Here is a 56,306-nt window from a genome sequence, read left to right on the forward strand (position 1 = left end):
CCGGTCGGTGAAGTACGGGCCGTACGCGGGAAGGTAGTTGCCGGAGGGGCCGAGGTGGTTGTGGACGACGTCCAGCACCACGCCGAGGCCCTTGCGGTGGGCGGCGTCGACGAAGCGCTTCAGCCCCTTGGGCCCGCCGTACGGCTCGTGCACGGCCCACGGCGAGACCCCGTCGTAGCCCCAGCCGTGTCGGCCGGGGAACGGGCAGACCGGCATCAGTTCGACGAAGTCGACGCCCAACTCGACGAGGTGGTCGAGGTGTTCGGCGGCGGAGTCGAAGGTGCCGCGGGGGGTGAAGGTGCCGATGTGCAGCTCGTACAGCACGGCGCCGGGCAACGCGCGGCCGCGCCAGCCGGTCTGCGACCAGCGGAACGCGGCGTGGTCGACCGGGCGGCTGGGGCCGTCGGGGCCGTGCGGCTGCCAGGGGGAGCGCGGGTCGGGCAGCGGCGGCCCGCCGTCGAGGCGGAAGGCGTAGTCGCCGGCCGGAGCGCCGCCGGTCCACCAGCCCGGGCGCTCCGGGCACCGGGCCAGCGGATGGGCGGCGCCGTCGACCTCGACCTCGACCCGGTCGGTGGCCAGGGGCGCCCACACCTCGTAGGTCCGCACGCTCAGCTCCTCCTCGTCAGCAGGGCCACCGGCCGGTCCGCCAGCAGCCGCGTGACGGGCACCGGGCCCGCCGGGTGGGTCCGCAGCGTCAGCAGGTCCGTCCAGGGCCCGCCCTCGGGCAGCTCCAGGACGGTGCCGCGCCAGCCGCCGGCGCGTTCCAGCCCGTACGGGAGCCGGGTGATGGCGGTGACCACGTCGGCGCCGCGGGCGAAGGCCAGCAGGTGGTCGGCGGCGGGGCCGGCGGCGCTCAGCGGCCGGTAGGGCCCGAGCGGGCGCTCGCGCCGCAGGTGCAGCGCCGCCCTGGTGAGGTGCAGCTTCTCGCGGGCGAGGTCGCCGGGGCGCGGGGCGGCCGCGTCGGTGAGCCGGACGGCGAGCGCGCCGAGGTCCACCACGCCCCGGTTGTCCGGGTCGACGAGCGTGTACAGCGGTTCCTCGCTGCCCTGGTAGAGGTCGGGCACGCCCGGGACGGTGAGGTGCAGCAGCGCGGCGGCGAGGGTGTTGGCGCGGGCGTAGGGGGCGAGGGCGTGCACCAGGCCCTCGATCCGGGGCAGCAGCCCGGGGTTGGTGTGGACGGCGCGGGCGCGCGCGGTGAGCGCCTGCTCGAAGCGGGTGTCGGGGGTGGTCCAGGAGGTGTGCAGCTTGGCCTCGCGGGCGGCCTTGAGGAGGGCGGCGACGAGTCGGTCGGGGTCGATCGGCCAGGCGGCGACGAGGGTGTGCCAGAGCAGCCAGTCGCCGTCGCGGGCACCGTGGTCGTGGTCGTGGTCGTGGTCGTGGTCGTGGTCGCCTTCGCCGTCGGGGCCGGCGCCCGGGCCGGGCCCGGCGGCGGTGGACCAGGCGGCGGCCTCGGCGGCCCAGGCCTCGGGCCGCTCGGCGAGCACGGCGAGCCGGGCGCGGGCGTCGGCGCTGCGCTTGGTGTCGTGGGTGGACAGCACGGTCATGCTGTGCGGCCAGGCGCGCTCCAGGTAGCGGCACCAGTCGTGGAACCGGGCCGGCGACAGCCCCGGCCGGCCGGGCTCGCCGCCGACCTCGTTGAGGCCGGGCAGCGCGTTCCACCGGTAGAAGGCGGTGTCCTCGACGCCCTTGGCGGCGACGGCGGCGGCGGTCTGCGCGAAGCGCTCGCAGAACTCGTCCTTGTGCGGCCCGCTCCCCAGCTCCCCGAGGGCCAGGGCGGCGACCAGCCGGTCCGTCGGGTCGGCCGAGCCGCCCAGCGCCGCGCGCACCTGCTCGGCCGAGGCCGGCGGCGCCGGCTCCCCGGGCCGGGCGTACGGCCGGTACGCCGGGTAGCCGGTGAACAGCCGCCGCAGCGCCGCGCGCAGCCGCCAGGGCGCGTGGTCGGCGTGCGCGGGCTCGGCGGCGCCGATCCGCAGCGCGATCCGCACCAGCCGGTCGACCTCGGCGGCCAGCTCGCCGTGCGGCGCGGTCATGTCGGCCCGCCCGCGCCGGGCGGCGGCGACCGCCGGGTGGGGGTCGGCGCAGGGCTCGCCGCCCGGCGCGGAGCCGGTCAGGAACGCCGCGTACGCCCCGGCCAGCCGGCAGGCGCCCGCGTGGTCGGTGAGCACGCCGTCGATGCGGCGCAGCGCGTCGTAGCCGGTGGTCCCGGCGACCGGCCAGTCCGCGGGCAGCCGCTCGTCGCCGGTGAGGATCTTCTCGACGACGGTGTACGCCCCGCCGGTGGCGCCGGCGAGGCGGCGCAGGTAGCCGCGCGGGTCGGCGAGCCCGTCGGGGTGGTCGATCCGGAAGCCGTCGACGACGCCGTCGGCGTGCAGCCGCAGCAGGGTGGCATGGGTGGCGGCGAACACCTCGGGCTCCTCGACCCGGACGGCGATCAGCTCGTTGACGGTGAAGAAGCGCCGGTAGTTCAGTTCGGTGCGGGCCAGCCGCCACCAGGCGAGCCGGTACCACTGGCGGGCGAGCAGCTCGTCCAGCGGCAGCCCCGAGGTGCCGGGCCGCAGCGGCAGCTCGTGGTCGTGGTAGCGCAGCACCTCGCCGTCCACCGCCAGCTGGTCCAGCACGGCGCCGAGCCGGTCGCCGAGCAGCGGCAGCAGCACCCGGCCGCGCGCGGGGGCGTCGGCGGGGCCGGGCTGGGCCACCCAGTCGATGTCGAACCAGCGCGCGTACGGCGAGTCGGGGCCGTCGCGCAGCACCTGCCACAGCGGCTGGTTGAGCCGCTCGGGGACGGGCACCGCCATGTGGTTGGGCACCACGTCGACGAGCAGCCGCAGGCCGTGCCGGTGGGCGGCGTCGGCCAGCGCGCGCAGGGCGCCCTCGCCGCCGAGCTGCTCGCTGACCCGGCCGTGGTCGACGGTGTCGTAGCCGTGGGTGGAACCGGGGGCGGCCTCCAGCAGCGGGGACAGGTGCAGGTGGGAGACGCCGAGGGCGGCGAGGTAGGGGACGGCGGCGGCGGCGTCGTGGAGGGTGAAGCCGGGTTGCAGCTGGAGGCGGTAGCTGGCCGTGGGGGCGGTAGCGGTGGCGGATGAGGGGGAGGTGGCGGCCGGGCGGGGCGGTGCGGGCTCGGCGGCGGAGGTCATAGGTCCATGAGTACCCGGGGGAGCCCGCCGCCAAGACCCGCTGCTGGTCCGAACAGGTGAGCGCGGGGTGTCAGGCCGGCCGCTGGAGCACCATCAGCGAGCGGTCGGTGAGCCACAGCGCGTCCCCGGCCTTGACCCGCGCGCCCGTGCCCGGGGCGGGCAGCCGGGCCTGTGCGGTGTCGACCACGACCTGCCACTCCTGCCCGTGGTCGGCGGGCAGGGTGAACTCCAGCGGCTCGAAGTGCGCGTTGAACATCAGCAGGAAGGAGTCGTCGACGATCCGCCCGCCGCGCCGGTCCGGCTCGGAGATGGCGTAACCGTTGAGGAAGACGGTCAGCGACTTGGCGTAGCTGGCGCCCCAGTTGCGCTTGGTCATCTCCTCCCCGCCGGGGGTGAACCAGGCGATGTCGGTGAGGTCGTCGTGGCCGCCCGAGTCATGGCCGCCGGAGGGGTGACCGCCGGAGGGGTGACCGCCCGAGGGGTGACCGCCGGAGAGGTGGCCGCCCGAGGGGTGACCGCCGGAGAGGTGGCCGCCGGCGGCGAGCGTCCCCGGCCCGGGGCGCCCGGGGACCGGCCGCCCGTGGAAGAAGCGCCGCCGCCGGAACACCGGGTGGTCGCGGCGCAGCCAGATCATCCCCTGGGTGAACTCCAGCAGCCGCGCCTCGGGCCCGTCGCCGTCCGGCCAGTGCAGCCAGGTGAGTTCGTTGTCCTGGCAGTAGGCGTTGTTGTTGCCCTGCTGGGTGCGGCCGAGTTCGTCGCCGTGGGAGAGCATCGGCACGCCCTGGGAGAGCATCAGGGTGGCGATGAAGTTGCGCTGCTGGCGGGCTCTGAGCTCCTCGACGGCCGGGTCGGTGCCGGGGCCCTCGACGCCGCAGTTCCAGGAGCGGTTGAAGGACTCGCCGTCGCGGTTGTCCTCGCCGTTGGCCTCGTTGTGCTTGTCGTTGTAGGAGACGAGGTCGCGCAGGGTGAAACCGTCGTGGCAGGTAACGAAGTTGATGGAGGCGATGGGGCGGCGGCCGTCGTCCTGGTAGAGGTCGGAGGAGCCGGTGAGCCGGGAGCCGAACTCGGCGAGGGCGGCGGTCTCGCCGCGCCACAGGTCGCGCACGGTGTCCCGGTACATGCCGTTCCACTCGGTCCACAGCGGCGGGAAGTTGCCGACCTGGTAGCCGCCCTCGCCGAGGTCCCAGGGTTCGGCGATCAGCTTGGCCTGGGAGACCACCGGGTCCTGCTGGACGAGGTCGAAGAAGGAGGAGAGCCGGTCGACCTCGTGGAACTGCCGGGCCAGGGTGGCGGCGAGGTCGAAGCGGAAGCCGTCGACGTGCATCTCGGTGACCCAGTAGCGCAGCGAGTCCATGATCAACTGGAGCACGTGCGGGCTGCGCATCAGCAGGCTGTTGCCGGTGCCGGTGGTGTCCTCGTAGAACCGCTGGTCCTGGGCGAGGCGGTAGTAGGAGACGTTGTCCAGCCCGCGCAGGGAGAGCGTCGGCCCGAGGTGGTTGCCCTCGGCGGTGTGGTTGTAGACGACGTCCAGGATCACCTCGATCCCGGCCGCGTGCAGCGCCTTGACCATCGACTTGAACTCCTGCACCTGCTGGCCCCGGTCGCCGCTGGAGGCGTAGGAGGAGTGCGGGGCGAAGAAGCCGATGGTGTTGTAGCCCCAGTAGTTGGTCAGGCCCAGGTCGCGCAGCCGGTGGTCGCGGACGAACTGGTGCACCGGCATCAGCTCGATCGCGGTGACGCCGAGCTTGGCCAGGTGCTCGATCACCGCCGGGTGGGCCAGGCCCGCGTAGGTGCCGCGGATCTCCTCGGGGATGCCGGGGTGCAGCCGGGTGAGGCCCTTGACGTGCGCCTCGTAGATGACGGTGCGGTGGTAGTCGGTGCGCGGCGGGTGGTCGGTGCCCCAGTCGAAGTACGGGTTGATCACGACCGAGTGCATGGTGTGCGGGGCGGAGTCGAGGTCGTTGCGGCGCTCGGGCGCGCCGAAGTGGTAGCCGTAGACGGCCTCGTCCCAGTCGATGTGCCCGCTCATCGCCTTGGCGTACGGGTCCAGCAGCAGTTTGGCGCTGTTGTGGCGCTGGCCGAGGCCGGGGTTGTACGGGCCGTGGACGCGGAAGCCGTAGCGCTGGCCGGGCTGGACGCCGGGGAGGTAGGCGTGCCGGACGAAGGCGTCCGTCTCGCGCAGTTCGACGGCCGTCTCCGAGCCGTCCTCGTCGATCAGGCACAGCTCGATCCGGTCGGCACTCTCGGAGAACACCGCGAAGTTGGTGCCGACCCCGTCGTAGGTGGCGCCGAGGGGGTAGGGCTTACCGGGCCAGACCTGCATGAGTCCTCAACTTCCTTGCACTCAACGGAAACTGACGTGTAGTCCGATAACGTGCCCGGACCCGGACGCTCTCTTCCCGGCCGGGCGGCCGGGCATGTGCGGCGCTCGCGCGCCGTGACGCACGGCACAGTGCGCATACTCCCCGAGCCTTCCCCCGGCGGCCGGGACATGTGCTGCCGGTTCGCCCGAACGGGTGTCCAGTCGGCATTCCTGTGATAAGTGCGGGCCGGTGGCGGGCGGGCTTGTGGCGAGCGGGCCTGCGATGAGCGGGGCCTGCGACGGGCGTGGGTCTGTGAAGGGTGGGCCTGGTGGTGGTGCCGGGCCCCGTGGGCCATCCGGCTGCACACCGCTCGCGGCGGGCAGTACCCTTGATCGTCCGGCCGTCCCCGGGCCGGTGGCGTTCCATCAGTCGCGCAGGGGCGGAGCGTAGAGCAGCAAACCAGGTGAGGTGGCGCATGGTGTTCCCCGCCGGCGGCCGCGGCCCGGGGCCCGACGGCCCCGACCGGGGCGGCGCCCGCAGCGAGGCGCCCACGGTCGTCATGCGCCCCACCCTGTCCGGCCGTCCCCTGGTGCCCGCCCAGGGCGGCCCGGTCGAGGTCCCCGCCCTCGCCTGGTCCGCCGCCGAATGGGAGGACGCCTACCAGCGGGTCCGCCTGTCCGGCCGCGCCTACGTCTGGCTCAACCTCGTCGAGCAGCGGCTGCGCTCCCTCGTCGACGAGGTGCTGCACCCCATCTACGCCCCCGCCCACGGCGAGGACTGGGTCACCGCCGCCGCCGGCCCCGCCGGCGAGGAGTGGGCGCACCGGGCCGGCGCCGTCCGCGAGGTCAGCCGCCGCAAGGGCTACCTGCTCGACCCGGCGGACGACGACCCGCTGGTCTTCCTCACCCTGCCCCAGCTGCGTGAGCTGATGGTCCAGCACTGGCCCTGCTTCGAGCCCTACCTGTCCGACCGGCGCGAGATCGAACTCGCCCTGGACGAACTGGAAGTGGCCCGGCACGTGGTCTCCCGCAACCGGGTGCTCACCCAGACCGTCCTCGCCCAGACCGAACGCGCCGCCGCCCGCCTGCTCGCCGTCCTCGACGGCGGCGCCGGCGGCGTGCCCGCCGACGTCGTCGAGTCGCTGGTGGCCGGCCGGTACGCGGACGTCGTCGCCGTGCACGCCGACCGCGTCCGTCTCCAGCGCGACCTGCCCGTCGAGGACCTGCTGGACGGCGCCCGGCGCCTGGACGCGCTCGGCATCGGCCTCGGCATGCTCTGCCAGAACTACACCGGCAAGCGGCTGGTGCGCCTGGCCGGCGACGGCTGCCGGGTCCGTCTGCTCTTCCTCAACCCGGCGAGCAGTGCCGTCCGCCGCCGTGAACGCGAACTCGGCCTCGGACGCGGCGAGTTGTCGCGCTCCATCGAGATGAACATCATGCACGTGCGCCGGGTGCGGGCCCGGCTGCGCGACCAGGGCGGCTTCGAGATCCGGGTCTTCGACGAGACCCCGCGCTTCACCGCCTACCTCGTCGAGGGCCCCCGCCCGACCGGCCAGGTCGGCGGCCGCCGCCAGAGCCGCGACCTCGGCGTCATCCAGCCCTACCTGCGCCGCGCCCGGGGCATGGAGTCCCCGGCCCTGGTGCTGCGCGGCGGCGCCGGCCAGCAGCCCGGCGGCAGCGAACAGGGCCTGCTGGAGGTCTACCGCGAGGAGTTCGAGGGCGCCTGGGGCGACTCCCGGCCGGTGTCCTGAACCCGCCCCCCCCACCTCTGACGGACCATCGGATTCCTCTCTCCACCCCCGGGTGGAGACCCGGAACTCCATCCGTGCGGCGGCGACACCCCCGGGCCGCGCCGCGCAAGCTGGAGGCGGGGGTCGCGGCCGCACGAGCGACGCGACGACGTCGAGGGGAGTGCGCCGTGGTGTACGGAACAAAGCGCGGGACAGGACGGGGGGCAGCGCACGGAAGGCTGCGCGAAGGGCCCGGGGCGGGGCTTGGGACGGGGCCTGGCGGAAGGCTGCCGGGGAATGCCCGCCGAACCGCCCGCCGGCGCTGGCCGTTCGCGCTGGCCGGCGTGGCGGCAGCCCTGCTGGGCCTGCTGCCGGCCGTCCCCGCCGAGGCCCGGGAGGCGGGCGGCTGCCGTACGGCGACCTCCGCCGGCCGCCTGCAAGGGGTGGCCCAGGACGGCCGGTGCGCCTACCTGGGCGTCCCGTACGCGGCGCCGCCCACCGGCGAGCGCCGGTTCCGCCCGCCGCAGCCCGCCGCACCCTGGCCCGGAACGCTGCGCGCCACCCAGGCCCGCCCCGGCTGCCCGCAGGACCTGAGCGCGGGCGGCGGCGGCACCGAGGACTGCCTGTACCTCAACGTGTGGTCGGCGCACCACGGCGGCGCCCGCAAACCCGTCATGGTCTTCCTGCACGGCGGCGCGGACGAACTCGGCGCCGCCGCCCAGCCCGTCTTCGACGGCGGCCTGCTGGCCGAGCGCGGCGACGTCGTCGTGGTGAACCTGGACTACCGGCTCGGCATCCTGGGCTGGACGGAACTCGGCGCGCTCGACCCGTCCTACGCCGGCTCGGGCAACAACGGGCTGCGCGACGAGAGCGCCGCGCTGACCTGGGTGCGCCGGCACATCGGCGCCTTCGGCGGCGACCCGGGCAACGTCACCGTCTTCGGCCAGTCGGCCGGCGCGATCTCGATCAGCGCCCTGCTGGCCGGCGACCACCCCGAGCGCCTCTTCCGGCGCGCCATCGTCGAGAGCGGGCCCGGCTACCTGGTGCACACCGCGGCCGCCGCGCGGGCCACCGCCGGAAAGGTCTTCGCCACCGGCGGCATCCACACCGTCGCGGACCTCGACCGGCTGAGCACCCAACAGGTCCTCGAACTCCAGGAACAGGTCCAGCACGGGCTCTCCGGACTGTCCTCCGCGGTCTTCTTCGGCCCCTCCATCGACGGGGCGCTGGTGCCCGGCCCGGTCGTCGAACGGATCGCCGCCGGCAGCGCCCGCGACGTCGACGTGATGACCGGCACCACCGAGAACGAGACCGACTACTGGGCGCTGTTCGACCCCACGCTGCCGGACCTCCCGCTGAGCGCCTACCGCAACCTGCCCCCCGTGCTCGCCGACCGCAAACAGCAGATGTACGACCGGTACGCCGCCGACCGCCCCGGGGCCACCGAGGGCCGGGTGGTGAACGCGATGCTCACCGACCAGACCGAGCGGATCCCCACCCTGCGCCTGGCCGAGGCCCAGTCCCGCTGGCGGCCCACCCACGTCTACCAGTTCGACTGGCACGTGCCCTACGTCCCCGGCCTGCCCGCCGCCCAGAACCTGGGCGCCATGCACACCCTGGAACTGCCCTTCGTCTTCGGCGGCCTGGACCTCGGCGCGATCCCGCGCGGCGCGCAGACCGTCGCCGCCCAGCGGCCCGAACTCACCCGGCTGTCCGAGCGGATGGCCGACGCCTGGGCCTCCTTCGCCCGCGAGGGCGACCCGGGCTGGCCGTCCTACACCGCCGACGCGCGGGCCACCCGGATCTGGGACCTGAACCCCAGCGTCCAGTACGCCCCGCACGACGACGAACGCGCCCTCTGGGACGACTACTCCTTCCCCGCCCTGGACCTCGGCACCCGCTGAGGCCTTCCCGCCTTCCCGCCTTCCCGCCTTCCCACCGGAGCAGGGGGCCGGGCCACCGCCCGGCCCCCTCGGCACGCCCCGCCCCGGCGTCCGGCCCCTGAAACCCGCTGGCCAGGCCGGTGCGGCCGCTGCCACACTGCGGGCCGTGAACAGCCTCCCCGCCTGGACCCTGCGCCCCGCCACCGCCGCCGACGTCGAACCCGTCGCCGAACTCAAGGCCGTCGTCCTGCGCGCCGACCTCGAACGCCTCGGCCGCTACGACGACGACCGGGTCCGCCGGCGCCTGCGGGCGGGCTTCTCCAGCCGCCACAGCTCCGTCATCCTCGTCGACGGCGCCTTCGCCGGCTCCGTCACCGTCCGCCCCGCCGAGCAGGGCGGCCGCTGGATCGAGCACTTCTACCTCGCCCCCGCCCACCAGGGCCGCGGCCTCGGCACCGCCGTCCTGCGCCACCTCCTCGCCCAGGCCGACGCCGCCGGCGAGCCCGTGCGCCTCGACGTCCTCCAGGGCAGCCCCGCCCGCAGCCTCTACGAACGCCACGGCTTCGTCCTCGACCACGAGGACCCGATCGACGTCTACCTGGTCCGCGAGCCCGCCGCCTGAACCGGGGCCGGCCCGTTGGTCGGGGCGTGGCGCCCGGTGACGCTCGCCCGGGTGACGCGAGTAGGCCGGACGGATGGTGACCGGCGGTCGGGCGCGGCGCTCACCCGAGCACCGGGCCCGACCGCTTGTTAGCGTCCCGTCCATGATCGACAGCCCGCACTCCACCGGCTCCGAACACCCCCGCGCCACCCGCCGCGGCCTGCTGCGCACCGCCCTCGGCGCCACCACCGCCGGAGCCCTCACCCTCACCGGCGCCCGCCCCGCCCAGGCCGCGCCCCGCACCGCCACCCGGCGCATCGACTTCCACGGCCTCCACCAGGCCGGCATCACCAACCCGCCCCCCGGCTACGGCACCTTCCTCGCCCTCGACGTCAAGGCCCGCGACCGCAAGGCCCTCGAAACCCTCCTGCGCACCCTCACCGACCGCATCCGCTTCCTCACCGCCGGCGGCACCCCGCCCGACCTCGGCCCCGCCGCCGCCCCCTCCGACAGCGGCACCCTCGGCCCCGACCTGCCCGCCGACGACCTCACCGTCACCGTCGCCGTCGGCGCCTCCCTCTTCGACACCCGCTACGGCCTCACCCGCCACCGCCCCCGCCGGCTCACCGCCATGCGGGCCTTCCCCGTCGACGCGCTGCGCCCCGCCGAATGCCACGGCGACCTCTCGCTCCAGATCTGCGCCGAGAACCGCGACACCGTCCAGCACACCATCCGCGACCTGCTGCGCAGCACCAACGGCCTGATCCGCCCGCGCTGGCAGCTCGACGGCTTCCAGAACCGCTCCCGCCCCACCGGCGCCGCCCGCAACCTGCTCGGCTTCAAGGACGGCATCGAGAACCCCGACACCACGAACGCCCGCGAGCTGGACGCCCTCGTCTGGGTCGGCGAGGGCGGCGACGAACCGCGCTGGGCCGCCGGCGGCAGCTACCAGGTCATCCGCGCCATCCGCACCCTCGTCGCCGGCTGGGACGAGGTGCCGCTCAAGCAGCAGGAACGCCTGATCGGCCGACGCAAGAACGACGGCGCCCCGCTCGGGGCGGCCGGCGAGACCGACACCCCCGACTACCGCAACGACCCCGACGGCGCCGTCATCCCCCTCGACTCCCACATCCGCCTCGCCAACCCCCGCACCGACGGCACCCGCGACAGCCGCATCCTGCGCCGCGCCTTCAACTACGACCGCGGCCTCGATTCCGACGGCGAACCCGACCTCGGCCTCGCCTTCTGCTGCTACCAGCAGGACGTGGCCCGCCAGTTCGAAGCCGTCCAGACCCGCCTCAACACCGAACCCCTCGCCCGCCACCTCCGCCCCACCGGCGGCGGCTACTTCTACGTCCTCCCCGGCGCCCACGACACCACCGACTGGCTCGGCCGCACCCTCCTCACCGCCACCTGACGCCCCGGTTCGCGCGCCCGTCGCCCAACCGGGGCGCGGGCGCCCGCCGTTGGGGCGACCTGCCGAAACCGAGGGGGCCGTCCGCCGCCGTACCGGCCCGCACCCCGACCGCCCCGGCGGCCGGGATGTCGGTGGGGCGGGTGATGATGGGGGCTGTTTCGAGAGGCAGGACGGAAGGACACCCCCTTATGAGCTGGTGGCAGCAGCCACTGGTCGGCTTCGACCTGGAGACCACGGGCACCGACCCGGCCGTGGACCGCATCGTCACGGCCGCGCTCGTGGACACCGTCGGGGCCCGCCGGGTGGGGGCCGCGCACTGGCTGCTCGACCCCGGGGTCCCGATCCCGGCCGAGGCGGAGGCGATCCACGGCATCGGCGACGACCTGGCCCGCGGCAAGGGCCGGCCGGCCAAGGAGGCGGTGGAGGAGATAGCCGGCGCGCTCTGCGAGCGGCTCGCCGCAGGGCGCCCGGTGGTCGCGTTCAACGCGCCGTTCGACCTGTCGCTGCTCGACGCCGAGCTGCGCCGGTACGGGCTGGTGCCGCTCGCCGAGCGCCTCGGCGCCCCGGTCGGGCCGGTGCTGGACGCGCTGGTCGTCGACCGGGCGGTGGACAAGTACCGCAAGGGCTCGCGCACCCTGCAGCGGGTCTGCGAGGTGTACGGCGTCGAGCTGACGGACGCGCACGAGGCGGGCAGCGACGCGCTGGCGGCCGTCCGGGTCGCCGTCGCCCTCGCCGAGCGCTACCGGGCCGAGGTCGGCGACGTCGCGCCGGCCGAGCTGCACGAGCGCCAGATCGGCTGGTACCGGGAGTGGGCCGAGGGCTTGCAGGCGTGGCTGCGCCGCGGCAAGGACCCGCAGGCCGTGGTCGACCCGCGGTGGCCGATGAGGTGACCGCCCCCGGTGAGGCCGGCGGGCCGGGCGGGGCCTAGCCGGCCGGCCAGTCGAAGGTGTAGCCCTGGGCGACCAGCCAGGGCAGCAGCTGCTTGAGCGCGGCCACGGTCTGGGTGCGGTCGCCGCCGCCGTCGTGCATCAGGATCACGCCGCCGGGCTTGAGCTGCTTCTGCACGGTGGAGACGATGGCCGGCACGCCCGGGCGGGACCAGTCGCGCGGGTCGACGGACCAGCCGAGCGAGGACATGCCGAGGCTCGCGGTGATCTGCTCGTTGTCGGCGTTGAAGCCGCCGCCGGGGGCGCGGAACCAGCTGACCCGGGTGCCGGGGCCGCCGGCCTTGACGATCATGTCCCTGGCGGCGGAGATCTCGTAGGCGGCCTTGTCGTGGGGGAGCTTCGCGAACGGCTGCGGGTGGTGGACGCTGTGGTCGCAGAGCCGGTGGCCGGCCGCGAGGACGCGCTTGACCAGGGCCGGGTTGGCGGCGGCGTTCTGGCCGATCTCGCAGAAGGTGGCCTTGGCGTGGTACTGGGCGAGCAGGTCGAGGATCTGGCCGGTGGCGGGGCCGGGGCCGTCGTCGAAGGTGAGCGCCACGGTGTGGCCGCCGGAGGCGGTGGAGCCGATGACGGTGCCCGGCTTGACCGGCGCGGGCGGCGGCGCGGGGGTGCCCGAGGGCGTGGTCGCTACGGGCGTGGTGGTGACCGGGGCGCTCGGCGTGCCGCTGTGGGGCGCGGCGGTCGTCCCGGCCGGCGCCTTGGGCGTGCGCGGCTTCGGGACGGCTGGCGGGGCGGCGGAGGCGGGTGCGCTGTCGGAGCCGGGGGCGGGCGCGACGGTGGCGACGGGGCCGTCGGTCGGCCGGGAGTCGGTCGGCGCGATGGTGATCGGGGGCTGGGTGCTGACGCCGGCCGTCGGCTGGAGGGCTCCGCTGGCGGTGCCGCACGCGGCCAGGCCCAGGGTGGCGGCCGCCACGACGCAGCCTGCGACCAGCCGGCGGCGGGCCGTGAGGGCCGTACGGGTCGGAGGGGAGGGCCGGCGGGTGGCGGAGTGGGGCATGGCGGCGGCTCCTGTGGTGCAGAGGGGTGCAGAGGACGGGTGCCGATCCCTCGGTCAGGATGACTGTCCGATAGGACGCCGAGCGTACGTGCCCCGGTTGCGGAGCGGACCGGAGCGCCGTAGGAGTCTTCTCACACGCGCCCGGGTTGGCGCCCCCGCGGCCCGCCGGGTATCCCGGGGGCCGTGACGGGGGCGTCCCGGCACTTCAAGGCCCGGCACTTCAGGAGCCCGCCACTTCGGAAGCCCGACGCCCCGGGAGCCCGACGCCTCAGAACGGGTACCAGCGCACCTCGGTGGCACCCTCCCGCAGCGAGGCGACCCGGCGCCGGAACTCCGCCAGCGCGGCCGGATTGCCGGGCACCTGCTGGGCGACCCAGGAGGCGCTGGCGGTCTCCCGGGCCCCGCGCAGCACCGCGAAGCCGGGCCAGGCGCGCACGTCCCAGCCGTACGCCTCGACGAAGGCCCGGTACTCCTCGCCGGGCACGCCGTACCGGTCGTGGCTGAGCGCGAGGACCACCAGGTCGTGTTCGCGCAGGTCGTGCGAGACGTTCTCCAGGTCGAGCAGGACGGGCCCGTCCGGGCCGACGTGGACGTTGCGGGGCAGCGCGTCGCCGTGGATCACACCGGGGTGCAGGTGCGGGGCGAGGTCGGGCAGGGCGGCGGCGAAGCCGTCGCGGCGGTGGCGCAGGAAGGCGACGTCGGCCGGGTCGACGTGGCCCTCGGCGGAGGCCAGCCAGCGTTCGACGGGGGCCAGCAGGTCGCGGTGGGCGAGCGGGAAGGGCGGCAGCGGCAGCCGGTGCAGGGCGCGCAGCAGCGGGGCGAGGTCGGCGGGGCGGGCGGGGCGGACGGCGGGGGCGAGCCGGTGCCAGAAGGTGACGGGGTGCCCGTGGGCGAGCTGGGGCTCGGCTTCCACCGCGTCGTACGGGCGGACCACCGGGACGTCCTGGGCGGCGAGCCAGTGGGCGACGGCGAGTTCGTGCCGCGCCCGTTCGTACAGTTCGGGGCCGCGGCCGACCTTGGCGACGACGGCCGGGTCGCCGAGGTCGAAGACGGCGTTCTCGCCGAGCGCGAGCAGCCGGGCGTCGCCGGGGCCGGGCAGTCCGGCGGACTCGCAGGCGTGGGCGAGCAGCAGCCGGGCGCGGCCTTCGTCGAAGGGGATCATGGCGGTGCTCCGTTGGGGCGGCGTTCATCCGGAGGCCTCCGGACGGTGATCATCATGACGGACCGGGGTGGGGTTTTCCCTACCCTCCTACCCTGACATCTCCTCCCAGGGGGTAGGGGAGAGATCCACCCTGAGGGGGAGCTGTCTCCACCCGGAGCACGAGGTCAAGGGGCGTGCGCCCGGGAGAAACTGGGTCGGGGCCGCTTCGGAGCGGCCTGACGGGGGTTGGACCACGGGGGCTCCTTGCCGGGCGGCAAGCAAGTGCTCGTAGGATGACGCCCAAATCCACTTACCTGCCGACCGGCTAGGGAGCGCCGCCGCGCGTCTCCCACCGGTCCAGCCGTCGCCCGGCGTCCCGTCCCCCAAGGGCTGCGGTGAACCATGCCCAGGAGGCATCGAGCATGTTCCACCGACTAGGACAATTCGTCGTACGCCGCGCGTGGTGGGTGATCATCGCGTGGGTGATCGGAATGATCGCCGTCCTCATGACCGCGCCGAAGGTCAGCTCGCAGACCGACGAAGCCGCGTTCCTCCCCAAGCACTACGAGTCCATCCAGGCCGCACAGGTGCAGGAGCGCGCCTTCCCGGCCGCCTTCACCCCGGGCGCGCTCGCACTCTTCGAGCGCAACGACGGCGCCGCGTTCACCGACGCGGACAAGGCCGCGATGGGCAAGCTCGTCCAGGACCTGACGGCCAAGAAGATCGACGGCGTCGAGAAGATCATCCCGCCGTCCGACCAGCTGGGCATATCCCCGGACCACAAGTACGCGATGGCCATGATCGCCGTCGACAAGTCGAAGCAGCAGGACCAGAACGGCACCGCGGACATCGCCAAGGCCCTCCGCGACGACGGCAAGGCACTGGCCTCCGGCACCGACCTGAAGTTCCAGCTCGGCGGCCCCGCCGCCCAGGCGCTCGACCAGAAGGAAGCCTCCGGCTCGGCCGAGGGCATCATCACCATGGCCACGGTGCTCCTGGTCATCGTGATCGTCGGCATCATCTTCCGCGGCATCCTGGCCGGCCTGCTGCCGGTCCTGGTCTCGCTGATGATCGCGCTGCCCGCCTCCATCGGCCTGATCAACTACGCGACCGACATCTTCAACCTCAAGAGCACACCCATCCTGATGGCGATCCTGATCGTCGTCGTGCTCGGCGTCGGCACCGACTACTTCCTGTTCCTCGCCTTCCGCTACCGCGAGCGGCTGCGGGCCGGCGACGACCGCAACGCCGCCGTGGCCAACGCGGTCGGCCGGGTCGGCGAGGCGATCGCCTCCGCCGCCGGCGCCGTCACCATCGCCTTCGCCGCGCTGATCCTCTCCAGCCTCGGCATGTTCCAGGCGCTCGGCCCCGCGCTGGCGATCGCGGTCGTGGTCACCGCCCTGGCCTCGCTCACCCTGGCCCCCGCGCTGCTCGCGGTCATCCCCGCCCGCGCCGTCTTCTGGCCCGGCAAGAAGTGGACGGACGAGCCGAGCACCGCGCGCTTCACCGCGCTCGGCCGGGTCGTCCAGAAGCGCCCGGCGCTGGCCGCCGTCGCCTCCGGCGGCGTACTGGTCGCCCTGTCCGTGGGCGCGCTCGGCTACAACGGCCTCTTCGACATGGCCGGCAGCTCCATGCCCAAGGACAAGGAGTCGATGGTCGTCCAGGACAAGATGGCCAAGGGCTTCTCCGCCGGCGCCGCCGACCCGAGCCAGGTCTACCTGAGCAGCACCGACGGCAAGAAGCTCGACCCGGCCTCCTTCCCGGCCTACGCCGACAAGCTGCAGGGCGTCGGCGGGGTGTCCAAGGTCTACCTGCCGAGCGCCGACGCCAAGAGCATCAGCGCCGACGGCGCCACCGCCCAGTTCACCGTCATGCTCAAGGACGCCCCGACCAGCAACGAGGCGATCGACGCGGTGACCGAGCTGCGCACCGTCGCCCACGCGCAGGCCCCGGCCGGCAGCGAGGCCAAGGTCGGCGGCCTCACCTCGGTGTTCAAGGACATCAACCTGGCGATGACCCACGACTACAAGCTGGTCTTCCCGATCGCCGGGCTGCTGATCCTGCTCATCCTGGCCCTCCAGCTGCGCAGCGTGGTCGCCCCCTGGTACCTGATGGCCTCGGTAGGCCTCGGCTTCAGCGCCACGCTGGGCGCCACCACGCTGATCTTCCAGAAGATCGGCAACGAGACCGGCCTGATGTTCATGATGCCGATCCTCATCTACCTCTTCGTGGTGGCGATCGGGACGGACTACAACATCCTGATCATCGCCCGTCTGCGCGAGGAGGCCCGCGCGGGCCGCAGCCCGCGCGAGGCGGCCCGCGAGGCGCTGCGCCACGCCGGCCCGACCGTCGCCGCGGCCGGCTTCATCCTGGCGGCCTCGTTCGGGACGTTCATGCTCGCCGGCAACACCTTCATGATGGAGTTCGGCTTCGCGATGGCCTTCGGCATCGTGCTGGCGGCCTTCGTGATGGCGATGTTCTTCACCCCGGCGCTCACCGCGCTGATCGGAAACCGGGCCTGGTGGCCCGGCCACGGCGCCGACCCCGAGCACGGCCACGGCGCAAGCCTCGGTGCCGGCCCGGCGCCGGCGGCGGACGCGTACGGCGTGCCGGAGCCGGCCGGACGGCGCTGATCGCCTCGTTCGGACACGGGCGACGCCCGACCGACGCGCCAAACAGGCGGCGTCCCGCTTCGGCGGGGCGCCGCTTGCCCCCTTTCCCTGGCCGTCAAACGTGATCTGTTGAGCACAAAAGTCCCCGGTCAATCGGGGTGTCGCCGTGCTACAGTCGACTCAGTTGCAGTTTTGGTTCCCATGAACGCATGTGTGCGCCTGCTGGTCCAACCAACAGGCGCATTTGTTTTGTCCGGTGTTTCAGTCTCCGGATGGGGATCGCGGCTACTCCGGGGTTCACGCGGTGTGAATCCCTGATGCCCCAGTTTTTTGAGGAGACGGTTATGGCTACCGGCACCGTGAAGTGGTTCAACAGCGAAAAGGGCTTCGGCTTCATCGAGCAGGCCGAGGGCGGCCCGGATGTGTTCGCGCACTACTCGAACATCCAGGCCAACGGCTTCCGTGAGCTCGTTGAGGGCCAGGCCGTCGAGTTCGACGTGACCCAGGGCCAGAAGGGCCCGCAGGCCGAGAACATCCGCGTCATCGGCTGACGTCAGCCTCCACGCTGACTCGCGATCTCGCGAAGCGGGGGCCCGTACCACACGGTGCGGGCCCCCGCGCATGCCGCCGTACGGCCGGGGCGGCGAGTTTCCTACCGACGGCCGACCAGCCCCCACCCGGGGCTGCCGACCGACGTACGGAGACTTCGTGACCACCCCTGCCCGCCCGCCGCGTGACCGCGCCGCCCGCACTACCGACCAGGCCCGCCGCGGCGAGAACCCGCGCCGCAGCGCCGGCGCCGGCCGCGGCGAGAACGCCGGTCGCACCGGCGCCGGCGACCGCGCCCGCCGTGGCGAGAACCCGCGCGCCACCGGCGACGCCGAGCGCGCCCGCAAGCCGCGCGGCCGCACCGGCGCCCCCAAGAACACCCGCGCCGCCGCCGTGCCCGAGGCCGCCGACTTCACCGTCGTCGAGGGCACCCCGGCCCGGCCCCCGGCGGACACCTTCGCCGAACTGGACCTGCCCAAGGGCATCCTCAGCACGCTCACCCGCGAAGGCGTCACCGCGCCGTTCCCGATCCAGGGCGCCACGCTGCCCGACTCGATCGCCGGCCGCGACGTGCTCGGCCGCGGCCGTACCGGCTCCGGCAAGACCCTCGCCTTCGGCCTGCCGCTGCTCGCCCGCACCGCCGGGCGCCGCGCCGTCGCCCGCTACCCGCTGGCGCTCGTCCTGGTGCCCACCCGCGAGCTCGCCCAGCAGGTCACCGACGCGCTCACCCCCTACGCGACCGCCGTCAACCTGCGGATCACCACCGTCGTCGGCGGCATGTCGATCAACCGCCAGGCCAACGCCGTCCGCCGTGGCACCGAGGTCCTGGTCGCCACCCCCGGCCGGCTCGACGACCTGATCGGCCGCGGTGACGTCAACCTGTCCGACGTCGCCATCACCGTCCTCGACGAGGCCGACCAGATGGCCGACATGGGCTTCCTCCCGCAGGTCAGCAAGCTGCTGGAGCAGGTCGCCGAGGGCGGGCAGCGGATGCTGTTCTCCGCGACCCTGGACCGCAACGTCGACCGCCTGGTCAAGCGCTTCCTCACCGACCCGGTCACCCACTCGGTCGACCCGTCGGCCGGCGCGGTCACCACCATGGACCACCACGTCCTCCAGCTGGACCAGGCCGACAAGGCGTCCACCACCGCGCACATCGCCTCCCGCGACGGGCGCGTGATCATGTTCGTGCACACCAAGCACGGCGCCGACCGCCTCACCAAGCAGCTGCTCGCCACCGGCGTCCGGGCCGCGGCCCTGCACGGCGGCAAGTCCCAGCCGCAGCGCAACCGGGTCCTCGACCAGTTCCGCGACGGCCACGTCACCGCGCTGATCGCCACCAACGTCGCCGCCCGAGGCATCCACATCGAAGGCCTCGACCTGGTCGTCAACGTCGACCCGCCGGTCGACCACAAGGACTACCTGCACCGCGGCGGACGCACCGCCCGGGCCGGCGAGTCCGGCACCGTCGTCACCCTCGTCCTGCCCGAGCAGCGCCGCGAGGTCAACCGGCTGATGACGGTCGCGGGCATCCGCCCCACCGTCACCAAGGTCCGCCCCGGCGACGCCGACCTCGCCAAGATCACCGGTGCCCGCACCCCCAGCGGCGTCGCGGTCGCCGTCGCCGTCCCCGCGCCCGCCGAGGCCCCCGCCGCCAAGGCCGACGCCAAGTCCGGCAACCCGCGCCGCCGCCCTGGCAAGCGCTCCGCGCTGCCCGCCGACGTCGACATGAACGGCAACCCGCGCCGCCCCCGCCCCAAGCAGCGCATGGGCGGCGCCGCCGCCCAGGGCGACCGCCCCCAGGCGGCCGGCTTCATCGGCCGCTCCTCCGGCCGCGCCAAGCCCGGCAGCGGCGCCAAGTCCGGCTCCAACTACGGCACCGGCCGCCAGCGCCGCGCCATCGACTGATCCCCGGCGACCGCCCGACGGCCCGGCCCCCTCGCACCGAGGGGGCCGGGCCGTCTCGTCGTGGGCCCGGCTGTCCGACGGACACCATCACCCCGCGGCGGTCCGACCCGGGCGAATCTCCGTTGATGTTGGTCATGTGCAGTGCTATGTACATCACCACCATCGATCGACGGAGGTATCCGGATGTCCGTGACACAGATCGACATCGATGACGACGCGCTGGAACGAGCAATGACGCTCGCCGGAGTTCGGACCAAGAAGGACGCCGTCAACCTGGCACTGCGCTTCTACGCCGAGCGGCAGGAACGTGCTGCCCGGATCAGCCGGCATTTCGAGCGGGCTCGGCACTGGGGAGCCGTCGAGGACGCAGAGCGGATGCACCGAGCGGAGAAGGACGCCCGGTGATCTATCTCCTCGACACCTCCGGACTCGTCCGGTTGTTGGGCGAGCCCAAGCTCCTGGCCGTCTGGTACGACGCGATCGACGCGGGGTCGATCGCGTCGTGCTACCCGCAGCGCGCGGAGTTTCTGCACAACGCGCGCAGAGGCCGGGAGTACGACGAGATCACCGAGATGTTCGCCGACCTGTACCCGGACGTCTCGGTACCGAAGAACGCTGGGCGCTGGATCGACACGGTTCAGCGGCGCACGGCCCTCGCCGGGCAGCACCGTAGTGCCTCCGCGGTCGACCTCATGATCGCGGCGACGGCCGCGCACCACGGCCTCACGGTCCTCCACGACGATGCGGGCTACCGCACGGTGGCGCGGCACGCCGCCGACCTGAGCGAGCACAGCGTCCTCGATCACGGGTGAGCCGGCCCCGTGGTCAGGCGGTGAGCGTCCGGGGCATCGTGGCGGCCGCACGCGCCTCGTCGTAGCGCTCCAGGAGGAGGACGGCCAGTTCGGGGGCGGGGCCCAGGACGGCGGCGACGGCGTCCGCTCCGGCGGCGGCCTCGGCGATGCGGTCGGGCAGGAGGCCCGGGGCCAGCAGGTAGGGGGAGACGGCGGTGCGGGCGGCGCCCGCGGCGCGCAGGGCGGCCAGGGCGTCGGGCACGCGCGGGCCGGTGGCGGAGGCGTAGGCCACCTCGACGGCGGCCCAGCCGCGGCCGCGGCGCCACGTGGTGGCCACCGCGCGGGTGGCGGCGTCGGCGGCCGGGTCGGAGGAGCCGGCCGCCGCGAGCACCACGCCGGTGCGGGCCCGGACGGCGGCCGAGCGCACGTCCACCCCGGCTTCGGCGAGGCGGCGGTCCAGGGCGGCGAGCAGCAGCGGCGACGGGCCCAGGACGGCGGCGACGGGCAGGGCCGCGCCGGCCGTGCGCAGGGCGGCCGGGACGTCGTGCTTGGCGTGGTAGGCCCGGTTGAGCAGCAGCGGGACGGCCACCGCGTCGTCGAGCCGCCCGACGACCTGCGGGATGCGCGGCGCGCAGTGGTCCAGGTAGGCGGTGGCGACGTCCAGCCCGGGGCGCAGCGCCCGCACCTCCTGGACCAGTGCGGCCACGGTCGCGGCGTGCCGCGGGTCGCGGCTGCCGTGGGCGATCAGCAGGAGGGCGGGCATCGGCGTCGGCCTTACTTGACGGCGGCCAGCAGGCCGCGGTTGCGCAGCACCCGGCGCTCGACCGGGGTGAAGACGAGCAGTTCGATGGCGATGCCGACGAACAGGATCAGGATGATGCCGAGCAGCACCCCGGACATGTCGGAGAACTCGCGCTGGTCCTCCAGGAACCGGCCCAGGCCCCGGCCGAGGTCGGGGGAGGAGGCGACGAGTTCGGCGGCCATCAGGGAGCGCCAGGAGAACGCCCAGCCCTGCTTGAGGCCGGCCAGGTAGCCGGGCAGCGCGGCGGGGATCAGCACGAGCCGGGCGCCGGTGAGGCCGGTGGCGCCGATGGTGCGTCCGGCGCGCAGGAACAGCGGCGGCACCTGGTCGATGCCGGCGACCAGGCCGTTGGCGATGGAGGGGACGGCGCCGAGCAGGATCACCGCGTACATCATCTGGTCGTTGATGCCGAGCCAGATGACCGCGGCCGGCACCCAGGCGACCGAGGGCAGCGACTGCAGGCCCTGGAGGACCGGGCCGATGGCGGTGCGCACCGGCCGGACGCGGGCGACGACCAGCCCGATCGGGGTGCCGATGACGCCGGCGAGCAGGAAGCCGGACAGGCCGCGCCAGACGCTGGTCCAGATGATCGAGAACAGCGTGCCCTGGTACCAGAGCTCCTGGGCGGAGTGCCACACGTCGGTCGGGCTGGGCAGCTTGTAGGCGGAGGTGAGGTGCAGGCTGTAGGCGCCCTGCCACAGGGCGAGCACCACGAGGACGCCGATCAGTGGCGGCAGGGCCTTGGTCCGCAGCGCCTCGCCGAGCGAGCCGCGCTGGGCGGAGACGGCGTCGAGGGCGTCCAGGCCGGCGCCGACACCGGCGGTGTCCGTGGCGGCGGCCCTGTCGGTCCTGTCGGCCTTGTCGGTCTTCTCCAGGACCGGGGTGCTGTCAGTGCTGGCCATGGCGACGGATCTCCCCACGCAGTTCTTCGGTGATCTCGATGGACAGGTCGGCGACGCCGGTGGACTCGATGCGGCGCGGCTGCGGCAGGTCGATCCGCCACTCGCGGGCGACCCGGCCGGGGCGGGAGGAGAGCAGGACGACGCGCTGGGCCAGGCGCACGGCCTCGCGCACGTTGTGGGTGACGAACAGGACGGACAGCTGCCGCTCGGCCCAGATCCGGGTGATCTCGTCGTGCAGCACGTCGCGGGTGATGGCGTCGAGCGCGGCGAACGGCTCGTCCATCAGCAGCACCTGGCTGCCCTGGGCGAGCGCGCGGGCCATCGCGACGCGCTGGCGCATGCCGCCGGACAGCTCGTGCACGCGCTTGCCGTACGAGCCCTTGAGGCGGACGAGTTCGAGCAGGCGCTCGGCTTCGGCGCGGCGCTCGGGGCGGGGGACGCCGGCCAGCTTGAGGGCGAGTTCGATGTTGCGGCCGGCGGTGAGCCAGGGGAACAGCGCGTGCTCCTGGAACATCAGCGCGGGACGGCCGCCCGGCACCTCGATGGCGCCGGCGGTGGGCTGGTCGAGGCCGGCGACCAGGTTGAGCAGGGTGGACTTGCCGCAGCCCGAGGCGCCGAGCAGGGTGACGAACTCGCCGGGCGCGACGTCGAGGGTGATGTCGTCCAGGACGTGGGTCTGCGTGCCCGGGCGGCCGAAGGACTTGTGCACGTGCGAGATCCGGACGGCGGGCGCGGCGCCGCCGGCGTCGGCGCCGGCGGTGTCCGCCGAGGTGGTCAGTGCCGGTGTCATCCGGGCACCTCCTGCGTGAGTGGTCTGGCTGAGGGCTGGCGGAGCGGGGCCGGGGCCCGGCCCCGCCCGTCCCGGTGGGCATCGATCGCGGATCGACCGGGCGGGCGGGGGTCCGGACCGCGGAGTCGGGGGCGGACTCGGCGCGGCTCGGCGTTACTCGGCACCGCTCGGTGCCGTTTCGGAGCCGGGTGGCGCTACTTGGCGCCGAGTCCGGCGTCCGCCACGGGGCCCTGGCCCTTGGCCGCGAGCACCTTGTCGAGCAGGGTGAGGTCGTAGATGCCGTTCAGGTTGGGCTTCTTGAGCAGCCCGGCGGTGACGGCGTGGTCGGCCTCGGCCTGGAGGGTGTTCGCCAGCGGGTCGTCGAGGAAGTCGATGTCGGCCCAGGCCGGGTCGAGGATGGCCGGCTCCAGCGCGTTGCCGGCCTCCTTCTTGATCGCGTCGTTGGCGTCGGCCTTGGCCTTGTCCGGGTTGGCCTTGATGAAGGCGTTGGTGTTCACCGAGCCGCGCAGCACGGCCTCCACCACGTCCGGGTGCTCCTTGAGGAACTTCTGCGAGACGATGATGTTGGTGATCACGAACTTCTTGTCCGGCCAGACGTCCTTCTCGTTGAGCAGGACCTTCGCGCCGAGGGTGACCAGCTTGGAGGCGGTGGGCTCGGGCACCCAGGCGCCGTCGATGGAGCCCTGTCGGTAGGCGTCGGGGGTGACCTTGTTGTCCGTGCGCACCACCGAGACGTCGCCGGCACCGGACGCCGCGTCGACCTTGAAGCCCTTGCCGGCCAGGTAGTTGAGCAGCGCCACGTCCTGGGTGTTGCCCAGCTGCGGGGTGGCGATCTTCTTGCCCCTGAGGTCGTCCAGCGAGGGGATCTTGTCCGGGTTGACCACCAGCTTGACCCCGCCGGAGGCCGAGCCGCCGATGATCTTCAGGGACTGGCCGTCGGACTTGGTGTAGCCGTTGATCGCGGGGGAGGGGCCGATCCAGCCGATGTCGATGGAGCCGGCGTTGAGCGCCTCGATCTCGGACGGGCCCGCGTTGAAGACCTGGGTCTTGATCTGGGTGGCGCCCAACTCCTTCTGGAACAGCCCCTCCTGGAGGCCGACCAGGGCGGTGCCGTGGGTCAGGTTCGCGAAGTACCCGATCTTCACGGTGTCCGCGGACAGCTTCGCGCCGGAGGCGCCGGCCGAACTGGCGGCGGAGTCGGCGCCCGCCTTCTTGTCGTCCGCCTTGGAGCCGTAGCTGCACGCGGACAGCAGGGTCACGGCGGTCAGGCCGGCCACCGCGGCCACCGCGGAGCGTCTGATCCGGCCGGCGTCGGGGCGGGCACGGGTATGCGAGAGGGCCGGGTTCGGGGCCATGGTGAAGTCCTGTTCATCGACGGACCGTCAGGAGGCGGTCTCGGGGACGTGGCGGTCGCCCGTCGGGGCGGCCGGGGGTCGCAACTCAGCGCTGTCGGCCCGCACATCGGGTCAGGCCGCCCTGGCCGCTGCCGAGGACGCCGCTGCCGATGCGGCCGCCTTCCTTGTCCATGTCCGAGAACGCCTCGCTGGGCATCAGACCCAGTCCTCCTCAGCGGGTTCGGTGGCGCGTACGGTCGCGAAGGCCTCGCCCGCCATGCCGGCGGTGAGGGTGGTGCCGTCGGCCGGGTCGATCAGCAGGAACGAGCCGGTGCGGCGGTTGTCGGAGTAGGCGTCGAGTGCCAGCGGCTCGGCGGTGCGCAGCACCACGTGGCCGAGGTCGTTGACGTTCAACCCCTCGGCGCCGGAGCGCTGTTCGAGGGTGTCGCCCGCCTTGGTCGGCAGAGCGATGCGGTAGGTGATGTCCTTGACCAGCGCGCGCACGGTGCGGGTGGTGTGCTTGAGCAGGACCTTGTCGCCGGCGCGCAGCGGGCGCTCGTAGAGGTGGCTGACGGTGGCCTCGATGTCCCTGGTGGGCGCGGGGATCACGCCGGCCGCGATCAGGTCGCCGCGGGAGACGTCGAGGTCGTCGGCGAGCCGGATGGTGACCGACTGGGGTGCCCAGGCGAGGTCCGTCTCGCGGCCGAGCGCGTCGATCCCGGCGACGGTGGTGGTGTGGCCCGAGGGCAGTACCGTCACCGGGTCGCCGACCCGCAGCACGCCGGAGGCCAACTGCCCGGCGTAGCCGCGGTAGTCGGGGTGCTCCTCGCTCTGCGGGCGGATCACGTACTGGACCGGGAAGCGGGCCGGCTCGGCGCCCGGGTCGCTGCCGACCGGGACGGTCTCCAGGTGCTCCAGCAGGGTCGGGCCGCCGTACCAGTCCATGTGCGCGGACGGCTCGACGACGTTGTCCCCCGCGAGGGCGGAGATCGGCACGGCCACCACGTCGCCCACGCCGAGCGAGGCGGCGTAGGCGGTGAACTCCTCGGCGATGGCGGCGAAGACGGGCTCGGCGTAGTCGACCAGGTCCATCTTGTTGACGGCCAGCACCACGTGCGGCACCCGCAGCAGCGCGGCGACGGCGGCGTGCCGGCGGGTCTGCTCGACGACGCCGTTGCGGGCGTCGACCAGTACCACGGCCAGTTCGGCGGTGGAGGCGCCGGTCACCATGTTGCGGGTGTACTGCACGTGCCCGGGGGTGTCGGCGAGGATGAACCGCCGCCGGGGGGTGGCGAAGTAGCGGTAGGCCACGTCGATGGTGATGCCCTGCTCGCGCTCGGCGCGCAGGCCGTCGGTGAGCAGCGCGAGGTCGGGCGCTTCCTGGCCGCGGCCCAGCGAGACGCGTTCGACGGCCTCCAGCTGGTCGGCGAGCACGGACTTGGAGTCGTGCAGCAGGCGGCCGACCAGGGTGGACTTGCCGTCGTCGACGGATCCGGCGGTGGCGAAGCGCAGCAGCGACGTGGCGGTTGCTTCCTGGGTGGTGCTGGTCATCGTTAGAAGTACCCCTCGCGCTTGCGGTCTTCCATCGCGGCCTCGGACAGCTTGTCGTCGGCCCGCGTCGCGCCGCGCTCGGTGAGGCGGCTGGCGGCGATCTCGGCGATCACGGCCTGGATGTCGGTGGCGTCCGAGTCGACGGCGCCGGTGCAGGACATGTCGCCGACGGTGCGGTAGCGGATCAGCCGCCGCTCGACGGGCTCGTTCTCCCTGGGGCCGCCCCACTTGCCGGCGGTCAGCCACATGCCGCCGCGGGAGAAGACGTCCCGCTCGTGGGCGTAGTAGATCTCCGGGAGGTCGATGCCCTCGCGCTCGATGTACTGCCAGACGTCCAGCTCGGTCCAGTTGGACAGCGGGAAGACGCGCACGTGCTCGCCGACGGCGTGCCGGCCGTTGTACAGCGACCACAGCTCGGGGCGCTGGCGGCGCGGGTCCCAGGCGCCGAACTCGTCGCGCAGGGAGAACACCCGCTCCTTGGCGCGGGCCTTCTCCTCGTCGCGGCGCCCGCCGCCGAACACCGCGTCGAAGCGGTTCGTCTCGATGGCGTCGAGCAGCGGGACGGTCTGCAGCGGGTTGCGGGTGCCGTCCGGGCGCTCGCGCAGCCGGCCGTCGTCGATGAAGTCCTGGACGTGGGCGACGTGCAGGCGCAGGCCGTGCTCGGCCACGACGCGGTCGCGGTAGGCGATCACCTCGGGGAAGTTGTGGCCGGTGTCGACGTGCAGCAGCGAGAACGGCACGGCGGCCGGGTGGAAGGCCTTGAGTGCCAGGTGCAGCATGACGATGGAGTCCTTGCCGCCCGAGAAGAGGATCACCGGGCGCTCGAACTCCCCCGCGACCTCGCGGAAGACGTGCACCGACTCGGCCTCCAGCACGTCCAGGTGGGACAGCGCGAAAGGGCCCCTGGCCGGCTGGTTCTGGGCGTCGGCGGTGCGGAGCGGGCCGTCGGTCGCGGTGGTCATGCGAGACCCCTCTCGGTCAGGAAGGCGTGCAGCTCGGCGGCGGACTCGGCGACCGCGCGGCCCTGCGTCTGGATCCGCAGCTCCGGCTTCTCCGGCGCCTCGTACGGGTCGTCCACGCCGGTGAGGCCGGCCAGCTGCCCGGCGGCCTGCTTGGCGTACAGGCCCTTGACGTCGCGTTCGGCGCACAGCTCGACCGGGGTGGCGACGTGGACCTCCAGGAACTCGGTGCCGGCCGCCGCGTGCCGCTCGCGCACCGCGGCGCGCGAGTCGGCGAACGGGGCGATCACCGGGGCGAGCACCTTGACGCCGTGGGCGGCGAGCTTCTCGGCGACGAAGCCGATCCGGGTCACGTTGGTGTGCCGGTCCTCGCGGGTGAAGCCGAGGCCCTTGGAGAGGAACTCGCGGATCTCGTCGCCGTCCAGGACCTCGACCCGGTGGCCCTCGGCGCGCAGCCGTCCGGCCAGCGCGAAGGCGAGCGTGGTCTTGCCCGCGCTCGGCAGCCCGGTCAGCCACACGGTGGCGCCGCGCTCGCAGGGGGCGGCCGCGGGGGCCGCCTCCGCGGCTCCGTCGGCGGCCCGGGTGTGAGCTGTCACAGTCTCAAGTCCTTCGTCGGTAGTGGGGGGTGGGTCAGAGGTGGATGCCGCACTCGGTCTTGCCGGAGCCGGACCAGCGCCCGGCCCGGGCGTCCTCGCCCTCGGCGGGCTTGCGGGTGCAGGACAGCGGCGAGCAGCCGATCGAGGTGTAGCCCTCCCACAGCAGCGGGTTGAGCAGCACCCCGTGGGCGGTGACGTAGGCGTCCACGTCCTCCTGCGTCCACCGGGCGATCGGGGCGATCTTGACCTTGCGGCGCCGGGCGTCCCAGGACACCACCGGGGTGTCCGCCCGGCTCGGGGACTCGTCGCGGCGCAGCCCGGTCGCCCAGGCGTCGTAGCCGCCGAGGCCGCGGTTGAGCGGCTCGACCTTGCGCAGCGAGCAGCACAGGTCCGGGTCGCGGTCGTGCAGGTGCGGCCCGTGCTCGGCGTCCTGCTCGGCCACGGTGCGCAGCGGCCTGAGGGTGATGACGTTGACCGGCATGGTCGCGGCCACCGCGTCCCGGGTGCCGATGGTCTCCGGGAAGTGGTAGCCGGTGTCCAGGAACACCACGTCCACGCCGGGGAACACCGAGGAGGCGAGGTGGGCGACGACCGCGTCCTCCATCGAGGAGGTGACGCAGAAGCGGCGGCCGAAGGTGTCGGCGGCCCAGGCCAGGATCTCCTGGGGCGTCGCCTCCTCCAGCTCGCGGCCGGCCCGGACGGCTATCTCCTCGTGGTCAGTCGTCGCGCTGGTCACCGGACGAACCCCCGTCGTTCGCAGTCGAGTTGGCCGAAGTCGTGGCGGCCGAAGCCGAGTTGGCCGCGGTCGAGGCGGTCGAGGCGGTCGGGGACAGCAGGCCGAGGAACTTCAGCTGGAAGGCGCGACGGCACCCGTGGCACTCCCAGGCGCCGTGCCCGGCCTCGGAGGGGCGCAGGTCCTCGTCCCCGCAGTACGGGCAGAAGAACGGCGCGGCACGCTCACTCACGACAGCTGCTCCTCGCCGGCCCGGGCCGCCCACTGGGCGAAGCGCTCGCCCTCGGTGCGGTCGGCCTGGTAGCGGGTCAGGACGCGCTCGACGTAGTCGGGCAGGTCGTCCTTGGTGACCTTGAGGCCGCGGACCTTGCGGCCGAACCCGGCCTCCAGGCCGAGCGCGCCGCCCAGGTGCACCTGGTAGCCCTCGACCTGCTCGCCGTTGCCGTCCGGGACGAGCTGGCCCTTGAGGCCGATGTCGGCGACCTGGATGCGGGCACAGGCGTTCGGGCAGCCGTTGATGTTGATGGTCAGCGGTTCGGCGAAGTCCGGCAGGCGCTTCTCCAGCTCGTCGATGAGCGTGCGGCCGCGCTCCTTGGTCTCGACGATGGCGAGCTTGCAGTACTCGATGCCGGTGCACGCCATGGTGCCGCGGCGGAACGGCGACGGGGTGACCCGCAGGTCCAGCGCTTCCAGGCCGGCCACCACCGAGTCGACCTGGTCCTCGGCGATGTCGAGGACCAGCATCTTCTGTTCGGCGGTGGTGCGCAGCCGGTCGCTGCCGTGCGCGGCGGCGAGGTCGGCGATCTGGCCGAGCAGCCGGCCGTCGACCCGGCCGACGCGCGGCGCGAAGCCGATGTAGTACCGGCCGTCCTTCTGCCGGTGGACGCCGACGTGGTCGCGCCAGCGGCCGCTGGGCTCCTGCGGCGCGGGGCCGTCGACCAGCCGGTACGCGAGGTACTCGTCCTCCAGCACCTGGCGGAACTTCTCCACGCCCCAGTCGGCGACCAGGAACTTCAGCCGGGCGCGGTTGCGCAGCCGGCGGTAGCCGTAGTCGCGGAAGATGCCGATGACGCCGCCGTAGACGTCGGCCACCTCGTCCAGCGGGACCCAGGCGCCCAGGCGCACGCCCAGCTTGGGGTTGGTGGACAGCCCGCCGCCGACCCACAGGTCGAAGCCGGGGCCGTGCTCGGGGTGGACCACGCCGACGAAGGCGATGTCGTTGATCTCGTGCGCGACGTCCAGCAGCGGGGAACCGGAGACGGCGGACTTGAACTTGCGCGGCAGGTTGGAGAAGTCCTTGTTGCCGATGAAGCGCCGCTGGATCTCCTCGATGGCGGGGGTGCCGTCGATGATCTCGTCCTCGGCGATGCCGGCCACCGGGGAGCCGAGGATGACGCGCGGGGTGTCGCCGCAGGCCTCGGTGGTGGACAGGCCGACGGCCTCCAGCTTCTGCCAGATCGCCGGGACGTCCTCGATCCGGATCCAGTGGTACTGGACGTTCTGGCGGTCGGTCAGGTCGGCGGTGTTGCGGGCGTACTGCTCGGAGACCTCGGCGATCGCCTTCAGCTGGGCGACGGTCAGCCGGCCGCCGTCGACCCGCACGCGCAGCATGAAGTACTCGGCGTCGAGCTCGTGCGGCTCCAGGATCGCGGTCCTGCCGCCGTCGATGCCCTCCTTGCGCTGGGTGTACAGGCCCCACCAGCGCATCCGGCCGCGCAGGTCGGCGGGGTCGATCGAGTCGAAGCCCCGGTGGGCGTAGATCGTCTCAATACGTGTCCGTACGTTGAGACCGTCGTCGTCCTTCTTGAACTGCTCGTTGGCGTTCAGGGGGGTGAAGTGGCCCATGCCCCACTGGCCCTCGCCGCGGTGACGGGTCACCTTGCGAGGCGCGGCGGGGCGGCGCGCGGCGGCGCGGTCGGCCGTGGGCTCGGCGGTCTCGGGGGTGGTGGCCATGGTGAAGTCCTTCGGGGCAGATGGCTCTGACGCCGGGTGGGTCGCTGGGGGTGCGTGGCGGTGCGGTGCTGCTGTGACCTGCGGGTATTCCCAGGGCCGGGGAGAGCAGTGACCGTGGCCGGCCGGGCGCCCGCGCGTCCGCTCCAGCGGGGACTGCGAGGTGGGTGGCGCCGGGTGCGGTGGTGCGGCGGGGTGGGCTCAGATCGCCGGACAGATGGCGCTGGACACGCGAAGGAGATCGACGTGGAGTCGACCAACTAGGGTGGTTCCGGCGCTCGGCATGGCAAGAGATTGGCACGGCGCGGGACTCGCGGTCCACTAACATCCGGATGGCGGACGCTGAGGTTTCGACATGTGAGACTGCCGGGGATCCCCGCCGCTCCCCGCCCCGACGTCCGTCCACGCGCCCGTACCCCGGGGGAGATCAACCGCGCGGCCCCGGCCCGATACCGTTAGACCCGTGCAAGCAGCAGGCGAGACGAGCAGACCGAACCCCGAACGGCCCTCCCGGCGCCGGGGCAAGGGCTCCCGACGCGCGGCCAAACAGGCCGCCTGGCGCCGCACGGCGTGGGAGCTGGTCAAGGACACCACCAACACCTGCGTCGAGTACCGGGTCACCGGACTCGCCGCGGAGGCGGCCTTCTTCACCCTGCTGTCGATCCCACCGCTGCTCCTCGGCCTGGCCGGCACCCTCGGCTACCTCGACGAGTTCCTCGGCGCCGGCACCATCGACCGGCTCAAGCACGACATCGTCTCGGCCTCCGGGACGGTCCTGTCGGACTCGTCCGTCAAGGAGGTCGTGGTGCCGCTGCTGGACCAGGTCTTCGCCCACTCCCGGCCCGACCTCGTCTCGATCGGCTTCCTGCTGTCGCTGTGGTCCGGCTCCAGAGCGCTCTACATCTTCATCGACACCATCACCGTCATGTACGGGCTCGACGGCAAGCGAGGCATCGTCAAGACCCGGCTGATGTCCCTCGGCCTCTACTTCGGCGCCCTCGTCATCAGCTCCCTGGTGCTGCCGCTGCTGATGGCCGGACCCGGACTCATCGAGAACGCCGTGCCCGGCGTCGCCGGACTGGTCGGCGCCGCCTACTGGCCGGTCGCCATCGTGCTGCTGATCGTCTCCCTCACCACCCTCTACCACCTGGCCGTCCCCGTCTCCACCCCCTGGCGCGAGGACGTCCCCGGCGCCCTGGTCGCCCTCGTGGTGCTGGTCGTCTGCAGCGTCGCCCTGCGGATCTACCTGGTCAGCTCGGTCGAGGTCCCCTCGGTGTACGGCTCGCTGGCCGCGCCGGTGGCCGTACTGCTGTGGATCTTCGTGGTCGCCCTGGCCGTCCTCATCGGCGCCGCCATGAACGCCGCCATAGACCGCCGCTGGCCCACCCTGGAGACCGCCGACGCCCGCGCCGAGAACGAGCGCGCCCAGGAGGAGGCCGCCGCCGCCGTGGTCCGCGAGGTCGCCGCCCGGCGCGCCGCCGAACGGGCCCGGCGCGCCCGCGAACTCGGCCTCGCCGAAGGCGCCGAGGAGGAGTGGGGCGAGGAGGACGGCGACGACGTCGACGTCCCCTCCGAGTACCCGGAGCGCTGGGCCGACGTCCTGGCCGCCGACAACGTCCGCGGCCGCCTCACCGCCCGCGGCGGGCCCCACCACCGGCCCGGTCCGCCCCCGCCGGACAGCGACCGGCCGTCCGGGCCGCCGCCGGAGCGGCGGGCGCCCGACTACCCGCCCCGGCCGCCGTGGGAGCGGCAGTAGGGGCAGGGTTCCGGCACCACGACGAACGGCACAGGGCCTCCCCCGCGGGATGCGGGGGAGGCCCTGTGCCGTTCGTCGTCTCCTGGTGCCGGTTCGCCGGTTCGCCGTCGCCCGTTGCCCAGAGGGCGGCCCGGGGCCCGGCGGTGGGTCAGGCGGTGGGTCAGGCGGTCGCCGGGTTCGGCGGGAAGGGGGACGGCGGGGCCGGGTGGTACCCGTACGGGGACTGCTCGGCCGGAGGGTGCGGGGCGGCCGGGTTGACCTCGGTCCGGTCCGGATCCGGATCCGGGCCCGGGGCGGCCGGGCGTGGGAGCGTCAGCTCCGGGGCCGTCGGGTTCGGGCCGCTCGGCGCGGTCGGGTTCGGGCTCGGATCCATCGCGGCCGGACCACCCGGGGCCGCCGACCGACCCGCCGGCCCGGCCTGCGCCGGGAGCGGATCGGGGCTCGGCGGCGCCGGCTCCAGCGCCGTGCGCCCGGCCGAGTCGCTCAGCTTGATCAGCAGCGCCACGATCAGCCAGTTCGCCAGCAGCGACGAGCCGCCCGCCGCCAGGAACGGCAGCGCCTTGCCGGTCAGCGGCACCAGCCCGCTCACCCCGCCGACCACCACGAACACCTGCAGCGCCAGCGCCGTCGACAGTCCCGTCGCCAGCAGCTTGCCGAACGGGTCGGTCAACCCGACCGCCGTCCGCAGCCCGCGCTGGACCAGCAGCAGGTACACCAGCAGCACCGCCGTCACCCCGGCCAGGCCCAGCTCCTCGCCGATCGTGGTGAAGACGAAGTCGCTGCGCCCGGCGAAGCCGATCAGCCACGGCCGCCCCGAGCCCAGGCCCGTCCCGGTCAGGTGCCCGGTGCCCAGGCTGAACAGCGCCTCGGCGGGCTGGTCGGAGATGATCGCCGGGTCGTGGTGCTCCTTGTAGATGTCGAGCGGGTGCAGCCAGGCCTCGACGCGCCCGTGCACGTGCGGCTCCACGGTGCCGACCACGGCCGCGCCGCCGACCGCCATCAGCAGGCCGAGCACCACCCAGCTGGTGCGCTCGGTCGCCGCGTACAGCATCACGACGAAGACGCCGAAGAAGATCAGCGAGGTGCCGAGGTCGCGCTCGAAGACCAGCACCAGCAGGCTGACCACCCAGATCGCCAGCACCGGGCCGACGTGCCGCCCGCGCGGCAGGGTCATCCCCCAGATCTTCCGGCCGGCCAGCGCGAGCGCGTCCCGGGAGGCCATCAGGTAGCCGGCGAAGAAGATCGTGATCGCGACCTTCACGAACTCGTCCGGCTCGAAGGAGAGCCCGAACAGGCGGATCCAGCGCTTGGCGCCGAAGTCCTCCGCCCGGCCCGGGAAGAACGCGGGCGCCGCCAGCAGGATCAGCGCCCCCGTCATCAGCAGGTACACGTACCGCTGGAAGAACCTGTGGTGCTTGATCAGCACGATCAGCGCGATCGCCACCGCGACCGAGATGAACACCCACATCAGCTGCGAGGGCGCGGCCGGGAGCTTCTGGTAGTCGCCCTTCCTCGCGTGCGCCGCCGCGTAGGAGATGTCCAGCCGGTCCAGCAGCATCAGCCCGAAGCCGGTCAGGAAGACGCCCAGCGGCAGGATCAGCGGATCCGCGTACGGGGCGAACCGCCGCACCGCCAGGTGCGCCGCCCCGGCCAGGCCGCCCAGCGCCAGGCCGTGGACCAGCAGCCCGGGCGGCATTTTGCCGGTCAGCGCCAGATCGGCGTCGACGTGCCCCGCCAGACAGACGGCCACCGCGAGCGCCAGCAGGCCCAGCTCGATGTTGCGGTGGCGCGCCGCCAGCCGGCGGCCCTCGCCGCGTGCAGTGCTTTGCACCCTTGTCGTCCCCTTGTCATCACCCGCGTGGCCGGTATCGCCGACGGTGCATCCTGCCAGACGAACACGCCCCTGCGCCGGTTGCGGTCCGGGGGCCGTCGAGGCCTGAACTTTGCCTGGGCAAAGCTTTTTCCGGGCTCGGTAAAGCTTTGTTCAGGTGCAGGTATAGAGGCGGGCCCCGGGCGCGGCGGGCCCCGGCCGGGAGGCCATCATGGCCGGGCGCCGCGGTCCGGTCCGCGGCGTCCGACGGACCGCCGGACGGCGCGGGCGGCGGCAGGGCGCGAACGAGGTGGGCGGACGGATGGACGGCGCGGTGCGAGTGCTCGCCTACAGCGGACCGCCGCCCTGGCAGTGGTCCGACCTGGCCACCTCGTGGACGGCCGAACCGCTCGTGCTCGCCCTCTCCGTGCTGCTCGGCGGCTGGTACCTGGCCGCGGTGCGCACCGTCCACCGGGCGGGCGGCGAGCGCTGGCAACCGTCCCGCACCGCCGCCTTCCTGGGCGGGCTGCTGCTGTGGATCTGGTGCACCTGCTCCGGCCTCGGCGTGTACGAGCGGATCCTGTTCACCGACCGGGCCGTCCAGGTCGTGCTGCTGCTGATGCTCGTCCCGCTGCTGCTCGCCCTCGGTGCGCCGGTCTCGCTGCTGGTCGCGGCCGCGCCGCCGGCCCGGCGCGAGCGCATCCTGCGGGCGCTGCGCAGCCGGCCGTCCAAGGTGCTGATGTTCCCGGCCGTCTCCACCGCGCTGCTGATGGCCCCGCCGTGGCTGCTCTACTTCACGCCCTGGTACGAGGAGTCGGTGTCCAGCGCGTTCGGGAACGTGCTGCTGCACCTGGCGCTGGTGCTGCTCGGCCTGGCGTACTTCTGGCCGCGGCTGCAGATCGACCCGGTCGGGCGCGAGTACCCGCACCTGGTCGGGCTGTTCATCACCTTCGCCGAGGTGATCTTCGACGCGGGGCTCGGGCTGGTGCTGATCTACGGCGGCCACCTGGTCGCCGAGCACTACTACGTGGCGCTCGGGCGGCCGTGGGGGCCGAGCCTGGCGCAGGACCAGACCTGGGGCGGCAACATGCTCTGGGTGCTGGGCGACCTGGTCGGGCTGCCGTTCCTGGCCGCGCTGGTGCGGCGGATGGTGGTGCAGGGGCGGGAGGAGATCAAGGCGGTGGACGCCGAACTCGACGCCCGTTTCGAGGAGGCCGCGGCGCGGGCGCAGGCGGCGGGGCTGCCGGCCGAGGAGGAGGCCGGGATGCGGCCCTGGTGGCTGGACGACCCGAACCTCAAGCACCGGTACGGCGGGTAGTCGGCTCCGGAAGGTAGTCGGCTCCGGAGGGTAGCCGGCTCCGGCGGGTTCCTGAGCGAGGGCCCGCACTTCTGTAGGTCCAATGCTGGCCCCCTGTGGATCCCTTCACCGCGTTTCCGCAGGTCAAAAACCAGTTGGCCCTGCCACCCCGACCCGCTAGCGTTTCTCCCGTCCAGATCGGGGGCCTTCACGGCCGCCCGAGGAGTAGAGAGCAGGAGGTGAACCCCGTGGTCGTTGTCGCCCCGATAGCTGCCTTGGGCAGTACTCGCGTTCACCTCCTCTTCCCGGCCGCCGGCTGACCCTTTCCGCGCCAGCCGCAGCCCGCCGGGATCATCTCCTCCCGAAGGGCCCACCGCGTTGTTCAACGCTGCCTCCACTTCGTCGTCCCCCTCCACCTCTGGCTCCCTCTCTGACGAGCTGCCGCTGTCCGGCTACGGCTGGACGCCCGAGCTCGCCGAACTCTTCACCCCGCTCGCCGAGGCCGGGCTGATTCCGGCCCGGATCGTCCGGGTCGACCGCGGCCAGTGCGACGCCGTGCTCGCCGATCCGGAGACGGGCGAGCCGCGCACCGTCCGGCTCGACACCCGCCCGGTCGGCGACGCCGACATGATCAACTGCCCGTGCACCGGCGACTGGGCCGCCGTGGACCTCCACGCCCAGCCGATGGCCGCAGTCACCGCACTGCTGCCCCGCTCGACCGCGATCATCCGCAAGGTGGCCGGCAAGCGCTCCGACGGCCAGGTGCTCGCCGCCAACGTCGACACCGTCCTGATCGCCGCCTCGCTCGCCGCCGATCCGGACCTCGGCCGGATAGAGCGCTTCCTCGCCCTGGCCTGGGAGTCCGGCGCCGACCCCCTGGTCGTCCTCACCAAGGCCGACCTGGTGGACGACGCCGAGTTCATCCGCGCCGACGTCGAGGCGGTCGCGCCCGGTGTCACCGTGCTCGTGGTCAGCGCCGGGACGGGCGAGGGCATGGACGTGCTGCGCGCCTGCGCGCCCGGCACCACGGCCGTGATCGGCCAGTCCGGCGTCGGCAAGTCCACGCTCACCAACGCGCTCGCCGGCGTCACGGCGATGGCCGTCCAGGAGGCCCGATCGGTCGACCAGAAGGGCCGCCACACCACGACCACCCGTGAACTGATCCCGCTGCCCGGCGGGGGTGTGCTCATCGACACCCCCGGGCTGCGCGAGGTCGGCCTCTACGGTGGCGAGGGCGTGGACCTGGCCTTCGCCGACATCGCCGGACTGGCCGAGGACTGCCGCTTCCATGACTGCGGCCACCACACCGAGCCCGGCTGCGCGGTGCAGGCGGCGCTCGCCGACGGCACCCTGCCGCAGCGCCGGATGGACAGCTACCTCAAGCTCCAGCGCGAGAACGAGTGGATCGCCTCCCGCTCGGACGCCCGACTGGCCTCGGCCCGGGCGAAGAAGTGGAAGTCGCTCTCCAAGTCGATGCGCGCCGCGGGAGGCCCCGTGAAGCGCTGACCAGGAAAGCCGACCAGGAAAGCCGACCAGGAAAGCCGACCAGGAAAACAGGAGGCCGCGGTCGGCCTCCGCCCGGGCCACCCGGCTCGGCGGAGGCCGGGCGGGCCGGCAGCCGGAAGTGCTTCAGGGCCACTGCGGTGGCGTCGTCCACGGTGAAACCCGGGTCACCGAGGGCGGCGAGCCGCCCTGGCCGGCGGCCAGACCGCGAGCAACGCGCGTGCGCCGGGCACTGCGGCGCGGTCTTCCCCCGGCGTGGACCCGGGGCGGGCTCGCCAGTGCGGGTCTCCCGGCATGGGCCCCTGTGCGGGCTGTGAGGGCCCCCGGCGTGGGCCCTCCGGGCCGGTGCTCGGGATGGGTGGGTGGAGGTGGGCGGAGGGTGGGGTGGGGGGAGGGGAGCGGGAGGGACCCCAACGGCCATGTCCGATTTCCGCCAGTCACCCCCCGCCCCAGTGCCGCAGACTGGACAGCGTGATCGACGACGACATCCGGTACCGAGCCGTGGACAGCCGAGACGCCCGCTTCGACGGCGTCTTCTTCACGGCCGTCACGTCCACCGGCATCTACTGCCGACCGAGCTGCCCCGCCGTGACCCCCAAGCGCGTCAACTGCGTCTTCTACCCCAGCGCCGCGGCCGCCCAGGGGGCCGGCTTCCGCGCCTGCCGCCGCTGCCGCCCCGACTCCGTGCCGGGCTCCCCGGAGTGGAACCACCGCGCCGACCTGGTCGGTCGCGCGATGCGCCTGATCGGCGACGGCGTGGTGGACCGCGAGGGCGTCGCGGGCCTGGCCAGCCGCCTCGGCTACAGCTCCCGCCAGCTCCAGCGCCAGCTCATCGCCGAACTGGGCGCCGGCCCGATCGCGCTGGCCCGCGCCCGCCGCGCCCAGACCGCCCGCCTGCTGCTGCAGACGACCGAACTCCCGGTCACCGACATCGCGTTCGCCGCCGGCTTCGCCTCGGTGCGGCAGTTCAACGACACCGTCCGCGAGGTCTACGACCGCACCCCCAGCGGTCTGCGCGCCGAGGTCGTGGCCGGCCGCCGCGTCGCGACCCCGGCCGGCGGCCTCACCCTGCGCCTGGCCTACCGCGGCGCGCTCGACAGCGACCACCTGATCGACTTCCTCGCCCTGCGCGCCGTCCCCGGCGTGGAGGAGGTCGTCCCCGGTCCGCGCCCCGGCGTCCGCACGTACCGGCGCACCCTGGCGCTCCCGTACGGGCACGGCATCGCCGAAGTCGACGGGCTGGCGCCGGGCGAACCGCGCACCCGCGGCTGGCTCGACTGCCGCCTGCTGCTCGGGGACCTGCGCGACCTCCCGACCGCCGTCCAGCGCCTGCGCGGCCTGTTCGACCTGGACGCCGACCCGGACGCGGTCGACGAGCAGCTCGGCGCCGACCCCGTGCTCGGCCCCCTGGTCCGTGAACGCCCCGGCCTGCGCTCGCCCGGCCACGTGGACCCGCACGAGCTGGCCGTCCGCGCCGTGCTCGGCCAGCAGATCACGGTCGGCGCCGCCCGTACGCTGGCCGCCCGGCTGACCGAGAAGTACGGCACCGCGCTGCCCGAGCCGAGCGGCGGCCTGCGGCTGCTGTTCCCGACGGCGGCGGTGCTGGCCACCGCCGACCCGGAGGACTTCGCGATGCCCGCCGCCCGCCGCCGCGCGCTCACCGGCCTGTGCGCGGCCTTGGCCGAGGGGGCGGTGCGACTCGACGGCGGGGTGGACCGGGAGGAGTCCGCGGCCCGGTTGCTGGCCCTGCCCGGCATCGGTCCCTGGACCGTCGGCTACCTGAGGATGCGGGCCCTCGCCGACCCGGACGTCTTCCTCCCGGGCGATGTGGGCGTCAAGCACGGCCTCGTCCGGCTCGGCGCCCCCGGCGACCCGAAGAACGCCGCCCGCGCGGCCGAGGCGTGGGCCCCGTGGCGCTCCTACGCCGTGCACCGGCTGTGGGCCGGGCCCACGAGCGCCAGCACTGGAACGGAGAAGGCAGAGGCATGAGCACCACCGTCTACACCACCATGGAGAGCCCGTTCGGCCGGCTGCTGCTGTCCGGCGTCCTGCCCGAGGGCGGCGGCGCGGCGGCGCTGGCCACCGTCACCGCGCCCGGGCAGAAGTACGCGCTGGCCGAGCCCGCCGACGACTGGGTCCTCGACCCGGAGGCGCTCGCCGAGCCGGTCGCCCAGCTGACCGCCTACTTCGCGGGCGAGCGCACCTCCTTCGACCTCCCGCTCGCCCCGGCGGGCACCGAGTTCCGCCGGCGGATCTGGGCCGCCCTGGACGAGATCCCGTACGGCGAGACCGTCACCTACGGCCAACTCGCCGATCTGGCGGGGGAGTCGCCGCGCGCGGTGCGGGCGGTCGGCGGCGCGGTGGGCGCCAATCCGCTGCTCATCGTCCGCCCCTGCCACCGCGTCATGGGCGCCAACGGCTCGCTGACCGGCTTCGCGGCGGGCGTGGACTGCAAGCGCCGGCTGCTGGAGCTGGAGAGCGGCACGCTGTTCTGACACGTCCGCCCGGGCGGCGGCGCGGCTCAGCCCGCCGCCCGCAGGTCCACCCGCCAGTTGTGGCTGCGCATGAGCCGCCCGGGCGGGAACTCGAAGTCCGTCTCGCCGACGAGGCTGAACCCGGCCTTCGCACAGACCGCGTTGGAGGCCGGGTTGTCCACCGAGGGGAAGGCGTGCAGGTGGCGGTGGGCGGCCTCGCGGCGGGCGGCCGCGACGGCGGCGCGGGTGGCGGCGACGGCGATGCCCCGTCCCTGGTGGCCGGGCAGGACGTTCCACCCCATCTCGTGGACGGTCTCGCCCTCCCAGGTGCGGGTGCCGTAGCCGACGGTTCCGACGGCCTCGCCCTCGGGGAGCAGCACGATCCGGTACATGCAGCCCAGGCCGGACGGGACGAAGTCCAGGTAGCGTCGGTGCCGGACGAGGAGTTGCTCCTCGGTCTCGGGGCCGCCGACGTGCTTCTTCATCTCCGGGGTGTTGACCCGGCGCAGCAGTGCGAGGTCGGCGTCCGTCCAGGGCTCGATCTGTACCTGTGCTGTGCTCATGCCGGGGACGGTAGTGGTCCGTACGGGTAGGTGACCAGCGGTTTTGCAGGCATCCGGGGGTGCTGGCCGGGGTTCGGCCCCGGCTCGGCCCCGGTTTGGGCCCGGCCGGGGTTCAGGCCTGGTCGGGGCCCTGGCCGGTCTCGGCGAGGGCGCGGGCGAGCTGTTCGAGGGCGGGCAGGGCGTGGACGACGGCGTCGCGGTCGGTGGGATCGAGGGTGTCGAGGGCGGTGGCGATGCGGCGCTCGTGGGCGCGCTGCCAGTCGTCGAGCTGGCGCCGGCCGGCCGGGGTGAGGGCGATGCGGGCGGTGCGACGGTCGCCGGGGTCGGCCTGGCGGTCGACGAATCCGGCGTCGAGGAGCTTGCCGATCAGCCCGCTGACGGTGTTGGGGGCGAGCCGCTGCCGGGCGGCGAGTTCGCCGACCCGCAGGGGGGCGGCGGCGAGGGTCTGGAGGAGTTCGACCTGCGCCATGGGCAGGGACTCCCACGGGTAGTCGGTGCGGATGCTGCTGCGCAGGGCGCGGCGCAGGCGGGTGACGGTGTCGGTGAGCCGCCGGGCGTGGTCGACCGCCGTTTCGGGGGTTTCGGTGGCGGGGTCGGGGACGTGTGGTGACGACGGCATGGCGGACAGCGTATCGCCTGGTACGGGCCGGTCCGGCGGGTTGTCCACCGTCGATCGGGGGCCTCCCGGAACTCTGCGGGGCCTCGTGGAGCTCGGTGGAACTCTGCGGGCTCCCGTCGGAAAGCGAGCAGCTCGTAGAAAGAACATATCTGCGTCCGATATATTTGTGGCATGAACGCCACCGCCCTTGCCGCGCGGCTGCTCACCGAGCGGCCCCGGCCCCGCGGCATAGCCGGCTGGCGTCACGCCCACTGGCTGGCCGTCGGCACCGTCTGCCTCGGGGCCTTCCTCGGCCAGCTCACCGCCAGCGTCACCGCCCTCGTCTTCCCGGCCCTCGGCCGGCACTTCAACGCCGGCTTCGCGGCCGTCGAATGGGTCGCCCTCGCCTACCTCCTGGTGCTGGTCGCCCTGCTCGCCCCGGTCGGCTGGCTCTCCGACCTCATCGGCCGCAAGACCATGTACCTCGGCGGCTTCGCCGTCTTCGCCCTGGCCTCGCTCGGCGCCGGATACGCCGGAAGCCTCGGCGTGCTGGTCGCCTGCCGGGCCGTCCAGGCCGTCGGCGGCGCGATGATGCAGGCCAACAGCGTCGCCCTGGTGGCGCGCGGCGTCCCGGAGCACGCGATGCGGCGCGCGCTCGGCATCCAGGCAGCGGCCCAGGGGCTCGGTCTGGCGCTGGGCCCCAGCCTCGGCGGGCTGCTGGTGGAGCACGCCTCCTGGCGGTGGGTGTTCTGGATCAACGTGCCGATCGGGGTGCTGGGCATCCTGGCCGGATGGTTCCTGCTGCCCCGTACCCGCACGGGGCCCCCGCCCGCCGCCGGTGCCGGTGCCGGGAAGCAGCTCATCGCCGGTACCGGGGGCCCGCTCACCGCCGATCCCGGGACCCCGCCCGCAGGGGCCGCCGCGAGCCTGCCCGCTCCCCGCGCCGGGGGCGCCCCCCGCGCGAGTGCCGCCGCGAGCCCTCCCGCCACTGTGCCCGCCACCGCGTCCGGAGCCCGCTTCGACCTGCCCGGCCTGCTGCTGCTCACCGGCTCCACCACCGCGCTGCTGCTCGCCCTGTCCACCGCCTCCGGACTGCCGCTGCCCGGCTGGGCCGCCGCCGCCCTGCTGCTCGCCGCCGCCGTCCTCGCGCTCGCGCTGGTCCGTCAGGAACGGCGGGCCGCCCGGCCGATCCTGGCGCCCGGCCTGGTCAACACCCCCGGGGTGCGGTCCGGGCTGGTGGTTTCGCTGATCGGCTACCTGCTGCTGTTCTGCCCGCTCGTGCTCGGCCCGGTGCTGCTCACCGGCGCGGGCGTGCCGGTGGCCCGGGCCGGCCTGGTGATCACCCTGCTGCCCGCCGCGTTCGCGCTCGCCGCGACCGTCGGCGGCGCGCTGCTGCCGCGCGGCTGGTCGGACGTCGCCCGCTGCCGCGCGGGCGCGGTGCTCGCGGGCGCGGGGCTGCTGCTGTTCGCCCTGCTGCCGGTCTCCGGGGCGGCCGTGGCGGTGCCGCTGCTGCTCGCCGGCTACGGGCTGGGACTGCTGCTGCCCGCCAACAACGCGCTGGTGATGCGGGCGATCCCGGCGCAGTGCTCGGCGGTCGGCGGCGGCATGGTGAACATGGCCCGCAGCCTCGGGACGGCGCTCGGCACCGCGCTGCCCGTCCTCGGAGTCCATCTGGCGGGCCCGGCGTCCGGCGGCCGGACGGTACTGCTCGCTCTCGCGGCGGTCGCGGTGGCGGCCGTGGCCCTGACCCGGCCGGTCCGCCAGGCCTGAAGCCGGGGCCCCTTCCCCTAAGCCTCCGAGCGGACGTTCAGCGCGTCCTGGGCCCGGTTGAGGCCGCGTCGCACCAGCGTGTCCAGCGCGTCCGCACACCGGTCCAACACCCCTGGCAGGGCGGCCTGTTCGCGGTCCGAGAACTTCTTCAGCACGAAGTCGCCGACGCTCTGCCCCTTCGGCGGGCGCCCGATGCCGAAGCGCAGCCGCACGAAGTCGGGGGTGCCGAGCACCTCGCCCACCGAGCGCACGCCGTTGTGGCCGCCGGGGCCGCCGCCGCGCTTGAGCCGTCCGGTGCCGAACGCGAAGTCCAGGTCGTCCTGCACGACCACCAGGTGCTCGACCGGGACGCCGTAACGCCGCAGCAGGCCGGACACCGGCCGGCCGGACAGGTTGACGAACCACTGCGGCTTGGCCAGCACCACCCGGTGGCCGTCGACCTCGATCTCCGCCACCAGGGCGCCGATCCCGCGCCGCCGGAACCGCGCGCCGTACCGTTCGGCCAGCCGCTCCACGGTCAGGAAGCCGGCGTTGTGCCGGGTCAGCCGGAACCACGGGCCGGGGTTGCCCAGTCCGGCGATCAGCCAGGGTGCGGCGGGGGTCATCGGGAACTCCAGGGGCTTGTCGCGGACGCGGGACGGCCGGGGCACGGTACGCACGGTACGGGACCGTCGACCGCGCCCCGGCCGTCCGAGGACACGCGCAGTGGGGTGGGTCAGGACTCGGGCACGCCGGGGGCGGCGCCGCGCTCCGTGAGCATGTCGGTCATCAGCTGCACCTCCGAGGTCTGTGCGACCACCATCGACTGGGCGAGCCGCTTCTCGGCGTCGTTCTTCGCCAGGTCCACATAGCCCTGGGCCATTTCGACGCCGCCCTTGTGGTGCTGGATCATCAGCTGCAGGTAGGACACCTCGGCGTCCCGCCCGCTGAGCGAACGCAGCTTCGCCAGTTGGGTGTTGGTGGCCATGCCGGGCATCAGCGAACCGTCGTGGGCCTGGTAGTCGTGGCCCATCTTCATCCACGCCATCGGCTTGGCCGCCGAGTGCTGCGGCAGCCCCCACTGGTCGATCCAGCCCATCATCATCCCGCGCTGGTTGGCCTGGGTGTTGATGATGTCGAAGGCGAGGGTGCGGGTCGCGTCGTCGCCGGTGCGGTCCCGGACGATGAACGACAGGTCCACCGCCTGCTGGTGGTGGGTCGCCATGTCGCGGGCGAACCCGGCCTCGGGCGAGTCGTCCGCCGGGACGGCCACCGAGGCCGACCCGGACGCCGACGTCCCGCTCGCCACCAGGGCGGGCACCCCGAGGGCCAACGCGAGGGCGGCGGCCAGCGCGGCCGGCCACCACAGCCGCCGACGGGCCGGGCGCGGCGCCCCGGCCTCGTCCGCGAACTCCTCGGCGGCGTGCTCGGAGCCGTCCTCGGGCTGCGCCGCGTCGGCGGTCACATCTGCCCCATGGTGCAGGAGGCGCCCGGCTCCTGGGTCTGCTTGCCCTGGACGTACTTGGTGAAGAACTGGTTCACCCGCGGGTCGCTGGCGCTCTCCACGATCAGCTGGGTGCTCCAGGCGTTCAGGGTGATGGTGCCCTTCTCGTCCGGGTACGGGCTCATCAGCGAGTACGGGGTGGTCTTGACCTTGTCGGACAGGGTCTTGATGTCGTCCGGCGTCGCCTTGCCGTTGTACGTCACCCAGACCGCGCCGTGCTCCAGCGAGTGGACGGCGCGCTCGTTCTCGACCGGCTGGTCGTAGACGTGGCCCATGCAGTCCAGCCAGATCGCGTTGTGGTCGCCGCCGACCGGCGGGGTCATCGGGTAGCTGACCTTGTCCTTGACGTGGGTGCGGCTCAGCTCGCCGAAGGTCTGCACGCCCGGGATGTCCGCGTTGGCGGCGGCCTGCTCCTTCTTCTTGCTCTGGTTGGCGTCCATGACGATCCAGGTGCCGGTGGCGATCGCGCCGATCACCAGCACACCGGCCGCGACCGAGGCGATGACCTTGTTGCGGCGGTCGCGGCGCTGCTCGCCGGCGCGCAGCTCGGCTATCCGGGCGCGGCGGTCGGTCGGGCCGGGCTTGCCGGACTGCTTGCTGGACTGCTTCGAGGCGGAACCCATGGTGGTTGTCCTTGTCCCCGCCGCGCACTGCTGGAGGCGCGGCGGTCAGCTGAAAGAAGGGGAGGGGCGGATCCGCCGGCGGATGCCGGGCGGTGGGTTCCGCTCAGGACCGGTGTACTTGCAGCTCGTGTAGATCGGGTGCCGGATGCGGACCGTCCAGCAGCCCGGCGGGCACCACCCTGGGCAGCGCCTCGGCTGCCGGCGCGAGCGGTGACGCGGCCGGCTGCGGATGCGGCGGCGGGTTCGGCAGCTGGGCGTCCTGCGCGCAGTACGGGTGGCTGGAGCAGCCGTTGTCACGGCGCGGCTGCCCGCCGTCGGCGGTGCACCACGTCCAGTGCCGCTGCTCCCCGGCGCGCTGGCGCTGGTCGGAGGCCTTGGCGGCGGGGCCGGCGTGCGGGACGTGACTGGCGACCGTCGTGACGGTGACGGTGACGGCGGCGGTGACGGTGGTCGGCGTCGGAGCGGCGTGCGCGCCGACCGCCTTCGACTGACCGGCGCACGGCAGCGTCGTGAGCAGCGCGACCAGCAGCAGGACCCACAGCACACCCACCGGGCGGCCCGCCGGTGCGGCCCTCCCCGGTCGAGGTGAGCTGGGGGCCGACGCGGTCATGCGCACATTTAATCAGCCGAACGAGTGAAGCGATGCCCCTCCTCCACCCCCATTTTCGGCCGCTCCCGGACCCGAACACCCCGGAAACGCCCTGCTCCGGGCACATCCGGCAAGCACGGACGGAACGGGACCGAACGCGGGGGTGAACCCGGGGGTGGACGCGGGGCCGGACGCGGGGCCGGATTCCCCGGTGAAACCCGAGGTGGGCGCGGTGGCCGGGAACGGCCCGGCGCTGACCGGTTGTCGCCGAAACCCGGACAGCGTCGTTGCACTTGGAGACAATGACGTCGAGTCCGGCCCCGCCGGGGGCGGCGCGACCACGGACCGACCAGGAGCCGCCAGATGAGCAAGCAGGGTGCCCCCGCACAGTCGCACCGGCCGGACGACGGCTGGTGGGACACGGTCTACGACGGCCCGGCGGGCACCCTCCCCGACACCCCGCACGCGGACCCCGGCGACGGCAGCGTCGACGACTGGTTCGACACGGCGGTCGGCCTCATCGGCCAGCAGCGCACGGCCGAACCGGAGTCGGTGCTGGACGCGGGGCCGGTGCTGGGCGTGGAGCCGGTGCTGGGCGTGGAGCCGGTGCTGGGCGTGGAGCCGGCGTCGGAGTCGGCAGCGGTGCCGGAGCCGGAGCCGGAGTCGGCAGTGGTGCCGGCAGCGGCCGAGGTGCTGGAACGGGACAGCATCGACGACTGGTTCGACACCGCGATCGGCGTCATCGGACCCCAGCGGGCGGACGAGGAGCGGGTCTTCGCCCCTGACGTCCAGGAAAGCGAAGCCAACACCCTCCCCACACCGGTCTCCCTGGACAAGCCCGCCCCCGAGCCCGCGCCGCAACCGGAACCGGAACCGGAACCCGAACCGCAACCCGAGGCCGAACCGGAGGCCGCCACTGAGGAACCCGAGCCCGAGCCCGAGCCCGAAGCCGAGGCCACCGAGGAACCCGACGCCACCGTCCCCGACCCGCGCCCGGCCGTCCGCTCGCCGCTCTCCGACGGCGCCCCCACCGTGCCGCACATCGGCGAGCGCCCGCCGACCTACGGGCCGGAGCCGACCGCCGTCCCGGAGGCGGACCCGGGCGTCCTCGGGGCGCTCGTGCCGGACACCGTCCTGGAGGGCGCCCAGTACGGCCCGTCCGTTCTGCGCGCCGTCTCCGTCCGCGGCGACTCCGCCCGCTACCGGGGCGAGTCGCGGCGGGACGCGCTGCTGATCACCAGGTTCGGGGACGGCCCGGACGGGCTGCTGCTCGCCGTGCTCGCCGGCATCGACCGGACCGGCACCGCCGCGGACGAGGCGCTCGCCCCGGGGGCCGTCGCCACCAGCACCCGCGAGGCCTGCCGCCATCTGGCCGCCGCGGTCGGCCGCAGCCGCGAGGGCCTGGCCGCCGACCTGCGCGACGGCGCCCGGGACCGGCTGCGCTACGGCCTCCAGCGGCTCGCCACCGGCGCCGTCGCCCCGCTGCGCGCGCTCGTGCCCGGGAACGAGGAGGACGGCACGCCGTCCCCGGCCTCGCTGCACTGCCTGCTGCTGTCGCTCGACCCGGCGGTCGGCCACCGGGCGGCCTTCGGGGTCGGCCCGGGCGGGCTCTACCTGCTGCGCTCCGGCCACTGGATCGACGCCTACGCGGCCCGCCTGCTGCACCACCCGGACGGCCGGCAGCCGCCGGAGGAGCCGAGGCCGTTCCGCTTCCGGCTGGTCCCCGCCACCCCGGGCGACGTGCTGCTGCTCTGCACCCCCGGCCTGGCCAGCCCGATCGCCGACGAGCCGGCCGTCGCCCACTTCCTGTCCACCCACTGGGCCCACCCGCACCCGCCCGGCACCGTCGACTTCCTCCGCCAGGTCCAGGTCCGTGCCAAGGGCTACGCCGACGACCGCACGGCCGCCGCCGTCTGGACCGAATGACGACCGCATGACGACCGCGGGGCGGCTGGAGCGCCGCCGGCCCGCCGGTGCCGCGCCCGACACCCGGTCAGCGCACCCGGTCAGCGCACCCGTTCGGCGCACCCGGGGGGAAGGCGGCGCGCGGCGCGGAGCCGCGGACGGTGACTGCGGCCCGGAGGGCGGGCAGCACCCAGACGACCTGCACCGCGGCGTACCAGGGCGGGCAGACGCCCGGGATCGGTTGACGCCGATGAGGGCGATCGGCAGGACGACGGTGAGGGCGGCATGACCGACGACGACGACACCGACCGCCGCGTCCGCGCCGTCCTCACCTACCTGAGCAAGCCCTAGCCTGATCCGGGCCCCTCCCGCGGCGAAATATGTAGACCGACCGACAGATTTCCCGGCCGCGCGAGAAGTCGGCGGGCCCGACTTCTCGCGCGCTGCTCGCGCTTGCGGGTAGTGAATATGTAGACCGACCGACATATTTTTCCCTGGTCACGACCGCGCCGACCGCGCCGACGGGAGTGGATCGCGCAGGAAGTCGACCGGGCCGACTTCCTGTGCACCGCGCGCACTCACGCGCCCCACACGCCACGCCCCACACGCCACGCCCCACACGCCACGCATCACGCGCGCGCATCACGCGCGCGCATCACGCCGTCGCGTCACCGAGGGAAATCTATAGACCGGTCGGTATATTTTCTCCCTCGCCGCCGCAGCCCCTGGTCAGGTGCGCAGGAGGATCGCGGTGACGGCGGTGGCCTGGGTGAGGGCGGCGGGGCGGTGGGTGCCGGGGAGGCCGATGGCGAGGGGGACGGCCAGGCCGTCGAGGAGGGCGCGGATCTGGGTGGCCCGGTCGGCGGCGGGCCCGGGGGTGAAGTGGCCGGTGGCGGTGCCCTCCTCGATGAGGGCGACCAGGTCGGCCTGCCAGGGCGCCTCGATCTCCTGTTGCCCCTGGCGGATCTCGGCGCTGGCGGGGGAGCGCCCCCACACCTCGACCCACAGGATCCAGCGCGGATCGCCCGCCCCGTCGGGCAGGTAGAGGCGCAGGTAGGCGTCGAGCCGCTGCCAGGGGTCGCGCGAGCGGTCGGCGAGGGCGTCGCGGCGCCGGGCCCCGAGCTGGTCCTCGCTCCAGCGGAGGGTTTCCAGCAGCAGCTGGTCCTTGCTGCCGAAGTAGTAGAGCAGGTGTCCGGCGCTCATCTGGAGCTGTTTGCCGAGCCCGGCCATGGTGAGTTTGGCGAGCCCGTGTTCGGCGATCGCGGCCCGGGCGGTGGCGAAGACCTCCTCGCGGGGGCGCGCCGGCCGGCGCGGGCGGGGGTCGGCCATGTGCGGTGCGCTCCCTCGGTGGTGCGGAGGTCGGAAGGCTGCCGGGGCGGGGGAGGTGCCCCCGCCCCGGCAGCCGGGTGGCCCAGGTGCCCAAGGTGGCCCAGGTACCTCAAGTGGCCTGGGATCAGACGGACTTCGGCTGCTGCTGCGTGATGCAGTGGATGCCGCCGCCGTTGGCGAAGATCTCGCGGGCGTCGACGAGTTCGACGGTGCGGCCCGGGTAGGCGCGGCCGAGGGCGGCGGCGGCCTCCTGGTCGCGCGGGTCGTCGAAGGCGCACAGGATCACGGCGCCGTTGGCCACGTAGTGGTTGATGTAGGAGTAGTCGACCGGTTCGCCGTCCTCGTCCAGCAGGACGGTGGGGGCGGCCAGTTCGATGACCTCCAGCGCCCGGCCCCGGGCGTCGGTGGCGGCGCGCAGGACGGCGACGAGCTCCTGGCAGACCGCGTGGTCCGGGTGGGCGGGGTCCGGCTGGACGTGGGCGACGACGACGCCGGGGCGCACGAAGGAGGCGACGATGTCGATGTGCCCGCGGGTGCCGAACTCGTCGTAGTCGCGGGTGAGTCCGCGCGGCAGCCAGATCGCCTTGGTGGTGCCGAGGAAGGCGTGCAGCTCGGCCTCGACCTCCTCCTTGGTCCAGTCCGCGTTGCGGCCCTCGCCGAGTTGGACGGTCTCGGTGACCAGGACGGTGCCCTCGCCGTCGACGTGGATGCCGCCGCCCTCGTTGATCAGCCGGGAGGCGAAGCGCTGGACGCCCGTCAGTTCGCTGATGTGCTCGGCGATGTGCTGGTCGTGGTCCCAGCGGGCCCAGGACTGGGCGCCCCAGCCGTTGAAGATCCAGTCGGTGGCGGCCAGCGAGCCCTTGCCGTCGATCAGGAAGGACGGGCCGATGTCGCGCATCCAGGCGTCGTCGAGCGGGCGCTCGACGATCTCGACCTGCCCGGAGACGTACCGGCGGGCGTCCGCGGTCTCGCCGGTGTTGACGACCAGGGTGACCGGCTCGTACCGGACGATGGTGTTGGCGACGGCGGCCCAGGCCTCGCGGCCCGCGTGCAGGTTCTCGGGGGTGTCGAAGGTGGGGTTGGCGGTGGGGAAGGCCATCCAGGTGCGGTCGTGCGGGTGCCACTCGGCGGGCATCCGGTAGCCGAGGGAGGCGGGCGTGGGGGTGGTCATCCGGGAGTCCTAGTGGGGGGAGGCGTTCGGCGGAGGTGTCAGCGGAAGTGTCAGAGGAAGTAGAGGCGGCTGAGCGAGACGCTGTCCGCGGGTTCGGAGCGCAGCGGTTCGCCGTCCAGCGAGACCAGGCCGGTCTGGGTGACGTCGACGCGGCCGACCCGGGCGTTGCGGACCATGTCGCGCGGGCCGATGCCGCGGGTGTTGCGGACGCCGACGCGGCGGCGGCGGGTGGGCAGCCCGTCGGCGGGGCGGTCGAGGTAGGCGCCGTCGGCGGCGGCCTGGGCGACGAAGGCGACCGAGATGTCGGCGGCGGTGGCGCCGTGGGCGCCGAACTGCGGTCCGAGGACGAGGGGTTCGCAGGTGTCGGTGGAGGCGTTGGGGTCGCCGACCACGCCGTAGGCGGGGAAGCCGGCCTTCAGGACCAGCTGCGGCTTGGCACCGAAGTGGTCGGGGCGCCACAGCACGATGTCGGCGAGTTTGCCGACCTCGATGGAGCCGACCTCGTGGGAGAGACCGTGGGCGATGGCGGGGTTGATGGTGAGCTTGGCGATGTAGCGCAGGACGCGCTCGTTGTCGTCGCCGCTCTCGGTGGTGCCGTAGCCACCGTCCAGGGGGCCGAGTTCGGCCTTCATCTTGCCGGCCATGGCGAAGGTGCGGCGGACGGTCTCGCCGGCGCGGCCCATGCCCTGGGCGTCGGAGGAGGTGATGCCGATGACGCCGAGGTCGTGCAGGACGTCCTCGGCGCCCATGGTGCCGGCGCGGATGCGGTCGCGGGCCATGGCGGCGTCGCCGGGCAGGTCGGTCTTGAGGTCGTGGGCGGAGACGATCATGTCGAAGTGCTCGCCGAGCGCGTCGCGGCCGAACGGCAGGGTGGGGTTGGTGGAGGAGCCGATGACGTTGGGCACGCCCGCCATCTTCAGCACGTTGGGGACGTGTCCGCCGCCGCAGCCCTCGATGTGGAAGGCGTGGATCGTCCGCCCCTCCAGCACCTTGAGCGTGTCCTCCACCGACAGGCACTCGTTCAGGCCGTCGGTGTGCAGGGCGACCTGGACGTCGTACTCCTCGGCGACGCGCAGCGCGGTGTCCAGGGCGCGGGTGTGGGCGCCCATGTCCTCGTGGACCTTGAAGCCGGAGGCGCCGCCCTCGGCCAGGGCCTCGACGAGCGGGGCCGCGTCGGAGGACGAACCGCGGCCCAGGAAGCCGATGTTGACGGGCCAGGCGTCGAAGGCGTTGAAGGCGTGGCGCAGGGCCCAGGGGGAGTTGACGCCGACGCCCCAGACCGGGCCGAACTCCTGGCCGATGATCGTGGTGACGCCGGAGGCGAGGGAGGCCTCCATGATCCGCGGCGAGAGCAGGTGGACGTGGGTGTCGATGGAGCCGGCGGTGGCGATCATGCCCTCGCCGGAGACGATGGTGGTGCCGGTGCCGACGACGACGTCCACGCCGTCGAGGGTGTCGGGGTTGCCGGCGCGGCCGATCGAGGCGATCCGGCCGCCGATCAGGCCGATCGAGGTCTTGCGGATGCCCTGGATGGCGTCGATCACCAGGACGTTGCTGATCACCACGTCGCAGGTGTCGCGGACGGCGGCGGCCTTGAGGTGCAGTCCGTCGCGGGCGGTCTTGCCGAAGCCGGCCAGGAACTCCTCGCCGGGGGCCTGGGAGTCGGACTCGACGCGGACGATCAGGCCGGAGTCGCCGAGCCGGATCCGGTCGCCGGCCCGGGGGCCGTGCACCGAGATGTAGTCGTGGGGGGTGATGGACGTCATGACGGCACCTCCGCGTCGTCGAAGGTGGTCAGGTAGCCGGTCGCGCGGGCCTTGGCCAGGGCGGCCTCCTTCGCGCCGGGCGCGTCCAGCGGGCCGTCGACCAGGCCGGCGAAGCCGATCGCGACGCGCTCGCCGCCGATCGGCACCAGGCCGACCTGGACGGTGGCGCCCGGGTCGAAGCGCACCGAGGAGCCGGCCGGGACGGCCAGGTGGGTGCCGTAGGCGGCGGCGCGGTCGAAGGCGAGGCGCGGGTTGGCCTCGAAGAAGTGGAAGTGCGAGGTGACCGAGATCGGCACCTGGGAGGTGTTGTGGACGGGCAGCAGCACCGTCTCCTCGACCGGGTCGTAGCCGGCGCCGTCGCCGATCAGCGCGCCGCCGGGGGCCTCGTCGCCGAGCGAGCCGGCGCCCCGGAACGGGTCGTTGACGACGGCCAGGCGGGTGCCGTCGTCGAAGACGGCCTCGACCTGGACGACGGTGACGACGTCCGGCACGCCGGGCAGCACGTCGGCGGCGGTGAGCACGCTGCGGCCGGCCTCGATGGCCTCGGCCAGGCGCCGGCCGTCGCGGGCGGCCTCGCAGACGGTGTCTGCGATCAGGGCGGTGGCCTCGGGGATGTTGAGGCGTACGCCCCGGGCGCGGCGGGCGCGGGCCAGTTCGGCTGCTGTGAAGATCAGCAGCCGGTCCCGCTCGGTGGGGGTCAGTCGCACGGTTCCTCGCTCGCGGTCGCCGGGGGAGGGGGTCGGCTTTCGGGGGCGATGTTAGAACGTCGTTCAAACATCTCGGGCCATTGAACCCGGACCGGGCCGCCGTGTCCAGCGTTGCCGGTCCGCAGGGGTTCGGCCCGCCGGGCGCGTGGCGGGGGTGAAGCCCCGGAGCGGCGGGGGCGGAGCCCTGGAGGGGCGGGGGCGGAGCCCTGGAGGGGAGGGCGCGCGGCCGGGGTGCGCCGGGCGCGCGGAGCAGGACGGGGCCCGGCGCGCGGCGGGGTGCGACGGGGAGTGGGAGGGCGGCGCGGGCCGGCGCCCGGGCGCCGGGTGTGCGCGGGATCGGGCGGGGGCGGACTCGAAAACAGGCTCTGCGCTTCGCAAACCTGTCCGGCGCGGGCAGTTGGATCACGTGAACCTCCCCGTGCCCCTTTCACCCCACGTGATCGGACGCACACTGTTGCAAACGCCGTCAACTGGGCATGAGGATGGGTGGTCAGAACGTGGGGGCCACCCGGCCGGCGGGGGATCCGGAGGCGGGGGCTCGGATTCGAGGGCGGGGGCATGTGTTGATGGACGGTCAGTCGCGATTCCCGCGGCAGCGGACGAGTTCGGGTGACGCCTACCGGTCCGGGCCCGCCCCGGGCGCGGCCGGCGGCACCGGGACGACCCTGCCGGGCACCTCGGCCCCCGGCTGCGCCCTGCACCGCCGGCTGCACCTGACGCTCGACCCGGCCGACCTGGTCGCGGTCGGCTCGGTCCGCCGGCGGCTGCGGACGGCGCTCAGCCACTGGGGGGTGCCGGAGCTGTCGGACACCGCCGAACTGCTCTCCTCCGAGCTGGTGACCAACGCGCTGCTGCACACCGGCAAGGGCGCGGTGTTCGACGCGGTGCTCGGGTCGGACCACCGGCTGCGGATCGAGGTGCAGGACGGCACGACCCGGCTGCCCGGCCGGCGCCGCGATCCGGACGCCGAGTACGCGACCTCGGGGCGCGGCCTGCTGCTGGTGGAGTCGCTCGCGGACGCGTGGGGCGTGCAGCTGCGGGGCGACGGCAAGGTCACCTGGTTCGAGCTCGCCCTGCCCTGAGCCCGGCCGCTCGCGGGGCACGGGCACGGAGCGCGGGCCCGGGGCGCTCGGGGCGCGGGGCATGTGGGGGTACGCGGCCCGCCGCACCGTTCGCCGTCGATTCATTCGCCTTCGAAGCATGCCCAGAACAGAAGGCGGAGCGGAAGATTTCCGGCCCGTTACCATTGCCGCTCGGCCCAACATTGGACAGGATGGTGGGAATGTGTGTCCACGTGCGGGAAGCAGCGGGGAGACCGAACCTCGACCGACCCCGCCCGTCGACACCGTCCGATCCAGCACCACCCATCACACCGCCACGCGGCCCGTCCGGACGGTCGGCGCGGTCCGCCACGGCAGCGGCAGGAGCAGCATGCCCACTGAGCCCGAGTCGCCGGGGCCGGCGCTTCCATCCGGTGCGCCCACCGCCGAACCGCAGCAGGCAGCCTCCACCCACACCACCGGTCCGAACCCCGCCGGTCCCGCTCCCGTGACGGTCGACCAGCCCCCCGCCGGCCCCACCGCGGCCGGGCCGGGCCGGGCGAAGCCGCCCGCGCAGGCGGTGCGCCGGCCCGTGCCGCGCCCGGCGCCCGCGCTCGCCGCCGGACGGCTGGCGACGGTGCTCCCCGGCAGCCTGCCGCCCGCCTCCGCGGACACCATGCCGGACTGGCTGGAGCCCGCGATGGCCGCCAACGGCATCGGCTCCTTCGACTGGGACATCCGCCGCGACGTCCTGGAGGGCGACCACCGGGCCTGCGCGATCATCGGCCTGGACAGCATGGACCAGGGCCGCTTCGATCGCACCGCCGGTTCCTTCCTGGCCCTGCTGCACCCCGAGGACGCGCCGGTGGTGCGCCGCCGGGTCGAGCGCGCGGTGGCCGAACTGGGCCAGTGCGGCGCCTACTACCGCACCGTCGGGCCCAACGGCACCATGCGCGCGGTGCGCTTCCGCGGCCGGGTGCTCGCGGACGCCTTCGGCCGGGCCTCGCGGATGGTGGGCTTCGTCTGGGACGCCACCGTCGAACTGCACAAGCGCGACCGCGCCGACCGGATGGCCCTGCTGCGCGAGGAGCGCTCCCGGTTCATCAAGGAGGCGGCCCGCGCCCTCTCCGAAGCCGTCACCGTCCGCGACGTGGCCCGGGTGTTCACCGGACTGCCGCTGCCCGGACTGCCGCCGGACGGCCTGGTGCTGGCCTCCTTCGAGGCCGGCCGGGCGCAGGTGCTCGGCGCCTCCGGCTACCGGACCGAGGCGCTGGCGGTCTGGGACCGCACGGTGCTGCCGGCCGGGCACCCGGCCGCCGAGGCGGTGCGCCACCGGGCGCCGGTGTTCATCCCGACCCGCGAGGAGTTCCGCGCGTCCTACCCCGAGGTCTGGGAGCCGACCAGCCGTACCGGGCGTGGCTCCTGGGCGTTCCTGCCGCTGGTGGCCAGCGGGCGGGCGATCGGCGTCTGCGTGGTCAGCTTCGACGACGAGCGCGAGCTGGACGCGGACGAGCGCACCCTGCTGTCCACCCTGGGCGGGCTGGTCGCCCAGTCCCTGGCCCGGGCCCGGCTGCACGACGCCGAGCACGAACTGGCGGCCGGCCTCCAGCGGGTGATGCTGCCGCGCACCGTGCCGTCGGTGCCGGGGGTGACGACCGCCGTGCGCTACCTGGCGGCCGGCTCCGGCCTGCAGATCGGCGGTGACTGGTACGACGTGGTGCCGCTGCCGGGCGGGCACGTCGGCCTGGTGATCGGGGACGTCCAGGGCCACGACGTGCACGCCGCCGGGATCATGGGCCAGCTGCGGATCGCGCTGCGCGCCTACGCGGCCGAGGGGCACCCGCCGGCCGCGGTGATGGCCCGCGCCTCCCGCTTCCTCGCCGATCTGGACACCGACCACTTCGCGACCTGCGCCTACGCCGAGGTCAACGTGGACTACGGCGTGGTCTACGCCGTCCGGGCCGGCCACCTCGACCCGGTGGTGCGCCGGGCGGACGGCACCGCCGCCGTGGTGCCGGTGGCCGGCGGGCTGCCGCTGGGCATCGACCCGGACCAGGAGTACCGGGTCACCCGGTTCAGCCTGGACCCGGGCGAGACGGTGCTGCTCTGTACCGACGGCCTGGTCGAGGCGCGCGGCATGGACCTGGACGAGGGCATCGCCCGGCTCACCCGGGCGCTCGCCCGTCCGCTGCCGCCCGCCGAGGAGGCGGCCCGCGACCCGCTGGAGGACCTGGCCGACCGGATCGCCTCCCAGGCCGCCGACTCCAGCGAGCGCGAGGACGACATAGCGCTGCTGCTCCTGCGCTGGGACGGTCCGGCCGGCGGCCTGGCCGCCCAGCAGCTGCGCCGCCGGATCGGCCAGGCCGACCTGGCGCGGATCTCCGAGGTCCGGGCCGAACTGCGCGACGCGCTGCGCCGCTGGGGCGTCGCCGAGTTCATCGACACCGCCGAACTGCTCTCCTCCGAACTGGTCACCAACGCCATCCGGCACACCGACCGGGACGCCATGTTCACCGCCCGGCTCTACCGGGAGCCGGCCTCGGACGGCGGCCGGGCCCGGCTGCGGGTCGAGGTGGAGGACGAGTCGGACCTGTGGCCGACCCGCCGGACCCCGGGGGAGCAGGCCTCCTCCGGGCGCGGGCTGATGCTCGTCGAGGCGCTGGCGGACGCCTGGGGCGTGGAGCCGCGCGGCTCCGGCAAGCGGATGTGGTTCGAGCTCAGCGGCACGCCCGCAACCTAGGTCCGGTCACCCGAACTGCTGCTCCAGGTCCTTCAGTTTGCGCTCCAGCGAGTCCAGCCGGGGCAGCGTCACGGTGTCCTCGTCGACGGTCAGGTCGATGGTGCGCCGCTCCGGGCGGGCGGGCAGGCCCGGCTGCGCCACCGTGCCCTCGGCGGGCACCACCGCGCCCTCGGCGGCCTCGACCTCGCGCGGCCCGGCGGGCCGCTCCGCCGCGGGCCCGCCGGCTATGGCGGGTTCCGAACCGGACTCCAACTGCCGTGCGCCGCCGCCGCGACCGCGCCAGGCGCTGTTGCTGCGGCTGATCGCCCGGATCTCCGCCCGCTCGCGGCGGCCGGCCAGCCTGCGGCGCTCCCGCTCCACGGCCCTCTCCCGCTTGTCCTCGCGGACCTCGTCCACCGCCTCGTCGAGGCTGCGGACGCCTTCCAGGAGCATCAGCGACCAGGCCGCGTAGGTCTCGCGCGGGGCGCGCAGCCAGCGCACGATGCGGATCTGCGGCAGCGGGCGGGGGACGAGTCCCTGCTCGCGCAGCGCGGCCCGGCGGGTCTGCTTGAGCGCCCGGTCGAACAGGATGGCCGCCGAGAGGGACATGCCGGAGAAGAACTGCGGGGCGCCGGCGTGGCCGAAGCCGCGCGGGGCGTGCACCCAGTTGAACCAGGCCGAGGCGCCGGCGAACAGCCAGACCAGCAGCCGGGAGCCGAGCGCGGCGTCACCGTGGCTGGCCTCGCGGACGGCGAGCACCGAGCAGAACATCGCGGCGCCGTCGAGGCCGAACGGCACGAGGTACTCCCAGCCGCCGGACAGCCCGAGGTTCTGCACCCCGAAGCCGACCAGCCCGTGGAAGGACAGCGCGGCGGCGACACCGGCGCAGCAGAACAGCAGCGTGTACGAGGCGCCGCCGTACAGGGATTCCTTGCGGCGGCGCCGTTCCTCGGAACGCTCCCAGGAATCCGGCCCTCCGGCGGCGGCGGATCCCCGGCTCCGGACCAGGGCCACCAGGAGCGCGCTGACCAGCAGCCCCGCACCTCCGGTGACGGCCCAGCCGAGCGGTATGTCGGACAATTTCATCGCCGGAACCAGCCTCGCTTTCCTGCGTCGCGTTCCTGCGTCGTGATGGCGGGGACCATCATGGCGGATGCTCGGCGGGGGAATGGCCGATTCGGTGCCAATGCGCTGAGTAGAGGGATTTCTGACCCCGCGACAATCGCATTTTCTTATGCATTTGAAGCGGGTTATTCCCGGAATTCCGGGCTTTCCGGATCCGGCCTCGCACGTGTTTTCGTCAACCCCGCATGACGCGGGGGCAGCCGCCGCAGATGTCCTCCGGTTGGGCGGTGTACACGAGGCAGCAGCTGGCCCGGGCCCGGTCGGTGCCCGAAGCATCCCCGCACCCGGCCGCCGGCACGGCGAAACCGGCACCCGGGGTGAAGGGGGACGGGGCCGGAGCGGGGCCGCCGGTCACGCCGGGCGCGCACGCCGGTGCCGCCGCCGCGCCGCCCGCCTGTGGGGGCTCCAGCAGCGCGGACAGCTCGGCGCGCGCCCGCTCCTGCTCCCCGAGC

Annotated in this window: 48 protein-coding genes (2 of these 48 only partly in view); 19 read left to right on the top strand and 29 right to left on the bottom strand. The window is 74.0% G+C overall.

All coding sequences use genetic code 11. The annotated features are described in order from the left end of the window. The 3 genes from treZ to glgX form a co-directional block, all read right to left on the bottom strand. On the bottom strand, window positions 1–606 hold the beginning of the coding sequence (gene treZ / locus ACIOGZ_RS30505; RefSeq protein ID WP_400988482.1) for a malto-oligosyltrehalose trehalohydrolase. It extends 1,140 nt beyond the left edge of the window; 606 of the gene's 1,746 nt are visible here — the first part of the coding sequence; its start codon is at window positions 604–606; its stop codon lies off the left edge, out of view. A 2-nt stretch (window positions 607–608) separates the two neighbouring features. Continuing rightward, window positions 609–3,134 (bottom strand): malto-oligosyltrehalose synthase, encoded by a 2,526-nt coding sequence (gene treY / locus ACIOGZ_RS30510; RefSeq protein WP_400988483.1) that lies wholly within the window; start codon window positions 3,132–3,134, stop codon window positions 609–611. A 70-nt stretch (window positions 3,135–3,204) separates the two neighbouring features. Beyond that, complete coding sequence (gene glgX, locus ACIOGZ_RS30515) at window positions 3,205–5,457, bottom strand: glycogen debranching protein GlgX (protein ID WP_363584145.1); 2,253 nt, start codon at window positions 5,455–5,457, stop codon at window positions 3,205–3,207. A gap of 455 nt (window positions 5,458–5,912) precedes the next feature. Between glgX and ACIOGZ_RS30520 the strand changes: the two genes are divergently transcribed. From ACIOGZ_RS30520 to ACIOGZ_RS30540, 5 genes are all read left to right on the top strand, one after another. After that, a complete protein-coding gene (locus ACIOGZ_RS30520; protein WP_371516519.1) occupies window positions 5,913–7,187 on the top strand; it encodes an SAV2148 family HEPN domain-containing protein in 1,275 nt (424 codons plus the stop codon). A gap of 323 nt (window positions 7,188–7,510) precedes the next feature. After that, window positions 7,511–9,070, top strand: coding sequence for a carboxylesterase/lipase family protein (locus ACIOGZ_RS30525; RefSeq protein ID WP_400988485.1), 1,560 nt, complete (start codon window positions 7,511–7,513; stop codon window positions 9,068–9,070). A 145-nt stretch (window positions 9,071–9,215) separates the two neighbouring features. Further along, on the top strand, window positions 9,216–9,671 hold the full coding sequence (locus ACIOGZ_RS30530) for a GNAT family N-acetyltransferase (RefSeq protein WP_363584142.1): 456 nt from the start codon (window positions 9,216–9,218) through the stop codon (window positions 9,669–9,671). A gap of 142 nt (window positions 9,672–9,813) precedes the next feature. Further along, the gene (gene efeB / locus ACIOGZ_RS30535; protein WP_363584140.1) at window positions 9,814–11,067 is read left to right on the top strand and encodes an iron uptake transporter deferrochelatase/peroxidase subunit; all 1,254 of its coding nucleotides are present in this window, start codon (window positions 9,814–9,816) and stop codon (window positions 11,065–11,067) included. A 188-nt stretch (window positions 11,068–11,255) separates the two neighbouring features. Next, window positions 11,256–11,957, top strand: a complete 702-nt coding sequence (locus tag ACIOGZ_RS30540) for an exonuclease domain-containing protein (protein WP_363584138.1) — start codon at window positions 11,256–11,258, stop codon at window positions 11,955–11,957. Between the two features lie 34 nt (window positions 11,958–11,991). Here the strand turns inward: ACIOGZ_RS30540 and ACIOGZ_RS30545 are convergent, their stop codons facing one another. Together ACIOGZ_RS30545 and ACIOGZ_RS30550 are read right to left on the bottom strand one after the other, a co-directional pair. Further along, window positions 11,992–13,008: a polysaccharide deacetylase family protein gene (locus tag ACIOGZ_RS30545; RefSeq protein ID WP_400810798.1), complete on the bottom strand. Its 1,017-nt coding sequence runs from the start codon at window positions 13,006–13,008 to the stop codon at window positions 11,992–11,994. A gap of 268 nt (window positions 13,009–13,276) precedes the next feature. Further along, window positions 13,277–14,170: an aminoglycoside phosphotransferase family protein gene (locus ACIOGZ_RS30550; RefSeq protein ID WP_363584134.1), complete on the bottom strand. Its 894-nt coding sequence runs from the start codon at window positions 14,168–14,170 to the stop codon at window positions 13,277–13,279. A gap of 470 nt (window positions 14,171–14,640) precedes the next feature. On the opposite strand from ACIOGZ_RS30550, the gene ACIOGZ_RS30555 reads away from it, so the two are divergent. The 5 genes from ACIOGZ_RS30555 (at window position 14,641) to ACIOGZ_RS30575 (ending at window position 20,030) form a co-directional block, all read left to right on the top strand. Further along, on the top strand, window positions 14,641–16,782 hold the full coding sequence (locus ACIOGZ_RS30555) for an MMPL family transporter (protein ID WP_363584208.1): 2,142 nt from the start codon (window positions 14,641–14,643) through the stop codon (window positions 16,780–16,782). Window positions 16,783–17,105: 323 nt separating this feature from the next. Further along, window positions 17,106–17,312 carry a cold-shock protein gene (locus ACIOGZ_RS30560; RefSeq protein WP_350881634.1) on the top strand — a complete coding sequence of 69 codons (207 nt, stop codon included), beginning with the start codon at window positions 17,106–17,108 and terminating at the stop codon, window positions 17,310–17,312. A gap of 157 nt (window positions 17,313–17,469) precedes the next feature. Next, window positions 17,470–19,218: a DEAD/DEAH box helicase gene (locus tag ACIOGZ_RS30565; protein ID WP_400988487.1), complete on the top strand. Its 1,749-nt coding sequence runs from the start codon at window positions 17,470–17,472 to the stop codon at window positions 19,216–19,218. A gap of 183 nt (window positions 19,219–19,401) precedes the next feature. Next, window positions 19,402–19,623 (top strand): type II toxin-antitoxin system VapB family antitoxin, encoded by a 222-nt coding sequence (locus ACIOGZ_RS30570; protein ID WP_350881630.1) that lies wholly within the window; start codon window positions 19,402–19,404, stop codon window positions 19,621–19,623. Beyond that, a complete protein-coding gene (locus ACIOGZ_RS30575; protein WP_400988488.1) occupies window positions 19,620–20,030 on the top strand; it encodes a PIN domain-containing protein in 411 nt (136 codons plus the stop codon). Before ACIOGZ_RS30570 ends, ACIOGZ_RS30575 begins: the two co-directional genes overlap by 4 nt. Before the next feature lie 13 nt (window positions 20,031–20,043). On the opposite strand, the gene ACIOGZ_RS30580 is transcribed toward ACIOGZ_RS30575, so the two are convergent. From ACIOGZ_RS30580 to ACIOGZ_RS30630, 11 genes are all read right to left on the bottom strand, one after another. Then, the gene (locus tag ACIOGZ_RS30580) at window positions 20,044–20,772 is read right to left on the bottom strand and encodes a sirohydrochlorin chelatase (protein WP_400988490.1); all 729 of its coding nucleotides are present in this window, start codon (window positions 20,770–20,772) and stop codon (window positions 20,044–20,046) included. Between the two features lie 11 nt (window positions 20,773–20,783). Beyond that, window positions 20,784–21,713, bottom strand: a complete 930-nt coding sequence (locus ACIOGZ_RS30585; protein WP_400810792.1) for an ABC transporter permease — start codon at window positions 21,711–21,713, stop codon at window positions 20,784–20,786. Beyond that, window positions 21,700–22,503 carry an ABC transporter ATP-binding protein gene (locus ACIOGZ_RS30590; protein ID WP_363630256.1) on the bottom strand — a complete coding sequence of 268 codons (804 nt, stop codon included), beginning with the start codon at window positions 22,501–22,503 and terminating at the stop codon, window positions 21,700–21,702. Before ACIOGZ_RS30590 ends, ACIOGZ_RS30585 begins: the two co-directional genes overlap by 14 nt. 194 nt (window positions 22,504–22,697) lie before the next feature. After that, entirely contained in the window at window positions 22,698–23,858 is a 1,161-nt protein-coding gene (locus tag ACIOGZ_RS30595; RefSeq protein ID WP_400810789.1) for an aliphatic sulfonate ABC transporter substrate-binding protein, read from the bottom strand. Between the two features lie 195 nt (window positions 23,859–24,053). Beyond that, on the bottom strand, window positions 24,054–25,388 hold the full coding sequence (locus ACIOGZ_RS30600; RefSeq protein ID WP_363630252.1) for a GTP-binding protein: 1,335 nt from the start codon (window positions 25,386–25,388) through the stop codon (window positions 24,054–24,056). A 2-nt stretch (window positions 25,389–25,390) separates the two neighbouring features. Beyond that, complete coding sequence (cysD, locus tag ACIOGZ_RS30605) at window positions 25,391–26,350, bottom strand: sulfate adenylyltransferase subunit CysD (RefSeq protein ID WP_400988492.1); 960 nt, start codon at window positions 26,348–26,350, stop codon at window positions 25,391–25,393. Then, complete coding sequence (gene cysC, locus ACIOGZ_RS30610) at window positions 26,347–26,943, bottom strand: adenylyl-sulfate kinase (RefSeq protein WP_363630250.1); 597 nt, start codon at window positions 26,941–26,943, stop codon at window positions 26,347–26,349. Before cysC ends, cysD begins: the two co-directional genes overlap by 4 nt. A gap of 34 nt (window positions 26,944–26,977) precedes the next feature. Continuing rightward, a complete protein-coding gene (locus tag ACIOGZ_RS30615; protein WP_363630249.1) occupies window positions 26,978–27,679 on the bottom strand; it encodes a phosphoadenylyl-sulfate reductase in 702 nt (233 codons plus the stop codon). Next, the gene (locus ACIOGZ_RS30620; protein ID WP_400988534.1) at window positions 27,660–27,908 is read right to left on the bottom strand and encodes a hypothetical protein; all 249 of its coding nucleotides are present in this window, start codon (window positions 27,906–27,908) and stop codon (window positions 27,660–27,662) included. Before ACIOGZ_RS30620 ends, ACIOGZ_RS30615 begins: the two co-directional genes overlap by 20 nt. After that, complete coding sequence (locus ACIOGZ_RS30625; protein WP_363584113.1) at window positions 27,905–29,629, bottom strand: nitrite/sulfite reductase; 1,725 nt, start codon at window positions 29,627–29,629, stop codon at window positions 27,905–27,907. Before ACIOGZ_RS30625 ends, ACIOGZ_RS30620 begins: the two co-directional genes overlap by 4 nt. 198 nt (window positions 29,630–29,827) lie before the next feature. Next, window positions 29,828–29,911 carry a putative leader peptide gene (locus ACIOGZ_RS30630; protein WP_347878562.1) on the bottom strand — a complete coding sequence of 28 codons (84 nt, stop codon included), beginning with the start codon at window positions 29,909–29,911 and terminating at the stop codon, window positions 29,828–29,830. 178 nt (window positions 29,912–30,089) lie between these two features. Here ACIOGZ_RS30630 and ACIOGZ_RS30635 point away from each other — a divergent pair, with 178 nt between their 5' ends. After that, window positions 30,090–31,382 (top strand): YihY/virulence factor BrkB family protein, encoded by a 1,293-nt coding sequence (locus ACIOGZ_RS30635; RefSeq protein ID WP_363584111.1) that lies wholly within the window; start codon window positions 30,090–30,092, stop codon window positions 31,380–31,382. Between the two features lie 160 nt (window positions 31,383–31,542). Here the strand turns inward: ACIOGZ_RS30635 and ACIOGZ_RS30640 are convergent, their stop codons facing one another. Further along, window positions 31,543–33,213: an FtsW/RodA/SpoVE family cell cycle protein gene (locus tag ACIOGZ_RS30640; RefSeq protein ID WP_400810785.1), complete on the bottom strand. Its 1,671-nt coding sequence runs from the start codon at window positions 33,211–33,213 to the stop codon at window positions 31,543–31,545. 211 nt (window positions 33,214–33,424) lie between these two features. Here ACIOGZ_RS30640 and ACIOGZ_RS30645 point away from each other — a divergent pair, with 211 nt between their 5' ends. The 4 genes from ACIOGZ_RS30645 (at window position 33,425) to ACIOGZ_RS30660 (ending at window position 38,487) form a co-directional block, all read left to right on the top strand. Continuing rightward, complete coding sequence (locus tag ACIOGZ_RS30645) at window positions 33,425–34,510, top strand: cytochrome c oxidase assembly protein (RefSeq protein ID WP_400810783.1); 1,086 nt, start codon at window positions 33,425–33,427, stop codon at window positions 34,508–34,510. A gap of 357 nt (window positions 34,511–34,867) precedes the next feature. Continuing rightward, the gene (rsgA, locus tag ACIOGZ_RS30650; RefSeq protein WP_363584105.1) at window positions 34,868–35,995 is read left to right on the top strand and encodes a ribosome small subunit-dependent GTPase A; all 1,128 of its coding nucleotides are present in this window, start codon (window positions 34,868–34,870) and stop codon (window positions 35,993–35,995) included. Between the two features lie 468 nt (window positions 35,996–36,463). Next, a complete protein-coding gene (locus ACIOGZ_RS30655) occupies window positions 36,464–37,981 on the top strand; it encodes a DNA-3-methyladenine glycosylase 2 family protein (RefSeq protein WP_400988493.1) in 1,518 nt (505 codons plus the stop codon). Continuing rightward, complete coding sequence (locus ACIOGZ_RS30660) at window positions 37,978–38,487, top strand: methylated-DNA--[protein]-cysteine S-methyltransferase (protein WP_363584101.1); 510 nt, start codon at window positions 37,978–37,980, stop codon at window positions 38,485–38,487. Before ACIOGZ_RS30655 ends, ACIOGZ_RS30660 begins: the two co-directional genes overlap by 4 nt. 26 nt (window positions 38,488–38,513) lie before the next feature. Here ACIOGZ_RS30660 and ACIOGZ_RS30665 read toward each other — a convergent pair whose 3' ends face one another. Further along, the gene (locus ACIOGZ_RS30665) at window positions 38,514–39,029 is read right to left on the bottom strand and encodes a GNAT family N-acetyltransferase (RefSeq protein WP_363584099.1); all 516 of its coding nucleotides are present in this window, start codon (window positions 39,027–39,029) and stop codon (window positions 38,514–38,516) included. Window positions 39,030–39,141: 112 nt separating this feature from the next. Beyond that, the gene (locus tag ACIOGZ_RS30670) at window positions 39,142–39,648 is read right to left on the bottom strand and encodes a MarR family transcriptional regulator (RefSeq protein ID WP_363584097.1); all 507 of its coding nucleotides are present in this window, start codon (window positions 39,646–39,648) and stop codon (window positions 39,142–39,144) included. Window positions 39,649–39,819: 171 nt separating this feature from the next. On the opposite strand from ACIOGZ_RS30670, the gene ACIOGZ_RS30675 reads away from it, so the two are divergent. Further along, window positions 39,820–41,397 (top strand): MFS transporter, encoded by a 1,578-nt coding sequence (locus tag ACIOGZ_RS30675; RefSeq protein WP_363584096.1) that lies wholly within the window; start codon window positions 39,820–39,822, stop codon window positions 41,395–41,397. 17 nt (window positions 41,398–41,414) lie between these two features. On the opposite strand, the gene pth is transcribed toward ACIOGZ_RS30675, so the two are convergent. The 4 genes from pth to ACIOGZ_RS30695 form a co-directional block, all read right to left on the bottom strand. Beyond that, window positions 41,415–42,002 carry an aminoacyl-tRNA hydrolase gene (gene pth, locus ACIOGZ_RS30680; RefSeq protein WP_363630300.1) on the bottom strand — a complete coding sequence of 196 codons (588 nt, stop codon included), beginning with the start codon at window positions 42,000–42,002 and terminating at the stop codon, window positions 41,415–41,417. Between the two features lie 110 nt (window positions 42,003–42,112). Continuing rightward, window positions 42,113–42,745 carry a DUF305 domain-containing protein gene (locus tag ACIOGZ_RS30685; protein WP_400988532.1) on the bottom strand — a complete coding sequence of 211 codons (633 nt, stop codon included), beginning with the start codon at window positions 42,743–42,745 and terminating at the stop codon, window positions 42,113–42,115. A gap of 92 nt (window positions 42,746–42,837) precedes the next feature. After that, the gene (locus ACIOGZ_RS30690) at window positions 42,838–43,503 is read right to left on the bottom strand and encodes a DUF3105 domain-containing protein (RefSeq protein ID WP_363584094.1); all 666 of its coding nucleotides are present in this window, start codon (window positions 43,501–43,503) and stop codon (window positions 42,838–42,840) included. A 103-nt stretch (window positions 43,504–43,606) separates the two neighbouring features. Beyond that, window positions 43,607–44,113, bottom strand: coding sequence for a hypothetical protein (locus tag ACIOGZ_RS30695; protein ID WP_363584092.1), 507 nt, complete (start codon window positions 44,111–44,113; stop codon window positions 43,607–43,609). 342 nt (window positions 44,114–44,455) lie between these two features. Here ACIOGZ_RS30695 and ACIOGZ_RS30700 point away from each other — a divergent pair, with 342 nt between their 5' ends. Beyond that, window positions 44,456–46,018 (top strand): hypothetical protein, encoded by a 1,563-nt coding sequence (locus ACIOGZ_RS30700; protein ID WP_400988494.1) that lies wholly within the window; start codon window positions 44,456–44,458, stop codon window positions 46,016–46,018. 708 nt (window positions 46,019–46,726) lie between these two features. On the opposite strand, the gene ACIOGZ_RS30705 is transcribed toward ACIOGZ_RS30700, so the two are convergent. The 4 genes from ACIOGZ_RS30705 to ACIOGZ_RS30720 all read right to left on the bottom strand — a co-directional run bounded on the left by ACIOGZ_RS30705 (window position 46,727) and on the right by ACIOGZ_RS30720 (window position 50,970). Further along, on the bottom strand, window positions 46,727–47,326 hold the full coding sequence (locus ACIOGZ_RS30705; protein ID WP_350881577.1) for a TetR/AcrR family transcriptional regulator: 600 nt from the start codon (window positions 47,324–47,326) through the stop codon (window positions 46,727–46,729). A gap of 124 nt (window positions 47,327–47,450) precedes the next feature. Continuing rightward, window positions 47,451–48,497: an agmatine/peptidylarginine deiminase gene (locus tag ACIOGZ_RS30710; protein ID WP_400988496.1), complete on the bottom strand. Its 1,047-nt coding sequence runs from the start codon at window positions 48,495–48,497 to the stop codon at window positions 47,451–47,453. Window positions 48,498–48,547: 50 nt separating this feature from the next. Continuing rightward, window positions 48,548–50,263, bottom strand: coding sequence for an urease subunit alpha (locus ACIOGZ_RS30715; RefSeq protein ID WP_363584086.1), 1,716 nt, complete (start codon window positions 50,261–50,263; stop codon window positions 48,548–48,550). Then, window positions 50,260–50,970, bottom strand: coding sequence for an urease subunit gamma (locus ACIOGZ_RS30720; RefSeq protein ID WP_363584084.1), 711 nt, complete (start codon window positions 50,968–50,970; stop codon window positions 50,260–50,262). The genes ACIOGZ_RS30715 and ACIOGZ_RS30720 overlap by 4 nt, the downstream gene beginning before the upstream one ends. 566 nt (window positions 50,971–51,536) lie before the next feature. Between ACIOGZ_RS30720 and ACIOGZ_RS30725 the strand changes: the two genes are divergently transcribed. Further along, window positions 51,537–52,052: an ATP-binding protein gene (locus tag ACIOGZ_RS30725; RefSeq protein ID WP_107452835.1), complete on the top strand. Its 516-nt coding sequence runs from the start codon at window positions 51,537–51,539 to the stop codon at window positions 52,050–52,052. Between the two features lie 349 nt (window positions 52,053–52,401). Then, entirely contained in the window at window positions 52,402–54,750 is a 2,349-nt protein-coding gene (locus tag ACIOGZ_RS30730) for a SpoIIE family protein phosphatase (RefSeq protein ID WP_363584082.1), read from the top strand. 6 nt (window positions 54,751–54,756) lie between these two features. On the opposite strand, the gene ACIOGZ_RS30735 is transcribed toward ACIOGZ_RS30730, so the two are convergent. Beyond that, window positions 54,757–55,815, bottom strand: coding sequence for a DUF2637 domain-containing protein (locus tag ACIOGZ_RS30735; protein WP_350881565.1), 1,059 nt, complete (start codon window positions 55,813–55,815; stop codon window positions 54,757–54,759). 214 nt (window positions 55,816–56,029) lie between these two features. Then, a protein-coding gene (locus tag ACIOGZ_RS30740; protein WP_400844267.1) for a (2Fe-2S)-binding protein crosses the window boundary here: on the bottom strand, window positions 56,030–56,306 show its 3' portion. 659 nt of this gene lie beyond the right edge of the window; only the last 277 of its 936 coding nucleotides appear in the window; its start codon lies off the right edge, out of view; its stop codon occupies window positions 56,030–56,032.

This window comes from Kitasatospora sp. NPDC088160 (assembly GCF_044741445.1).
Classification (GTDB): domain Bacteria; phylum Actinomycetota; class Actinomycetes; order Streptomycetales; family Streptomycetaceae; genus Kitasatospora.

Coding starts and splice junctions, on each gene's coding strand:
- ACIOGZ_RS30725 (WP_107452835.1), top strand. CDS start 51,537: ATGGACGGTCAGTCGCGATTCCCGCGGCAGCGGACGAGTTCGGGTGAC.
- ACIOGZ_RS30590 (WP_363630256.1), bottom strand. CDS start 22,503: ATGACACCGGCACTGACCACCTCGGCGGACACCGCCGGCGCCGACGCC.
- ACIOGZ_RS30695 (WP_363584092.1), bottom strand. CDS start 44,113: ATGACCGCGTCGGCCCCCAGCTCACCTCGACCGGGGAGGGCCGCACCG.
- ACIOGZ_RS30560 (WP_350881634.1), top strand. CDS start 17,106: ATGGCTACCGGCACCGTGAAGTGGTTCAACAGCGAAAAGGGCTTCGGC.
- ACIOGZ_RS30540 (WP_363584138.1), top strand. CDS start 11,256: ATGAGCTGGTGGCAGCAGCCACTGGTCGGCTTCGACCTGGAGACCACG.
- ACIOGZ_RS30670 (WP_363584097.1), bottom strand. CDS start 39,648: ATGCCGTCGTCACCACACGTCCCCGACCCCGCCACCGAAACCCCCGAA.
- ACIOGZ_RS30730 (WP_363584082.1), top strand. CDS start 52,402: ATGCCCACTGAGCCCGAGTCGCCGGGGCCGGCGCTTCCATCCGGTGCG.
- cysD (WP_400988492.1), bottom strand. CDS start 26,350: ATGACCACCGCGACCGACGGCCCGCTCCGCACCGCCGACGCCCAGAAC.
- ACIOGZ_RS30715 (WP_363584086.1), bottom strand. CDS start 50,263: ATGACGTCCATCACCCCCCACGACTACATCTCGGTGCACGGCCCCCGG.
- ACIOGZ_RS30660 (WP_363584101.1), top strand. CDS start 37,978: ATGAGCACCACCGTCTACACCACCATGGAGAGCCCGTTCGGCCGGCTG.
- glgX (WP_363584145.1), bottom strand. CDS start 5,457: ATGCAGGTCTGGCCCGGTAAGCCCTACCCCCTCGGCGCCACCTACGAC.
- ACIOGZ_RS30545 (WP_400810798.1), bottom strand. CDS start 13,008: ATGCCCCACTCCGCCACCCGCCGGCCCTCCCCTCCGACCCGTACGGCC.
- ACIOGZ_RS30625 (WP_363584113.1), bottom strand. CDS start 29,629: ATGGCCACCACCCCCGAGACCGCCGAGCCCACGGCCGACCGCGCCGCC.
- ACIOGZ_RS30570 (WP_350881630.1), top strand. CDS start 19,402: ATGTCCGTGACACAGATCGACATCGATGACGACGCGCTGGAACGAGCA.
- ACIOGZ_RS30645 (WP_400810783.1), top strand. CDS start 33,425: ATGGCCGGGCGCCGCGGTCCGGTCCGCGGCGTCCGACGGACCGCCGGA.
- ACIOGZ_RS30710 (WP_400988496.1), bottom strand. CDS start 48,497: ATGACCACCCCCACGCCCGCCTCCCTCGGCTACCGGATGCCCGCCGAG.
- ACIOGZ_RS30580 (WP_400988490.1), bottom strand. CDS start 20,772: ATGCCCGCCCTCCTGCTGATCGCCCACGGCAGCCGCGACCCGCGGCAC.
- ACIOGZ_RS30690 (WP_363584094.1), bottom strand. CDS start 43,503: ATGGGTTCCGCCTCGAAGCAGTCCAGCAAGCAGTCCGGCAAGCCCGGC.
- ACIOGZ_RS30550 (WP_363584134.1), bottom strand. CDS start 14,170: ATGATCCCCTTCGACGAAGGCCGCGCCCGGCTGCTGCTCGCCCACGCC.
- ACIOGZ_RS30665 (WP_363584099.1), bottom strand. CDS start 39,029: ATGAGCACAGCACAGGTACAGATCGAGCCCTGGACGGACGCCGACCTC.
- ACIOGZ_RS30705 (WP_350881577.1), bottom strand. CDS start 47,326: ATGGCCGACCCCCGCCCGCGCCGGCCGGCGCGCCCCCGCGAGGAGGTC.
- ACIOGZ_RS30600 (WP_363630252.1), bottom strand. CDS start 25,388: ATGACCAGCACCACCCAGGAAGCAACCGCCACGTCGCTGCTGCGCTTC.
- ACIOGZ_RS30735 (WP_350881565.1), bottom strand. CDS start 55,815: ATGAAATTGTCCGACATACCGCTCGGCTGGGCCGTCACCGGAGGTGCG.
- efeB (WP_363584140.1), top strand. CDS start 9,814: ATGATCGACAGCCCGCACTCCACCGGCTCCGAACACCCCCGCGCCACC.
- ACIOGZ_RS30585 (WP_400810792.1), bottom strand. CDS start 21,713: ATGGCCAGCACTGACAGCACCCCGGTCCTGGAGAAGACCGACAAGGCC.
- ACIOGZ_RS30555 (WP_363584208.1), top strand. CDS start 14,641: ATGATCGCCGTCCTCATGACCGCGCCGAAGGTCAGCTCGCAGACCGAC.
- ACIOGZ_RS30520 (WP_371516519.1), top strand. CDS start 5,913: ATGGTGTTCCCCGCCGGCGGCCGCGGCCCGGGGCCCGACGGCCCCGAC.
- ACIOGZ_RS30700 (WP_400988494.1), top strand. CDS start 44,456: ATGAGCAAGCAGGGTGCCCCCGCACAGTCGCACCGGCCGGACGACGGC.
- pth (WP_363630300.1), bottom strand. CDS start 42,002: ATGACCCCCGCCGCACCCTGGCTGATCGCCGGACTGGGCAACCCCGGC.
- ACIOGZ_RS30595 (WP_400810789.1), bottom strand. CDS start 23,858: ATGGCCCCGAACCCGGCCCTCTCGCATACCCGTGCCCGCCCCGACGCC.
- treY (WP_400988483.1), bottom strand. CDS start 3,134: ATGACCTCCGCCGCCGAGCCCGCACCGCCCCGCCCGGCCGCCACCTCC.
- ACIOGZ_RS30675 (WP_363584096.1), top strand. CDS start 39,820: ATGAACGCCACCGCCCTTGCCGCGCGGCTGCTCACCGAGCGGCCCCGG.
- ACIOGZ_RS30630 (WP_347878562.1), bottom strand. CDS start 29,911: ATGCCGAGCGCCGGAACCACCCTAGTTGGTCGACTCCACGTCGATCTC.